Origin of the sequence: Siminovitchia terrae (assembly GCF_003605405.2) — a bacterium.
GTDB lineage: Bacteria > Bacillota > Bacilli > Bacillales > Bacillaceae_C > Siminovitchia > Siminovitchia terrae.
This window is the reverse complement of record NZ_QYTW02000010.1, coordinates 19,675-77,345: the sequence shown is the minus strand read 5'-3', so window position 1 is coordinate 77,345 and position 57,671 is coordinate 19,675. Positions and strand designations below refer to the sequence as shown.

Genomic DNA, 57,671 nt, shown 5'->3' with positions numbered 1-57,671 from the left:
GCGGTTTAAAGTGGCCATTGAGATTGATTGACTCACACAGAAAAACCTCGTCAATGGAGGCGTAAATTATTTTAACACGATAAGGCAGCTAAACTTTCCAGCTGCCTATTCAGATTCATATCTTCCTTGATTCACTGTGATCTCAGTTGCTTATTGAAGGAGGTTCAATAATGCACTTTAGCCATAAAACTATTCACTATACAGACTATTTTTTTCAGAAGCTTTGCAATGAACAATTTGGTATAAACCGCGGTATCTATAATACGATTGATCATTGGTTTTATACAAAAGGCGTAAAGAATATTATGAACCGCCGAAAAGAAATATTAGCCTTTTTAGAACACATAGCTGTAGACTTCCATCATCAGGAACAAACAAGGATAAAGTTCGGAAGTGGAAAATTAACAGAGAGATTAAATGAATATTGGAGCGAAAGTGATAGGAGTTATGAACATGTATATTAATCAATATTACTGAAGGGATGTGCTTTTTTGTGGATAAGACATTTAAAGAAATTATGGGCAGTTATCCAACTGGCGTCTCTATTGTAACAACAATGATTGATAACAAGCCAGTAGGATTAACCGTTAACTCATTTGCCTCTGTTTCAATAAATCCATTGCTGGTATCATGGTGCATTGATAAAAAGTCAAATAGTTTGAAAGCGTTCCTTCACTCCGATAAATTTGCCGTAAATATTTTATCGGGGCATCAAAAAGAAGAATGCTTTATATTTGCGAATAGTACAGAAAGTGATCGTTTCTCAAAAGTATCGTGGACAAAATCATCTAATCACCTCCCCATCTTGGAAGGAGTGTTCGCCGTTTTGGAATGTAAAAAATTCCAAGAAGTGGACGCTGGTGATCATTTTATCTTAATAGGCGAGGTCATTGATTTACAAAGAACTGAAAATAAGCCGATGTTTTATTACCAAAAACAGGTAAGCGTTGTTCCAGTTTAGTATTAGAAGCAAGCGGATAGACATTGAACGCTACAAAACACACGACTTTGACATAGGTTGAGCTGGAATGTTGAAACATTGAATCAAAAATTAAACTCAAAAAAATATATTGAGCTATGGAAGATTTGTAATATATAATAGAAAGCACCTCTCGAAGAAAGCGCTTTCTATAAAATTCATTTATTCACTAATTGTTTGTCTACAGCCCCCTTTGTTCTGGTTCAGTTAAGGTTATCGAGGAGGATAGTCATGCCATTATTACGTGGAAACGAGCCATTAAGCAACTTTAACCTACTCCAATCGAATGATGTCGACTTCTCACAATCATTAGTATCAGAAGTATATTGCGAGCACTCACTCGTTCCAGTGCAAGGGACAGCAGTAAAAGCTAAATTGAATGCAGTAGAAGGAACAATGCTTACCTTTGGATACTTAACTTATGGAGTGGATGCTGAGATTCTGTTACCACCGTTGCCACCATGCTACCATGTGAATATTACCATAGCAGGTAAAAGTTGCATAAGTCGAAATGGCAAGTCTTCGATAACAGAAGGGATGAAAAGTGGAGCGGTATTACTTCCAGACCAAAAAGCAAGTATCCTGTGGTCAAAAGATGCAAAGCAATATGCTTTGAAATTTCCGCGAGATAAGCTGGAAAACCATTTGTCTGCATTAATTAATGAAAGTGTAGATGATCCAATAAATTTTGATTTAACATTTAATTTACAAAATACTGCGGGAAGGAGCTTACTCCGAGCTTGCATTCTTCTACAGGCAGAATGGGAGGAACAAAGCACACTCATATTGACACCTACAGCGCGGCGCAATATTGAATCGTTAGTAATGACCAATTTTCTGTTGGCTAGTTCAAATTCTTATACCGAAAAAATTTACGATACCCACCGAAAAAATGAAAGTCCTGGTAAAATGCTTGTTCAAAAGGTGAAAGATTATATTGAGGAGAATGCACATGAGTTACCTGAATTGGCAGATCTCGCCACCTATGCGGGAATAAGTGCACGCTCACTTCAAATTGGTTTTAAACAACACTTGGGTGTCAGTCCAATGACATATGTGCGAAATATTCGAATGCAGCGAGCTCATGAGCAACTTGAAAATGCTTTTTATACAGGTGAGACAGTAACGGAAATAGCCATGCGGTGGGGGTTTTATAACGTAGGTAGATTTTCTCAATTATATAAATCAATATACGGCCGAAGCCCAAAAGAAACTGCCACAGGGGGGATCGGAATAATCTCCAGATAAATAGTATGACTTAAACTCAGGTCTGACGCTGCCCCCTATTACAACACTGAAACCATTTAGATTTTCAGTGTTTTTTGCTTTCAACAAAACTCCATTTATTTGTCCAATAAGTACCCTTGGTGGATCTCGGATACCAATAGCAGGCCTCGAGTTAAACTTCCGTCCACGTAATCACAAGCAGATGAGCCTAGAATTCCCATAGAAATTCCAGGCTCCTCTTTAAATTGCTTATAATAGCCCCAAATGCTCCTTCAACTTATTTTGGACACTCACCCGCTCCTCTTCAGGAACGTTATAATACCAAACACCATCAATTTTTGAACCGCTGCCTTCAATTTCAATCTGTTCCACATGATGACGCGCTTCAGCGTAGTTCTTCTGAATACTCTTCATCTCATCAAAGGAAATGTTTGTCGCTACGTTGTTGCCGACGGCTTTCAGCATATCATCATATTTCCATAAGGTAGAAACGTTTGCTCCTTTTTTCATGACAGCTTGAATAATTTGCCGCTGACGCAGCTGGCGACCAAAGTCGCCACGAGGGTCCTCTTTACGCATGCGGCTGTATTTTAAGGCTTCCTCACCGTTCAAGGAAATCTCTCCCTCTGGAAAATGAGTGGTACTCACAGAAAAGTCCAAATCATTATTGACCGTGATTCCTCCTACAGCATCAACAATTTCCTTAAATCCTTCCATGTTCATCCTCACATAGTAATCAATAGGAATATCCAAATACTTCTCAATAGTATTCATGGACATTTCCACACCACCGAAAGCATAAGCATGGTTGATTTTATCATCCATCCCTTTTCCAACAATCTCCACCCGAGTATCACGAGGAATACTCAGCATTTCCATTGATTTCTTCTCAGGATTAACTGTAATGACAATCATCGTATCTGAACGACCCTTGTCCCCTTCCCTCTCATCAATTCCAAGCATCAATACGGAAAAAGGCTCCTTTTTCTTCATATCAAGCTTAGATGTCCTTTCGACAACCGGACTCCGATCAATAGGTGTGTGCAAACCCTTCGCCGTCTTTTGAAGGTTATCGTAAATTGAGTAGCCGTACGCTCCGACTCCGACAATACCGATTAGAATGATTAAAAGAACAACCTTTAGCCACGTTCTTTTTTTCTTTGGTCTACCCATAGAAAATTTCCTTCCTGCTTATAGATTCGTATTAGATAAAGGGCAAACGAATCGATCAAAGTAAATTATTTCTCGAAATCCTTTTTCAAAAAACAAAATAAAAGACACCACTTTATGCAAATGCTCGGAATATTAACTCACTAATCAACAAAGGACAGTCAAGATAAAACTGTCCTTTTAAATGAATTGCTCATGAATCATTCTTTACATATCACATTAACAATTAAATGGTTTTGGCCTTTCACTAGTTTGTTTGAAGAAAAATTTAATTGCTTCCAAAATTCGCTTTGACGCCTCACCATCTCCGTAAGGGTTAACGGCTTTAGCCATCCTGTTATATTCATGTGTATTGCTCAATAACTCGTGAGCTAAATTATATATGTTATCTTCATCTACACCAGCCAATTTTAACGTTCCAGCTTCAATTCCTTCGGGACGCTCTGTCGTGTCACGCAACACAAGTACTGGCACGCCTAATGATGGGGCTTCTTCCTGTACTCCCCCTGAGTCACTCATGATTAAATAAGACTTATTTGCGAAATTATGGAAGTCTATAACATCCAATGGTTCGATTAAATGAATCCTTGAGTCATTGTCTAATATCTCACTCGCCAATTCTCGAACCACCGGATTACGGTGTACAGGATATACAACTTGAACATTCGGATGTTCTTCTACCAGACGCTTAACTGCCCGAAAAATATTCTTCATTGGTTCTCCAATGTTTTCCCGCCTATGGGCAGTTAATAAGATTAACTTATCGGTTCCCAAATTTTCGAGAACCTCATGAGTATAATCTTTTTTAACAGTTGTTTTCAAAGCATCTATTACTGTATTACCGGTAATAAAGATATTCTTTTCATCTAAGTTCTCTGCAATTAAATTATCCGCCGATTTGTTTGTAGGTGCAAAATGGACATCTGCAATTACGCTAGTAAGTTGCCTATTCATTTCCTCAGGGAATGGCGAGTACTTATTCCATGTTCTTAATCCAGCTTCAACATGCCCAACATGGATTTGATTATAAAAAGCAGCTAAACTTGCAACAAAAGTAGTTGAAGTATCACCATGAACAAGAACAATATCAGGTTTAGCCTCTTTCATTATAGAATCTAATCCTTGTAAACCTTTGGTCGTAACATCTAATAACGTTTGACGTTGCTTCATAATATTTAAGTCGTAGTCGGGTTGAATACTAAAGACCTCTAATACTTGATCTAACATATCACGATGCTGGGCTGTTACTGTAACAATTGACTCAAAAAATTGAGGCTGCTTTTGTAATTCCAGTACAAGTGGGGCCATTTTTATCGCCTCTGGCCTTGTACCGAAGATAGTCATTACTTTAATCTTTTTCAATAGAATATCCTCCATCCTAGATCAAACAAAAATAGGCTAGTATTATTCCTACTTATCTTTAAGTATATAAAGCTACCAGATTTTAGCGGTAACTCTAATATCAAGGGCAATGATCTTAGCCACATTTATATCAAGTCAAACACCCAGTGTCTTGTGTAAAATCAAAGTACAAGCTAAAAAATCCCACTAAATTATAGTGCACTTTTATTGCTTAACACCTTTAATTCATCTGTGTTTGATTTATAGTAACTTCTTTTAAAACTCTCATTTATTACAATACCAACTATCACCCAAAAAGACGGCTCCATGATAAAAGTTCCACCTGTCATTAATCGAACAAACGAATACAAAAACAAGCTGAAAATAACTAAGCTTTCTAAATCATTTAACCTCAAAAGGATTTTCCTCATTTTAATGAATAAATATAGCAAAAATAACGCGCCGAAAACGCCAAAAACTATATATATATCTATAAAAATATTATGAGGAAAACCTAGGTTTGTAACATGATCAAAGTATCCAAATCCACTTGGAAAAAAGTACAATTTTTCTCTTATAATTTCAACACCATATGAATAATGCTCTTCTCTCCCCGATAGATCCAAGTTTTCACTTTCCAAACTAAAAATAAGCTTTTTAAGCACATAAGAGTTAATACTATCTGGTAGCTTTGTCTGTAATCTATATAAAACATTCAACAAAACATTATCTCTAAAAGACGTAAATAAATATAAAATAGCACCAATTGAGGATATAAATATGATATACATTGGTTTTAATAGCTTAATTTTATAGCAAAAATAGACGAATATGACAAGATTAACAAGAACTGCTCCCCTATGCCCAAACATAAAACTAAGAATCATTATGTAGAGCAAAGCAATAAGATAGATTACTTTCCTTCTTTTATAATATTGGAACATAAATCCTACAAATACAAAGTTCGTTATAAATCCAAAATGCATATAATTAAATTCCCTTTGGGAAACTGCTCCTAATAACAAATGCATTAGAATAAAGAAAAAAATTGAAATGCGGAACCAGTATCTTGAGACAAATTTAGCATCAAATTCATAACTTGCAATTATCATGGCAGAGATGCCAAAAAACACATATTTAAAAAACTCATCAAAAACCAAATTTCTATAATCAACAAGCATGATGTTTATCCCAAAAAATATTACAGAAATTAATAACACTAGATAACTCTTATAGCTTATTTGAAAATGATTTATAGTAACCGAAATTAAAAGAAACAGGACAAAAAAGCAAACCTTAATTGAAACTAGGTTCGAATTTAAATAATATTCAACCACATTCCACAAATTTACGAACATGATTGTTAAGACTATAAGTATAGAGTTTAGTTTTACCTTAGTCATTACCCATACTGCTCCTCAAAGTTTATATACAACGTCTTTTTAGTCTTGAATAACGCCACATTGACGTAGAAAATCCACGCACAATTTTATTTTTTGTGTTTTCCAAAAGTCTACAGATAGTCCACTCCCAAAATTTCATCCTTGGAAAGCATATTACAATTTATAATGTTTGTAACATCTTTTCGTTATCTTAAATCAATGAAGAAATTTTTAAATTGATCTTCTCTGTTATAGTTTTCAACAACAAAGTCTCTATTACCCTTAGATACCCGATCATAATTCTCTTTATTATTCTTATATTTCGCTAAAGCTTTGATCAAGCTCTCTGCGTCATTTGGATTAAAAAATAATGCACATCCAAGCTCTAATAAAATTTCCTTCCCTTCTCCTTTTATACTAGTAATGATGAATTTATTAGTTAACAAATAATCAAACAGTTTTGATGGGATTGTTTTTTCAAAAGTGGGGTCATCACTTAAGCTAAAAAATAACACATCTGTTTGACTTAGTTTGTTAAATGTTTCCCCTTTTGTAAGTGGCCCCGTAAATAAGACGTTTTTTACACCTTGTTTTTCAACTTCTTTTTCTAACCTGTTCCGTTCTATACCATCACCAATGATTACGAATTCAAATAATTCAGGTGGTAAACTTTGAGCAGCCTTCAGTATCAAGTCTAAGTTCTGTACAATACCTATATTACCTGCATATCCGACAGTAATTTTGCTATTTCTACTCTCTTTATCTGTTATTTTTTTAATGCCCTGCAAACTCTCTGGGGAAATACCATTATATAATATTTGAATGTTTTCATGTTTAGATTCATTATAAATGTATTCCTTCATTGGCTTCGATACGCATAATATTATATCTGCCTTTTTATATAAGAACCTTTCTATCTTTTTAGAAAACCAATACAGTAATCCTTCACGTTTCAGCATTCCCGCCGCAACGGCAGAGTCCGGCCAAATATCTCTAATATCAAGGATGAATTTAGACTTTTTAAAAAATGAAATAATATACCCCCCTAAAGCAACAAATAAAGGGGGGGATGTTACTATCACATATTCATATTTAGCTTTTCTTAAAAAAAAGAGAGAATGAGATATTGATTTTAACATAAATCCGAAATAATTTTTCAAGTAATTCAAAAAGGACTTTTTGTTTATTTTTTCAAGTTTTAACCTATAAATATTGTTCGTTTCGTTAATTTTCTCTACAGCGGATTTTTGAGGATAAGCTGTAATTACAGTTATATCATAATCTAATTTTTCTAAGGCATTATATAGATCATAAACTCTAAAGGCTGCAGCATTTATATCAGGTACAAAATATTGTGAGATAAGCAAGGTTTTTTTCGACATCATTAGAGACACCTTTCAATTTGGATCCAACCTTATATTTTCGAAGTATATATACTATAGACGCTTGTTTAAAGTATTAGTTGACTAAAAATTGCACACTTCTAGGATGATTAAAGAAATTAATAGTTAATTTAGAATTAAAGGAGTAACTTCTTTCTTCTTTAATTCAGACAAGTTACCAAAATTAATATATCTAATGTTATCATTATAAACTGCTACACAATTTTTAGTGTCTAATACAAGAACATCTTTCATATTGTAATTTACAAGTTCTTTTTCTAAACTACGAAATTCATTGTGATCTGTAAGGACTAGCACACAAGAGGTACCTTTAACAGCCTCCTCAAAAGTGGATAAATAATAATTTATTTGTTCTTGTTTAATATGCGGATCATAAATTCCTAGTCTATACCCTTCGTTCTCTAATAAATTAACGATCTCTAGCGCAGGACTTTCACGTACATCATCGATATTCCCTTTATATGTCAACCCTAATATAGTGATCTTAGAGTTTGTATCCGGTAAGAACTCCTTGATTAAATCTTTAACAAACAATGGCATGGAATTATTAATTTCCCTTGCCATTTTTATCAACTTGGACTCTTCTGGAGCCTTTTCGATAATAAAATAAGGATCTACCGCTAAACAATGGCCTCCTACCCCCGGTCCTGGTTGATGTATATTAACTCTTGGATGATAATTAGCGAGTTCTATCACTTCTAGAGCATCTACATCGAGTTTTTTGGAAATTTTAACCAATTCATTTGCAAGAGCTATATTTACATCTCGATATGTATTCTCCATCAATTTCGACATTTCGGCACTAATGGCGCTTGTTGTTAAAATTTCTCCTGTAACAATGCTCTTGTAAACCTCAACGGCCTTTTTAGTAGATACCTGGTTTACTCCACCAACAATTCTTGTGTTTTCTACTAACTCTATTAAAATACGTCCAGGTAAAACTCTCTCTGGACAATGTGCTAAATAAATATCCTCACCAACACTCCAACCCACCTTTTCAAAAAGCGGAGAAACGACTTCATCCATGGTTTTAGGTGGTATAGTGGATTCAACAATAACAACGTTGCCTTTTCTTAAGTAAGGTGTTATTGATTTCACCGCATCTATAACATGGTTTAAATTGACAGTATTATCTATATTATGAGGTGTAGGCACAGTAATTATATAACAATCTGCATTAACTGGAGCCATACTAGCTTTTAAATTACCTTTATCAACCACGGTTTTTACAAGCTCCCCAAGCCCAACTTCTTCAATATGAATTTCTCCATTATTCAGCTTCTCAACCGCTGTGGGGTTTATATCAACACCTGTTACTTCCCATCCCGAATTAGCAAAGATTGCTGAAGTAGGTAACCCTATATATCCCAGCCCAATTACACACAGTTTTTTATTCATCAGTAGACACCTCTTTAAGTTTAAAGTTATTTTTCAGGAACATTTACTAATTAGCGATCAGCGATTCTCTAGCTTTTCGATTTGTTCGTTATCATGATCAAACATAAAACAAACATAACTATGTACATAACTGACATAACTACAGTAAAATAAATCAAAGTTAAATATTCGTTTAGCGAATAATAATAACTAGCGATAAACAATATAGTGATTAATAAAAATCGGACACCTTCCCATATTGCTTGTATTTTTTGTTTTTGTAATATAATTAGCGTTTGGGATGTTGGAGAGACAATAAACTGAAAAAAAACCATAATAATTAGAATTGAAGAAAAGATACCGGCTTTAGACCATTGGGAGCCAAAAATCATTCCAAACAGATAGTCTGAAAACAAAAAAATAATAATTGTTGGCAATAAAGCAATCAAGAACAGTCTTTTGCTAACTGTTAAATAGAGTTGTTTAATGTCGTCCCCCTTATCCCTAGTAATACTGCTTAACTTTTGCAGATATACCTGGGATATAGCTTGACCAATCATCATAACTGGTCCACTTATTACTCTATAAGCTAAGGAATAAAAACCGGCTACTCCACTTCCAAACAAGATCGAAAATGCTAAAGGTGGAGCTTGAGTGCTGATTGTATTAAGTAATGCACCAGGTCCTGAATATATCGGGAATTCTTTATATTCTTTAGCAACCTTAATGAATTTACTAAATCTAAGTTTTTTAAACGTTAAATCCCTTCCACTTAGAAAAGTTCTGATAAAATTTAGTGTACCCGCAGTTCGACCAAAGAAATCACCAACAATTAGTCCAAGTTTAAAAGATGCTAAGAAACCTAAAGCCACTTGTGTTATTGTTTGACTTACAGATTGTGATAGCTTAGAGCGAGAAATAATATTAAAATTGTCTTGTCTAATATACCAGTGATTAAATACCTTATATAGTCCAGCACCTATAACGCTAATAGGTAAAATTAACAGCACAGTTTTGTTAATATTAAAGAGGTCATAGTCAGCAAAATAATATAAACCTGATAAAATGAAAATAAGAATTCCGTTGGCTACCACTAGTAAGCAGGAAAGCACCACTAAGACGATCGCCTTATTTTCTTCTTTAGGAATTGGTATTGCCAACTCATAACGCCAAGAAATTGCAATGGATAATATAGATACTAGAGATATAAATACAGCTAAATCGCCAAATGCCTCCGGGCTATATAATCTTGTTAATAATGGAGAAGCTAAAAAAAATATTAATTGTCCTAAAGCAGTCGCAGTGAATAGTTTAATGACCTTTGAAAAAAAACCTTCTTTTTTTACTTTTTCCATCTCCGTAGCAAACACCTTTTATTTAATTAACTTATAAACTTCGCGAATTTTCCCCTTCATTTTTTCCCAGCTATAAAGGCTAGAGATTTTATCAATGTTTTCTCTTTTCTGTTCTAGTATAGCCGGGGTCGACTTTATTTCATCAAGTGTATTAATAAATTCTTTATAATCATAATCAATTATAAATCCTATATCGTGCTCTCTCACCAATTCATCTATACCTGTATCTTTTCCAACAATGATTGGTTTTTTTAATAAAATAGATTCATAAAATTTATTGGGAGCTGAATATTTATGATTTTTAATACGAGGGTCATAAACAGCGACCATAATATCACTACTTGAATAAAAATCAAATGTATCCAAATAATTGACTTTACCTATAAATTGAATATTTTCATACTTTAAACTTTTATCTTTAATATAGTCTTCAAGTTTTCCGTATCCACCAACTATCAGTTTTAAGTCATTAGGTCTCCTGGAAACTGCTTCTATCATTTCTTTTAAAAATCTAGTTTCTCCCAAAGTGCCAATATAACATAGTGTTAACTCTGAGTTTTTTTCAGCAATTATATTTTGGCTGGCCTCTTTATCAATTGTCGGTACATTGTGGATAATTTCAATTTTATTAGGACTCGATCCTTTTATTTGTTCTCTTCGATTTTCTGTGCATAAGATTGTAACTTCTGCTTTTTTTATTACAAAAAAGTCTAAAGCTTTTATTACTTTTTTCACAACAGTGGGAATGCCTTGTCTACTCTCAATATAAAAATCAGCAATATGGTACACATATTTCTTCTTAAAGAGCATACAAAATAAACATGCTACTAAACCGGAATCAAAATCAATAGCATGAATCACATCGAATTTCTTTCTCGTTTTATACAGCACTTTAAATAATTGAAACTGATACAATAAAAGTGGTATTAAATTGTTAATGCCCTTTCCGTAGTCTGATCGGATATTAAGAGAATAGTTTTCAATAGTATTATTTTGAAAGTTTACTTTTTTACACTCATATTGCTTGTTTAACCTATCTCTTTCCCTACTAACAACAATCAAATTAGATATGTCTACTAATGCTGTGACAATTCTATGCATCATTGCGTTTTGACTAAATGAGGCGTTTCGAATAATACATATATTTTTCATACCATCTTCCTAATCTTTTAGTTAATATGTCTCCAATTAAAAGTTTATATTTTAAACAAGCTGTACAAATGGCTAGCCTTTATTAAAAGCCAATGAATGCATGCTTTCAAGCCCCTTACTAATTGGTATATTATTATTCCAACTTAGATGTGCCTTCGCTTTACTATTCAACAAAAGGCTATTTTTTATATCCCCAAATCTAACAGCTTCTTTATTTTTTTTAAGCTGTTTAGAGAAAACATCTTCAATATATACAACCAATTCATTAACAGACATACTCACACCCGTGGAAATATTAAAGACATTATTATTCCCATACTTCAAAGCCTTCACGTTTGCATCAGCAACATCTTTAACATAAACAAAGTCCCTCGTTTGCTCCCCATCTCCATGAATAGTAATTGGTAAATCCTTTATCGCAGCATTAACAAATTTTGCAATAACTCCTCCTTCACCCATTCCATTTTGGCGGGGCCCGTATACATTGCTATACCTCAAAATTGTATATTGGAGTCCGTATAATTCATATGCAAGATTCAAATATTTTTCAACCGTATATTTTGACAATCCATAAGGTGACATAGGTATCAAAGGATGCTCCTCATCAATTGGTACATATTGAGGATTTCCGTAAACAGCTGCCGAAGATGCGAAAACTATTTTTTTCACTTCAAACCGTCTAGCTGCTTCAATAATATTCAAGGATCCTTTAATATTTATTTCTTCATCTAGTACAATGTTTCTAATTGATTCAGCAACACTTACCTGAGCTGCTTGGTGAATAATATAATCAGGCTTAACACTTTCCATCACCTTATTCACCTGTTTAGAATCTCTTATATCTACTTTATAAAATTGAACTCGATCTAAGGATATATTATGTATTTCTCCAGTCGACATGTTATCGATAACAAATATTCTAAAGCCTTCTTCAAGTAATTTATCGACTATGTGTGAACCTATAAAGCCTGCTCCTCCTGTTACTAACACCTTTTTTTCCATGAAAATACCGTCTCCCATTTTTTATCTTGCACCATTCCCATTAAAACAAACTGCCACTGTTTTTAAAATAATCTTTAAGTCCGTTATTAACCCAAGATTCTCTATATACTGTCTATCTAGCTCAAATTTCTCTTTAGGAGAGATATCATAACCACCATTTACCTGAGCTAAGCCTGTCAATCCTGGCTTAATCGACAAACGAGTAATAAAGCCTGGGATTTGTTGGTTGAATTGAATAGTAAAATTTGGCCTTTCAGGGCGAGGCCCAACCAAACTCATATCCCCTTTAAGAATGTTTATAAATTGGGGTAACTCATCAATTCTAGTTTTCCTAATAAAATGACCCACTTTTGTTACTCTGGGGTCGTTTTTTTGTGCCCATTGGGCTCCATTTCTTTCAGCATCATTGACCATAGAACGTAATTTGATTACATTAAATAACTTCCCATTTAACCCAACCCTTTCTTGGGTATAAAAAACAGGGCCCGGTGTTTCTACTTTTATTAATACACCAAAGAAAATTATAAGTGGTACAGAAATAACTAGTCCAATTACTGAAAAAATTATATCAATTAGCCTTTTCACAATTAAATAATTCCGTTTATTATTTAATTTCTTCAGTTCTTTAGATTCTAGCTTATGTGCTGTTGTTAATGCTTCACTTAAATAACTAGCCTTTTGTTGCAACCTTCATAAAACCCCTTTCTTTGAATAACTTGAAAAAATAAATGCCTAATGAAAACGCACACATCTATGCACTTTCATTAGACATTTAGCACCTTTAACCTAATAAAAATAGTAAAATATGGGCATCCAACCCGCCCTCACACCACACCAATGACGACTGGCGTCTAAGGCTAGGATGTCTGTCCCTACCCACGGCGTGGTCGAGTGTCTCCATTGATAGCGGTGAGGAGACATAACCGAAAGCTTTCAAAGCCTTTGGTGAATTAAAAAAGACCAAAGAGTTTCTTCTTTTTTACTCGTTCAGGGATTTCCCTAAAAATATCTTTTCCATCCATAATAGCTTCTGCATTGTCCAAAAACATAAACAGTATATCTGTTCCGTATTGCTTGTGGATAGATTCACAAGCCTCTTCCATCTTAAACGTCCGATTATGCGTATTGTGTGCATCGGATGCCACAAAGTGAGTGAGATTTGATTCGATTAAATTCGCAGTGAATTTCTGAATCTTTTTTCCAAAATACCCCACAAAACTCCCAGCCGTTATTTGTGTAGCCGCTCCGTTTTGCACCAGCTTGTATAATTTATCCGGCTGCTCAATCAGCTCGGCGTTCCTTTCTGGATGAACAATGACAGGTGTGAGTCCCTTCATCTGCAGATCGTACAGAAGCTGCTCCGTATAACGTGGCACATGACCAGATGGCAGTTCGACAAATACATAGGAAGAAATGTTAGCTAAAGTTAAAATCTCGCCTTGGTCAAAGTCCTCGACCATTTCCCCATAGATGCGAGTTTCCTGTCCTGGCAAGATTTCTATTTTTACATGCTCACTTTTGAGGTAATCATTCAGTTCATTCGTCTTTTGAATAATTTCCTCCTTGAAGTTATTATATTTTCCATTTTGATGATGCGGCGTTGCAATGATTTTCTTGATGCCTTCTTCTTGAGCTTTTTGAGCCATAAGAAGGCTCTCGGTATAATCACCAGCGCCGTCATCAATACCGGGCAATATATGACAATGTATATCTATCAATACGGCTTCCTCCCCTAATTGTATAGACATTATTTAACATTTTACCATTCTACTGGAATTTCCGCATTAGTAAATAGCAAAACTTGTCGATTGGTTAATTTGCCCCATAATAATAGTAATAGTCATTTTTTCTGTTCATTTTTTTGTTATTTAACACTACACCCAGGATTTTCCCATTGGTGTTTTCCAACAGTTCTTTCGTTTTGGCTGCCGCTTCGATTTCTGTTTTGCCACTCGAAATAACTAGTACAGCACCGTCGCATTGACTCGACAGAATCTGTGCATCTGTCACCGCCAAAACTGGAGGCGTGTCGAATATGATCATGTCATATGTGTCTTTCGCCTCTTCGAAAAACTCCTTCATACCTTTTGAGCTTAATAATTCAGCCGGATTCGGCGGGATAGGCCCGGAAGGCAATACATGGAGTAATTCTTCATCCGTCGTTTTGATCGCATCCTTCAACTCCATTTGTCGGGTTAATACGTTTGTCAGGCCAAATGTATTCGTGATACCGAATGTGTAATGCGCTGTCGGTTTCCGAAGGTCAGCATCAATCAACAGCACACGTTTCCCTTGTTGGGCGAATACGACTGCCAGGTTGGCCGTTGTAGTTGATTTTCCTTCACCCGGACCTGAAGATGTCACCATAATGCTGCGAATCTCTTCATCTATAGACGAGAATTCTATATTCGTCCTGATCGTCCGATATTGTTCCGAAATTGGTGATTTAGGATTCAGTTTTGTAATCAGCTTTCGCCTTGTGGACTGCATGGATTTTTTCCCTTTATTGCTTCGAACCAAGTGTCTCACTCCTTAGTCTGGGACTTCTTTCTATCCGTGACATTTTTTGCATATCCTGCTCTTCAAAAGTGGCAATGGCACCGAGAACAGGAAGCTCTAATAATTTTTCTACATCCTGTTCTGTTTTCACTGTATTGTCTAGATATTCCAATAAGAAAGCAATCCCGATTCCTGCCATTATTCCTACAACAAAGGCAATCGCAATGTTAAGAAGCGGCTTTGGTTTTACAGGTGATGGTGTTTCTCCCACTTCCGCTTTTGCAAGGATGCTTACATTATCAACGTTCATGATGTTCACAATTTCTTTTTGAAAAACAGTGGCGATCTGGTTGGCAATTTCCACCGCTTTATTAGGATCGGGATCCTGTACGGTTATATTGACAACCTGTGAATCTCTTTCATTTTGGACTGTGATTTTTTCATTCAATTGGCTGACTGTCATACCTAAATCCAAGTCTTCATTAACCTGGTCTAAAATTGCAGGACTCTTAATAATGACGTTATATGTATTAATTAGCTGCAGGTTTGTTTGAATTTCTCCTGGATTCACCATTGGCTGGTCGCTTTTCGCCTGATTCACTAATAGTTGCGTAGAAGATTGGTAGATTGGCGTGATAACGAAATAACTGACAATACCGCTGATCAGGACGGTAGCCATGGTAATGAGCACGATTAAATTGAGACGCTTCCGGATAGTCCCCATAAGCTCTCTGAGACTGATTGTTTCTTCCATGTTATCCTCCTAGACAAACTTTTTAATTTATGGCATGTTAAATCATAGGTTTTTATGTAAAAATAGACCACTAGGTACGATTATATGTCGTATAATAGAAAAAAGCTAGACGTTTTTGAGTGGACGAATACATATTTTACATTTTTTACAAATTCTTAATGTTATTTTAAAAGCAGGGGGATTCATATGCGCAAGTTTTTTACCTTAATCGTCATCGTAATAACAGTCCTCTTTCTCGGTGCAGCTCACTTATATTGGAAAGAGAAGACAAGTGCTTTTGCTCCAGCGCCAAAAGTTGAGAAAAAAAAGACAGCTAGTTCGAAAGAAAAAACAAAGAAACCGGTCAAAGCGGATGCAAATGATGTATTGGCCGCTGCGGCTAACTGGCCGAAGAAGGCTCAGGATGCTTTTAAAAAAGCTGTCGAGGAAGGGCGCCCTTATAAAATTGCTTTCGTCGGCTCTGAATCAGTCGGTAAAGAGGACGGAGGATGGTCTGTAATGCTCCAAGAAGCAATGGATAAAACATATGGCGATACCGTGGAAGTGGAACTATTTGAATACGCTGAGAGATCAGATGAATTCATCAATAATGGACACGCTGATGAAGTCGCTAAATTCAATCCGGATTTTGTTTTGATCGAACCTTTTACATTGAATGATAATGGAAATATCGAAGTGGAAGACAACCATGAAAATATTCTAACGTTTATTTCTACTGTAAAAGAGCAGAATGAGGATGCACTTGTGGTCCTGCAGCCGCCGCACCCGATTCATGGCGCAACCTTCTATCCTTCTCAGGTCAACCAATTGGAGGAATTTGCCAACGTAGAGGGCTTAGACTACCTGGATCACTGGTCTGCGTGGCCTGATCCGGAAAATGAAGAGCTCCGAACATATTTGCAAGATAAGCAAAGTGCGCCAAACGAAAAGGGACACGAAGTGTGGTTCGAATTTTTGAGAGATTATTATATAGCGAAGTAAAGAGGGGACCAGCCGGGGGCTGGTTCCTTTTTTTTATTTTGGGGTGCGTGGACGTATTTCAGTTTGAGTCGACAGTATTTGTGCTTGGCTGAACAGTTGTTTCTAATTTCGGATAGAGTAACTCGGGCAAAAGGGTGAGATTTCGAATCGGGGACAGTATCTATAGCAAAATGGATAGTATTTTTGAATTCTGGACAGTATCTATAGTAAAACGGATAGCTTTTCAAATCACGGGCAGTATTACAAATTTACAGATGGTATTACTCCTTCCCGGATAGTAATTCGAAATCTCGGACAGTATCCCAGAACTTCGGATAGTAAATCAACATCCCAGACAGTTTTTCCGCTTTTAAGGATAGTGATTCAGGCAAAATTTCCCGATCACTGCAGGCCAAGCAGGAAGATTTTTCGAACCTTAAAATTCATGTAAACCTTCACGACTTTTTATGGTACTCTTGTTATTACAACAATCCTGAGGTGTATCATGGGCAGAAAAATTCTTTTTATTTCTATCGGGTTTAACTTGCTGTTCCTTATTATAACGGGGCTCTCTTTCGTTAAGTTTGATAAAGTTGATGCGGGTGCAAAGAAGTCCAATGCTGCCAAAAGAACGGGCTTTCATTATTATGAACGGACGACTTTATTTAACGAGTTGCCAATTCCACCGGATTCCATCGTATTTTTAGGGGATAGCCTTACTTTCAGAACGGAATGGAGTGAGCTTTTTCCTGGAAAAAATGTGATTAACCGAGGCATTGGCAGTGATACTACGGAAGGGGTTCTTGATCGACTGGATAGCGTAATTGCTGCTCAGCCAAGGAAAATTTTTCTTCTTATCGGTGTGAATGATTTAAAGAACCGCAGTGTTTCTGCTACCATCAAAAGTTATTCTGTCATCATTGATCGAATTCAAACCGGTTCACCCAATACGGAGATCTTTATCCAAAGTTTGCTCCCTGTTAATAACAGCAAGTACGGTAATATTTTAACAAACGATAAAATCAAGAAAATGAACATGAAGTTGCGCTCTTTGGCAAACAGTTCAGGTGTTCACTTTATTGACCTTTACTCTACTTTCGCCAAGGATGATCAGCTTCCTGAAGAGTATACAATAGATGGAATTCATTTAACCGGGAAAGGCTACATCCTTTGGAGAGAATCCATCAAAGAATATGTTGGTTCATAAAAAGCGGCAGGGCCCAATAAAATAGAGCCTTGCCACTACTTTTACTCTGTATTCGCTTCTTCATCCGGATGTTCGTTGCTTGGCTCATCATTTTCTAACTTTGGATCGGATTTAGGTTGTTCATCTTCAGAAGGAGCTTCCGATTCCTCAAGCTCTTCATCATGAGAGCCGTCCACATCTTGATTTTCCGACTCGTCATCATTTTCCCAGTCGTAATAGTCATCTTCATTGTATTCCCAATCTGAGTCGTTCCACTCCCAATAATCATTATATTCATCGTAAAAATCGAACAAGTTGCTGACCTCTTCCGCACTCATCGGGTTCTGGGACCATGTGATAAATTGGTTATGTACACTGAACATAGGTATTGAAAAGCCTATGGATTCGTCTTCAATCAATACAGCGGAGTTGATCCCGATTACCTTTCCAGTTGTTGCATTCAATAGCGGGCCACCACTGCTTCCCGGCGCAATCCGGGCATCGATTTGATATACTTTTTCATAATTAAAATCACCCAGGATATCACGGTCGATTCCTGTCAAATATCCGATGGATGCCGTATTTTCCAATCCTCGCGGGCTGCCAAGCGCAATGACTTCTGTACCCGCAGCAGTTTGTGCCATCTCTATTGGCAGCGGTTCTTTTCCAGACAATGGATCAACGCGGATGAGGGCAATGTCGACTACATCCGAAATTCCGATGACCCGCCCTTGGTGTTCCGTTCCATCGCTGCTTTTCACCACTACCTCTGTAAACCCTGCAACTACGTGGGCGTTGGTTACAACATCCCCTTTATTGGAAAATAAAAATCCTGACCCTTGGCTTGTGTCGGTGAAAATAGTAAATACCTTATCTTGGGAATTTTTAATAATTTCTGTTTTGCTTTTTGTTTCTGGAGCTTCGGATGCCTTTACCTCTTCCTGCTTTTCCAGCTCTGGCTTCGTTTCAGGCTGTTGTTCTTGTTCTTTCTCTTGATCCTGTTCTTTTTTCTGATCTTTTTCTTTTTCGATGACTTCTGTAGCTGGTTTAGGCTCATGGCCTGCCTTTATTACTTGTACTGGTTCTTCTTTTTTATTAAACAAGAAAAAAATTCCCAACCCTGTACCAGCTAATGCAATCAGTAAAGCCAGCAAAGACATGATGAATGTTGAGCGTGACCCTTTAGCTGCTTTGATTGGCTTTCCACATTCGCTGCAATATTGACCCCTTTTTTGTTTTTCTGCACCGCAATTTGGACAGTACAATATCCCCACCTCTTTCTTTCTGGGAAAAATTATCTATTTTTGCTAATTATACTATAGGTGGAAGGATATTTAATATATAAAAAAGCACTGGATGGTCATTTTCCAGCGGCCATATACTCTATTAACTGTTTTACTTTTTTCATCACTGCTTTTTCCAGCAATGAGAGTTTATCTTTACTTTCAGCCATCGTCTTACCTTTTACGGCAAAATATAATTTACATTTCGGTTCAGTTCCGGATGGACGGATGCAGAACCAAGATTCATCGGAAAGCTTGAATTTCAGTACGTTCGACTTTGGCAAATCTATGAGAGACTTTAATCCACTTGGAACATGTATGGATTCGCCTGCCATGTAGTCTTCCAATTCTATGGTTTGGCTAGGCGGGTCCACTCGAAAGGCATCCATAATACGAACGATTTGTTTTGATCCATCCCTCCCTTCCAATTTTATAGATTTTAGCGACTCCTGATAGTAACCATATTTTTCAAAAAGACCCGTTAGTACCTCGTACAGCGAATTTCCCTGCTGCTTATGATAAGATGCCATTTCTGCAGCAAGCATCACCGACTGGATTGCATCCTTATCGCGGACGAAATCTCCTATCAGATAACCGCCGCTCTCCTCGTACCCAAATAAAAACTGACACTCTCCTGTACTTTCAAATTCATCTATTTTTTCCGCAATAAACTTAAAGCCTGTCAGCGTATCAATGGTTTTAACCGAAAAGTCGGCCGCCATGGCTCTTCCCAACTCTGAAGTGACGATTGTTTTGATAATGACACCATTATGTGGCAAGCTTTTTTGCTCAAGCAAATAATGAAGCATGAGTGCTCCCAATTGATTACCGGTTAACACAACATATTCTCCGGCAGGATTTTTTACCGCGACCCCAAGGCGGTCAGCATCCGGATCTGTTGCCAATAAAATGTCGGCATCAACTTCCTTTGCGTACTGAATGGCGAGCTCAAACACAGCACACTCTTCGGGATTAGGTGATGTGACTGTCGGAAAATCAGGATCGGGATGCATCTGCTCTTTGACTAAAGTTACATTGTAATTGCCAGCCGCATTAAAAGCTTTTCGGACAAGCTGAGTGGCAGTTCCATGCAAAGGAGTGAACACAATCCGCAAGTCATTCTGAATTTTTTTGTTCAACCTGATTGTGGTAAGTGAATCAAGATAAGCATTGTCTATTCGATGGCCAATATATGTAATATAACCCTGTTGTTGAAGTTCTTTTTCGTGAGGGGGATTCAGTAAAAATTCAGATTCGATTGTTTGAATTTTATTGACAATGCTGTCAACTGCATGCAACGAAAGCTGCGCTCCGTCTGGGCCATACATTTTTAATCCATTGTAGTCAGGCGGATTATGACTGGCTGTGACCATAATGCCGGCGTACGTCCTGAGATAGCGAACGGCAAACGAAAGCAGCGGTGTCGGTCGAAGATCTTTGAAAAGGAAAGAACGAATTCCATACATCCCAAGAATTTTCGCCGATTCGAGTGCGAATTCTGGCGACATATGCCTGCAATCGTAGGCAATTGCTACACCACACTTCATCGCGTCCTGCCCCTGATCTGTGATATATTTTGCCAGCCCTGCGGCCGCTTTTCGCACAGTGTAAATATTCATCCGATTTGTGCCTGGTCCAAGACGCCCGCGGATCCCCGCGGTTCCAAACTCTAAACTGTTGTCAAAGCAATCTTCTGGGTTAGGCTCATTCTGCAATTCTATTCTTAATGGATCTTCAGGGGGCAGGTGATTCAGCCAATGAGCCATGATTGATTTCCACTGCATTAAGTTTCACGCCTTTCTTTGTGCGAGCCGTAGGGACTCCGCCGAAATAGGATAGGAGTTTGATATTTTGGAATGTTGGATAGTATTTTGCGAACTTTGGACAGTATTTTTGAAATTAGGATAGTATGCTGCGGGAATTGGATTGTATTTCTATATTCTGGATAGTATCCGCAGATTTTGGACAGTATTTCTCAATTCCGGACAGTATTTCTATATTTCGGATAGTATCCCGCGGAAAATAGAAAGTTTTTCTATATTCCGGACAGTATTCCTAAATTTGGGACAGTATCCTCCGAACTTCGGACAGCATTCCCGTGATTCCGGACAGTATCCTTCTGACTGCCCCCTACAGAAATCACACTTTTTCAAACGTATCCAAGTACCTCTTTTTTAACTCTTTCATCCTTAGTTCATGACCAGGCTTTCCAAGCAGCGCAAACATATTATTCTTATACATTTCCACGCCTGGTTGGTCGAATGGATTGACTGCGTTCAAATAGCCACTCATTGCGCAGGCCTTTTTAAAAAAGTAGACAAGATATCCAAATGTGTACGCGTTGACTCTCGGAATTTCGATGACAAGGTTCGGGACACCCCCGTCCGTATGTGCAATCTTTGCTCCTTCAAGGGCCTGATTGTTGACAAAGTCCAAGGTTTGCCCAGCCAGGAAGTTCAGTCCGTCTAAATCCCGTTCGTCCTTTTTAATCATTATGTCATGAGCTGGCTCCAGAACTTTTATTACCGTTTCAAACAGATCACGCCTGCCTTCCTGCACATATTGACCGATGGAATGAAGATCAGTTGAATATTGGGCGGAAGCTGGAAAGATGCCCTTGTAATCCTTTCCTTCACTTTCTCCAAAAAGCTGTTTCCACCATTCAGCCAGGAAACGCAAACATGGCTCATAATGAACGAATAGTTCTATCGTTTTACCTGTTTGGTACAAAATATGTCGAATGACTGCATATTGATAAGCAGGATTTTCCTCGATAACCGGTTTCCCCAAGTCAAAACGCGCCTGCTCTGCCCCAGTCATAATCTCTTCTATGTCTATCCCACTAACCGCAATCGGAAGCAAGCCAACTGGAGTTAATACAGAATAACGACCACCAATATTGTCTGGAACAGCAAATGTTTCGTACTCCTCTATATCGGCTAATGCTTTCAAGACTCCCTTCTTTTGATCAGTTGTAACAAAGATGCGATTTCGCGCTCCCGCTTTCCCATACTTTTCCTCAAGCAAATTACGGAAAATCCGAAAAGCAATGGCTGGTTCTATTGTGGTTCCTGATTTTGAAATGACGTTTATTGAAAAATCTTTGTCATTCAACAGTTTTACCAGATCCGCAATGTAAACAGGACTAAAGGTATGCCCCACATAAAAAATTTGAGGGGTCCGTCTTTCCTGATTAGATAGGACATTGTAAAAATGATGATTGAGCATCTCTATAGCGGCGCGGGCCCCCAAGTAAGAACCGCCGACACCGATGACCACCAAGACATCGCTTTGATTCTGAATTTTAGCTGCAGCGTCCTGGATACGTTCACGGTCATTATCTCTAGGGAGATTAACCCAGCCCAACATCTTGCCATGACTTTGATGCAGTCGGTCATGAATAAAGGTAACCGTATCTTGGAAATGGCTCGGTTCATATTCGTCGAAAAAGCTTAATGCGCTCGAGTAATCAAAACCAACATGACTCATTCCATCCCCCCTCACGAAGTTCTTTATAAAGAACAAACACCTTTTAAAAAAGCACACCTGAACAACGTGCGCAAAATTGATATAGTTTGTTCTTGAAAAAGAACGATTTAATTGATTATAATGCATTCATTTAAAAAAAGCTAGATGTTTTTAAATTTTGATTATCTATAAAAAAGGCCGTCCTGTTATGGTAACCGAGTTCCGTGTTAAGATACAAACAAGGTTAATCTAATATCAAATCTTTTGTGACTTCGCACCAAAAAACACAGTAAATATGAAAAAATAGCTGATGGATTGTCATCCATCAGCTATTTTTTATTCGGCATTAAACCTATCAGGAGCCCAAGCAGCAATTTCATTGTTAGGAACTGAAACTACAAGCCAAGTTTCGTCGCCAAATTGTACTCCTGCTTGCCAACATTCGTATTTGTCGTGAAAACCATTCACAAAAATTGTATACCCATTTTCTAATGTTATAAACAGATGCGGTGTTTCTTCTTCTAATTTTATATCTACAACTTTTTGTCTCCTAATTTTATAAATTCTACTGTATTCTTCATCCTCAGAATAATCTTCAATTTCATCCTCATTTGATGGATATTTTTCGGGTGGACTATCAAATAAACACCATTTTGATTCGATGTTGAGATATAATTGCCCACCATAATCATCCGACCCACCCGAACCTTTGAAATTTGTAAAATAAATCTTTATTGTAGCTGGGGACATCCCAAACTGCATTCCGTCAACTTGCGCCCCTAAGAAGAGATGTTTCAATACTTTTTCCGCATAAATTTTGTACTCTCTATCCATCATACGAACCTTCCTTCTATCTGAAATATATTGTAGAAGCCTTAACTGTTAGCCCGATTCTTTGAGCTGGAGTTAATTCTTCTTTATCCCAAGAAGGTTCGTAAGATGGTTATAGCCATTTGGGATTAAAGTTCGCATATATATAACTTTTTTGGTCTCCTCTGGCGGTTACTAACGGTCTTTCTAATTTAGAAAGTCTCCGCTAAATTTGTTGGATAAAGGAACTGGCAACCTTATCACTTACATTTAATTTTTAAGGACGACCTTCTTTTTTTGCTATGCTTTTTTAACTGTCACTTTTGCCGCCTTGCCCGTATTCCCGGCTTTATCTTTTGCATATATGTTCAAAACTGTTCCGGCTTTTTGTTTTTTTATTTTCACAGAGAAGTTGCCTTTATTGTTGACGACGGCAGTACCAAGCACTTTTTTTCCACTTTTCACGTAGACAGTGGCTTCCTTCTCAGACTTGCCCTTAACCGTCGTTGTTTTATTTGTTACTTTATTTACTTCAGGTACTTTGGGAGGGATTTTATCCACCACTATGACTTTTCGCTCTTTGCTGGCGTTACCGGCTTTGTCAGTAGCTTTCACATATAGAGCAGTCCCGGCTTTTCGCTTCGCTTTCAGATTCACCACATATTTCCCAGCTTTATCGGCCGTAGCTGAGCCAATGACCTTGCCACCAGCTTTAACGGTGACTTTGGAGCCTGCCTCCGCTTTCCCGGTCACTTTCAAATCCCGATTGCTGACCTTGGATACGGTTGGCATGGCTGGCGGCGTTTTATCAATCACTGTCACGGTAGCCGCATCACTTTTATTCCCTGCTTTGTCAACGGCATATACTTCTAGCTTGGTACCGGCTTTTTGTTTTTTAATCGTTACCGAGAATGACTTTTGGCTATCAGAAACGGACTTTCCTAAATTTACAGTACCCGCTTTTACATATACCGTAGCTCCTGCCTCGGCACTGCCTTTGACAACGGTATCCCGATCACTCACTTTTTGTACAACTGGTTTGGCAGGTGCTGTGTGATCTCTAGGCTCACCGGGCCCAAAAAAGGTGTATTTAATATTCTTTCCTTTAGAAGTGGGGATCGTTTCATTGCCCGTTGCTTCTTTAACCACCGCGCCCCCGCCCCGTAAATTGGCGGTAGATCCCTTGTAAATGCGAGGCCTTATTGTGTTGAAGCCTGGTTCGCTGTTAAATCCGTACTTTCCGCTTTTTTCTTTTAAAAGTAAGGCAGCTCGGAAGTTGGTCATCAATTTTCCAAATGTAAGCTTGGGATCCATATATTTTTTGGCTGCTTTTTCAACAGCTTTATAGCTATTGCTAGGATCGCTGATGATTTCTTTAAAAATCGCATCGCCCTGTTTCGACTGTACTTTTACATATTGCATAAAAAGATAAGATAGAGAATAGTTGGCCAGCACGTCCCCATAATCATCCCAATACAAAAGGGAGTGGCCGTTTGTAACGGAATAGGACGAATTATAATAATCAATCCGGTCTTTTAATACGCTTCCTGTATAAATTTGCTCAGCTGCCATTGCCAGGCCTTCATCGAGCCACGGCTCCATCTCCTCGCCGCCTTCAACCAAAACATTTTGATTAAAGTTCACCATATGCTGAAATTCATGGGCCAGTGTGCTGTATGCGGCTGTTACATCTTTCTCTGATTCCATGCCCATTGTCGGATAGGTGTCGATGTAAAAAATTTCCGACTTGTTCGAGCCTGGCACATCATACAAATCCCTCGAGTAAAAATAACCAGCTATGTATCCTCCGTTATATTCGAATCCATCTTTTATATCGTAACAGAGAACATTGATCTTACCATCGCCGTCCACATCGGACTCATTCCCGAAATCCTCAGTGATCGTCGGGTAAATATTTTCATCAAATTCATCGCCTAACTTCTTTGCATCTTCTTTTGTAAAATTCTTATCATAGCCCCATACATTCGCTTTCTCTCCTATATAAAGAAGCTGGGCTTGAATCTTGTATTCTATGAATTTATCAAAGTCAAAAACATTAAAATTCCGCTTTGTCCCTACTTTATTAAGAGTTTTATACATCAAAGACCTTCCATGCAGCTTTCGATCTTCATGTTTCTCGGTATCGAACGGAAGATTTACATCCATTCGAAAGGCCTCTGGTCTTAAATTTTTCTCTAATTGATATTTTTCGTTATTGATGACAGGAGTCCCTGTAGACTGTTTGCTATTGGGATTCACAGATTCATTGCTGATCAGCATATAATTTTTAGCCGGTTGATTTAAAACATTCGCAGCAGGTTCCCCTGTTTGCGGGCTTACCTGCATTCTGGGATTGGAATCTATCTCGATTTCATTCTCCGCAAATACAGAAACAGGCATACTTAATAATATAATCAGTATACAAATAAGAGTTCTTTTTATATGTCTCATCCTCTTGACCTTTCTATTGGAAAATAATGACTGTCTAAGAGGATTGTAACCTATAGGGATAAAAATTAAAAATATTTTTTACAAAACCGTCTTATTTTCTGGGGTCAGACCCCCACTGCGTTAATTCGTTACTACAAAACAGTCTGCCTCAACAATTCACGTTGCTTCTCCATTCCCTTCTCCTTATAAGCTGCCTTCTCTTTACTCGATAGCCCTTTGAACTCATTTAAAAACTGTTCATACTTGGGAAGCACGCCTTCAACAGAACCATATTTCCTCACCATTCCATATTCAAGCCACAAAATTTTATCGCAGAATCTTTTCATCTGTCCTAAGGAATGGCTGACAAAAATCATGGTTTTCCCTTCCCGTTTGAATTCCTTCATTTTATCCAGACTTTTCTCAGCAAAGGCCTTGTCCCCAACAGAAAGAGCTTCATCGATGATTAGAATATCCGGGTTCACATTGACCGAAATGGCAAACCCCAAACGAGACCGCATTCCGCTGGAATAGGATTTGACAGGCTGATCGATGAACTTTCCAAGCTCTGAAAAATCAATGATTTCCGGTTCAAGATCAATAATTTCCTTTTTTGAAAAACCGAGCATCAACAACTTCAGCTCGATATTATCCCTTCCTGATAAATCGCCGTTCAATCCGGCCGCCACTGCAATCAATGACGCTATTCCGTTCACCTCTATGCTTCCAGACGTTTCAGGAACAATACCAGCAATGATGTTAGCCAACGTCGATTTTCCAGATCCGTTCATGCCAATAAAGCCTACAGAATCGCCTTTTTCCGCTTCAAAGCTTACATCCGCCAACGCATAAAAGTCCTCTCCATAGCTTTTGGGAGTAATGAGATCCAATATACGCTCCTTATTGCTACTGTAAAGCTTATATTTTTTTGTGATGTTTTGCGCGATAATCGCTTTTTCCATACTAATCACACCTATAAATAATCAATGAAATGCCTGCGGAATTTCACATGAATGTTAGCACCGATTAAAAACAAAGTGATCACAATGCCCCAGAAATAAAGGGAATATTGCCAGTGTACGAGTAAATACCACTCAGTTCCAAACAGCGCAGAACGATAGCCTTCAATCAAATAATACAACGGATTCAATTTAAGAATTGTCGGCAATGGTTCCTCCAAAATGGAAAATTGCCAAAGGACCGGCGACAGATAGAGCAGCATTCGCAGCGTCGCATTTAAAAACATATGGACATCCCTGATGATCGTGGACAAGGTTGACGTAATCAGAGAAATAGCAAAGGCCAAACAAAAGGATGCAAAAACAAAATAAATCACTTGGAGAAAATACACACTGACATAAAAGCCTCCAAGCTGGAAAATCACAAACGTGACCCCCAGCAGGATAACGTGAGTATAAAACTGCGAAAAAATAGCGATAGCAGGAATGACGCTCATGGGAAAATTCATCCTTGATAACATTCGCAGCCTTGTATAAATGGATTTTGAACCTTGGATTGTGGACTGGTAAAAGAATGTCCATAAGATGAATCCGCCTAACAGCCAATAAATAAAATGAACCTCATATCCCGGCACTACTTCAATATCTGCACGATGACGGATGCTGCCGAATACAAACCAATAAATCAATATTTGAATCATGGGGTTTAAGAATTCCCAGGTCATTCCCAAATAATTGCTTTTATTTTTGCTTTTTAATTCATACAGTGACAGCCTTCTAACTAAATAAAAATAATCGATGAGCTCCCTTAAGACCGTAACGGCAGATTTCACAAAAATCCCGCCTCTTTGCTATTGAAATATTTCTTTCACCACTTGCTCACTAGCCTTCCCAGTTTCCAGATGGCAAAATTTTTTATAAAAGTCTTCGGACGGTGTGAATTCGGACTGTTCAATACTACGAACTTCTGAAATCACTTCTTCCGTTGTCCGAACCAGCGGTCCCGGCGCTTCTTTTTCAAAATCGAAATAAAACCCGCGCAGCTGATCGCGGTACTCTTCGATATCGTGGACGAAAAAGATCATCGGCCGCTTCAGATTAGCATAATCGAAAAATACGGATGAATAGTCAGTAACCAGCACATCGGAAATGAGATACAGATCACGGATGTCCCCGTAAGACGAAACATCAAATGCGAAGCCTTCCAAACCGGACAAGTCCAGGTTTTCCGAAACGAGATAATGAAGCCTGAGCAAAATGACGTATTCATTTCCCAATTCTTTTTTCAGCGTATCCAGATCAAGCTGCAGATCAAACTTATATCTCCCCTTGGCATAAAACTGATTGTCCCTCCATGTCGGAGCGTACAATATCACCTTCTTATCAATAGGAAGCCCGCAGGCGTTCTTGATCTTGGCGGACTCCACGGCATTATTGGATTGGATTAAAAAATCGTTTCTCGGATACCCGGACTCAATCACTTTTTTCTTAAAATCAAATGCCTGCCTGAATATTTCAGTGGAATAGCCATTTGGGGAAATCAAATAATCCCATTTTGCCGCTTCCTTTTTAAAATTTCGTTTATATTTCTTCGTATTTGTTCCGGGCATATGAATCTGTTCAATGTCCAGGCCAAGTTTCTTCAAAGGGGTGCCATGCCATGTCTGGACATATATGGTTTGATCCGATTTGCTGACCCATAGCGGAAGCCTGCAATTCGTTACCCAGTACTTCGCCCGCGTCATCAAAAACAGCCATTTTACAGAAAAGCGAGGGATGATTTTAATGTCCCTATCTTTAAATTGCCAAATTTTTCTTTTATCTATGCTCCAGTACATGCTATAATCCGGGTAATGACTTCGAAGATACTCATAAATAGCCCTGGGATTATCACTGTACTGTTTACCTAAAAAGCTCTCAAAAATAATGAGTTTTTGGTTTTTTGGTAATATAATGGCCAATAGTTTAAATAGCTTTTTATATACTTTTTGCAGACGCTTTTTCATCTTCTTTTTCATTAATGATCACCACTACCATTTACAGACATATCAAAAGTATGTCCAATGAACACCTGCATAAACCACGAAACGTTTAGAAAAAACACGCAATGAAAATACTAGATAGTGTCACATAATTGCACGGAGGTTTAAAATGTTTAATTTTTTAACACGTATTTTTTCAAAAGAGGCAGCCGCACCCAATGATGAATCCTATACATATAACAAAGAAGGCTACTATATCCACCCTGCCAATAGAAGGCCTGATCCACAGATCACTGTTATCATGCCAGTTTTTAATGCTGAAAAAACGATACGGAAAACGATCGATTCTGTGATTGATCAAACATTTGGTTTTGACAGGATTGAATTCATCATAATAGATGACAAATCTACAGATGCATCGCGATCCATCATCTTGGAATATGTAAATGCATATCCAAATATCGTACCTGTCTTTTACAAGAGTAACAACGGCTCACCCGCCACTCCTAGAAACACGGGGATTGACCTTGCCAAAGGCAAATATACAATGTTTATTGATTCAGATGATTGGCTGAGTCCTAACGGAGTTAAAGCCTTATATGAACTCCTTGAGAAAACTGGAGATTCCTATGCAGTTGGCCGGACGATAAAAGTTGAAGACAATAAGCTTGTCATCACCGGTGAATATAATAGCTGCGAGTACCGTGAATCGATTAATCCCTGTTCCATCCCCCATATCTTTCAACATTTAGGCCCAACTGCCAGGATGATGCGGACCGAATTTCTAAAAGATTACCATTTCCGTTTTCCCAACATGAAATTCGCGGAGGACAAACAGTTTTTCATCGATGTCCTAACGAACTGCCCAAGCATTTCCACGACAAAGGATGTTATTTATTATGTCAACCGATTCAAGGATAATAAAAGTCTTGTCGGTACGACGAACATTTTTGAAAAAACCGACACGAATTTGACTGTTATTAAACATGTCATCCAAAAGGAATTGCCGGAAGAAATCGAGCGGATGGTTCTGAACAGACTATATGAATTTGATTGCATCACACGGCTGTTTAACAGGCATCACTTTCTAAGATCCAATCGGAAGGAAAAATATTTTGCAAAGTTTGCAGAGGTACTGAAAACGACCGAGGGGCTTCGCTATGACTTTACAGAGAACTTCTTTGAACCTTGGCATCGAGTGCTCGTCGATCTCTTCAAACAGGCGCGATATGATGATATCGTTACTTTAATTGAATGGAGCCTGAAAGATACAACTAAAGAAACTGCTATAAAAGGCGATGGCCTTCCTTACTACCGGTTGCCGCTTCCCGAACCCTATGAATGGGCAAGAATTAGATTGCTAGCCGTGTACCAAGAACACGTAAAGGAGAACGACCGATTTATTTTACGTTTTAACATTTACGGTGACTACCTCGACAAAGTGAACTGCTTTGTCATCCGCCAGCGGGATAATGAAATGAACGAAAACGTGCTACCTATCAATTGTGTTAGCGAAGACCTGTTTGAAGTAGAGATTCCGCTCGATCTGCTGGGACAACTGAATGAAGCCAGTCATACCGTATTCATCCGATATTACGATTATAGAAAGGCCCCTATCAAAATGAATACCAGGCGGATCTTTGAATATAGCGGGAAGAAAATTGATTTTTATACGACGATCGGAGATAACTTCGGAGTGACTGTAAAGTAGTAATAAATTGTCAATACCTTCGAGAATAATACTAAAATGAAGCCTTGGACGATCCGTGGTCCCAAGGTTTCATTTTTTGATTACAAAGTATAAAACAAGCTTCACAAACCTACGCAGTATAGTAGAATGATAGTGTTAATATTATATTCACATTTCTGAAAGGAGAACACATCGTGAAGAAAGTACTAGTTACTCTTTTGGTGATCGGAATGATACTTTCCAATCAGACTCTTTTAGTATTGGCTGAAGAAGATGAGCCAAAAACTAAAACTGATGAAGTACAAACCGATACAGATAACGGTCAAGCTTCTGAAAATAACACTGAATTATCTAATCAAAATTCATCAACAGATGAGGATGTGACTTTGCCTGAGGAAGAGACGGAAGAAGAGGCACCAATAGAACTCGAGGATGAAACAATAATCCCTTCCGAGAATTCAGAACCAAAGACCGATATAAGTAATGAGACCGTCGATCAACCTCAAAAGCAAATGGATACCGAAGATGATCAATCCCTCAATGAAAAAGTAGAGGTGCAGAAATCCAGCAAAGAATCTTTAAAAGCAGAAATTAACCAAGATGAAAGCAATATAAAATTTTACCAGAACAGTAAAGGCGAAGTAACACGAGCTGATATCTTGGAAGACAACAAGATTATTCGTATATTAAAGTTTCACCCTGGAACAAAAGAAAAAAATATAGAAAAAAATGTAAAATTTATATTTCATATCAATCAAACTTCAGGTGAGCTTAAACTCATCCGTGCTGAAGAATTAAACCGTGAACAAAAAGTAATACGACATTTTAAATATTATCCAGGAACCGAATATGGCAAACAAGGCAACAACATCAGTTATATTTTTTACCTTAATTCCAATGGCAACCTTACCCACGCTATAAAAAGAAATGCTGGTTCCCAACAAACTGCAGCAAGATACAAATACTACCCTAACACTAAATATGGATCGCACGGAAACAATATTCAGTATATCTTCTACTTTGATAAGTCTAGCAATTTAACAAAGGGAATTAAAAGAGTACAAGGTTCCAAGAAAATATCCACACGTTATGTATATTATCCAAAAACCAAATATGGAGAACACGGAAACAATATCCGTTATATTTATTATCTTAATGACTCCAGCTACCTAACAAAGGCAACTAGAAGAGTACAAGGCTCAAAGAAAATATCTGCACGCTATGAATATTATCCGAAAACCAAATATGGGGCACATGGAAACAATATAAAGTACATATTCTACCAAAACACTTCTGGTTATCTATCAAAGGCAACCCAAAGAGAGAAAGGATCCAAAGCAGTACTGGCTAATTATAAGTACGCTCCCAAAACTGTTTATGGAAAACATGCATCAAAAATTACTAGTGTCATTTTAAATGTTCCTTTGATTAATCAGCTGCCTGAATTACCTACAGGATGCGAAATTACAGCTGTTACTATGATGTTAAAGTATAAAGGGGTTAGCGATGTTAACAAAGTGAAATTGGCAATGGAAATGCCTTATCACTCTTGGAATCCGAATCTAGGGTATGTCGGAAATCCTTATTCAACAAAAGGCTGGACAATTTATCCTCCAGCATTAACCAGTCTTGTAAAAAAATACGCTGGGAACGCTCAAAATCTGACAGGCACTTCAAATAAAAATTTGGAGAACCAATTACTTAAAAATAAACCTATAGTTATTTGGGGTTCACCAATCCATGGGTTTACTGTACATGCGTTAGTCCTGACGGGGTATGATGAAAAATATTATTATTACAATGACTGCTGGTCAAATAAAAAAGACGTTAGAATCAGCAAAGCTCAATTTAACAAACTTTGGAATGCACAAAATAAAAGAGCCATTACATATTAAAATTCAGCCAATATTTAAAAAGCCTGCGACTCAATTCCGCAGGCTTTTATTCGGTTAATAGAAAAAATGATGGAAAAAGAATAGAAATCCTTCTATACTCTCCCCATCCTTAAATGTTATTAAGGTTTAGCAAAAATAGCTTCCTGTTGCTTTTTCATCGCTTCTTCTTTATATTTATTTTTTTCTTTTCCGGAGAGCTTTTTGAAACCATTCAGGAATTCCTCATATTTTGGGAGCACTTCACCTACTGGACCGTACTCTTTTACCATACCATACTCCAGCCAAAGGATTTTATCGCAAAACCTTTTCATTTGCCCTAAGGAGTGGCTAACAAATATCATGGTTCTTCCTTGCTTCTTGAACTCCTTCATTTTATCCAAACTTTTTTCAGCAAAAGCTTTATCCCCTACTGATAAAGCTTCGTCAATGATCAAAATGTCCGGATTCACGTTGACTGAGATGGCAAAACCGAGGCGAGACCGCATCCCACTCGAATAAGACTTAACCGGTTGGTCAATAAATTTTCCAAGCTCAGAGAATTCAATGATTTGCGACTCAAGCTCTTTGATTCCCTCTTTTGAAAATCCTAACATCAACAGCTTCAACTCGATATTATCTCTTCCAGTTAAATCGCCCTTCAGTCCGGCCGCTACAGCGATCAATGCCGCTTGCCCATTCACTTGGACAGAGCCTGATGTCTCTGGAACAATGCCTGCAATAATATTTGATAGGGTTGATTTGCCAGATCCATTCATCCCAACAAACCCAATAACATCGCCCTTTTCAGCTTCAAAGCTTACACCTGCCAACGCATAAAAATCTTCTCCATAACTTTTGGGTAAAAGAAGATCCAATAGCCGTTCTTTATCACCGCTATACAGTTTATATTTTTTTACGATATTTCTAACGATAATGGCTTTTTCCATACTAATCCCACCATCTATAAGTAGTCAATGAAATGCCTTCTGAATTTCACATGAATTTTCGAGCCCAACACGAGTAAAATGACAACAAGTCCCCAGAAATATAATGAGTATTGCCAATGATTAATAAAATACCACTCGGTACCAAAAAACGCTGCTCGATATCCTTCTATAACATAATATAGAGGATTCAGTTTCATGATCGTCGACAGAGGCTCATCCAATATAGTAAGCTGCCAAAGGACTGGAGATAAGTATAATAACATCCTGAGAGTTGCATTCAAAAACATATGAACATCCCTGATAATGGTTGATAAGGTAGAGGTTATCAAGGAAATAGCAAACACCAAACAAAAAGTAGCAAACGCAAAATAAATAATTTGAAGAAAATACACACTTACATAGTAACCCGACAGCTGAAAAATAATAAAGGTGACCCCTAATAAAAACAGATGAGTGTAAAACTGCGAAAATATAGCAATGTTAGGAATTACACTCATTGGAAAGTTCATTCTCGATAACATACGAAGCCTTGTATATATAGACTTTGACCCTTGGACTGTTGATTGGTAAAAAAACGTCCATAGAATAAACCCACCAAGAAGCCAATGAATAAAAGGGACTTCAAAACCCGGCACTACTTCAATATCTGCTCTCTGCCGAATGCTTCCGAATACAAACCAATAAATCAATATCTGGATAACTGGGTTAATGATCTCCCAAGCCATTCCCAAATAATTACTCTTATTTTTACTTTTTATTTCATACAGGGACAATCTCCTGATTAAATAGAAATGCTCTATTTGTTCTTTTATTACTAGAAATGCAGATTTCATTCAATATATCCTCTCAAAAGCCTGATTTTGTCTTGATGTTTTTCCAAAACTAATCAGTTTTTCAAAAATAATAAGCCAACCCTATATCTTTATAAATTATACAAGTAGGTTAGATAAAAGACAATAAAAGATGAAAAGCAGTTGTTCAGTAAAGCCACCTGAAACAACTGCCCCTTCTATTTACTTCCAAATACTTCCTCCACTACTCTATTACTAGCATATCCATCTTCTAGATAGCAGAATTGGTTGTAGAACTCTTCTATATTTTTAGTAAGGGCAAATCCATATTCATCTATATTCTTGATTTCCCTAATGATCTCATCCGTTGATTTCACCAAAGGTCCCGGGGCTTTCTTTTCAAAATCAAAGTAAAATCCCCGCAGATTATCACGATAGTCTTCAATATCATACACAAAGAACATCATAGGGCGCTTCAAATTAGCATAATCAAAAAAGACCGAAGAATAGTCAGTGATTAATAGGTCAGCAATTAGATATAGTTCTCTTATGTCTTCGTGATTGGAGAAATCAAAGACAAAATCTTCATAGCCTGTTAAATCAATGTTTTCGGCAACAAGATAATGCATCCTTAAAGCAATTACATATTGATCGCCAATCTCTTCCTTCATTTGAGCCAGGTCAATTTGGAGATCAAATTTATATTTCCCTTTTGTATAAAATTGATTGTCCCGCCAGGTCGGTGCATACAAAATGACTTTTTTGTCTATTGGCAATCCACATATTCTCTTTAATTCCGTCACTTTCTCAGGGTTATTGTGATTGATTAAAAAGTCATTCCTCGGGTAACCCGATTCTATAACTTTATTATTGAAGCCAAAGGCCCGCTTAAAAATTTCTGTAGAATATGTATTTGGCGAAACTAGATAATTCCATTTACTTGCTTCGAACAAAAAGTTTTTCTTATATTTTTCAGTATTAGTCCCAGGCATATGAACTTCTTCTATATCAATTCCAAGCCTTTTTAACGGAGTTCCGTGCCAAGTTTGTACATATATTGTATCTTTCGACTTCGGAAGCCATAATGGCAACCGCGCATTTGTCACCCAATACTTTGCTCTTGCCATCAGAAATATCCATTTCAAAGAAAGCCTCTTAACATAACGGACATCTTCTATTTTTTCAAAGACGTCCAGATGGCGCCTGTCTACCATCCAATACATCTTATATGGCATTTTTTTTTGTTTCATATATTCATAGATTGCCCGAGGACTGTCGCTGTATTGCTTTCCATGGAAGCTTTCGAATACAATTAAGTTTTTCTTTTTTGGCAACTTCCCTAATATCGAAAAAGCTAATCTATAGGCTTTCTGAACAAAAGCCCCTCGCCGTAAGCGAATCAATTTTTGATTAATTCTATGAACTATTCTTTTCATAAACATCAGTGCTCCCTATTCTCTCAATACAATGCCATCTTAAAAATTATATACATGAACTAACTCAATTTCAAATCAAGTTAAAAAGCGAAGGCTAAAAAAACAGCCTCCGCTTCTAAAGGAATAACACAAAAAACCTATACCTGTAAGTTCCTTTTTTCAACTTATTTGTTTAGTTTTAGGATCAGGTAGATGTGTTTTTTTAATATTATTAATTATGTCCTTTCTTTTAATTATAGATTTCTTATTTCCAAATTTCTTTTCAGCCTTCATAATTTCTGTTTCTGCATTGTCTAACTGACGAAGATGGATGTAAATGTCAACAAGATACAGCCTTATATCAAGAACATTAGGAACTAGCTTGATAGACTTTCTTGTAAACTCAAGTGCTTCTTCATATTCATTTAATCTTTTTAGCACATTAATCATAAGCTTAATGCTGTTTTTATCAGCGGGAACAGCATCCAAAGATCTTTTAGCCAACTGTAATGCCCAGTTTAATTTATTGTGCTTTAAACATTCTGTCCCCAAGTTTCTAAAATAAACAGGTGATGCTTGCTTCTTTTTTCGATCATATTTCGGCAAAGCTCCATTTATAAAATCTACAACAAATTTCTTTAACAATCCCATCTTTAAAAGATGCGGCGCGATACCATGACCCCCATAAGGGATTTTCACCAATTTAGCATTAGGGAAGGACTTTAAAATACTCTCATTTACATATCTATTATCCAATGCATTTTTGGGATCAAAAACAATGATCGGAGATATTGAATCATTTGGCGGAAATGACAATTCATATTCCATCTTAAACCTAAGAATAACTTTAGTTTTTCCATAAACAGGATGAATAGATAATCTTGGAGAAAGTGCTAAAACTCTACAATTAAGTAAGGAAGCAAAATATAATACATTGTAAGCCCCTAAACTAAAGCCATAAGCCATTTTGTCCTTATAACCTTTAATAATGGGATTAGCTGCAGCTACATAATCTTGCTGAGTTAAATCTTGTTGGTATGTTTGCTTTTTCTTTTTTCTAACAGCAAGAATATCTAAATTTTGTCTCATTAAAAGTTTAAACGCAAAAGAGGAATCATGCCACTCCATATTAATGGAATCAAACGTAAGCATAATAGCATCTGTTTTTTTAAGGCATTTATAAAATTCTATCCTGCTTTCACCATTATCAAACACTATAATTTTACGATATCCCTTTTCATCTTCGATAATGGCCTGTTCATACTTTTTCAATATGCTATCAAATAAATTATTCGCTTTCTCAGATTGACCTACTATTTTATATAACATTGATAATATAATTTCATATTCAAAAGAATTATTTATTCTCTCTAATTTTTCTATTGCTGTAGGCCAATCCCTTTTTAAAATTATAATATTTATTAATTCATCAAATAAACTTTGATCTTCCGGGTAATTTTTAACAGCAGCTTTTAGCAAAGTCTCAGCTTTATTATAAGAGCCAAATTCCTTATATAAGTCTGTCAATTCCATGAGAATTAATTTGTCCATAGGAAACTCGAAACGAGCTTCCTCCAAAATCTTTATTGCTTTTGAGAAATGATTATTCAAACGTACTGTCTTAGCATAATCTAAGAAGCACTTATCATTAAATTCTCTTTTTCCTTTTTTGTATACCTTATCCCAATATTTCTCTGAAGATTCCCAATCCTTTTTCTCCATCTGGAATTTTGCAAGTTGTAAGTTTGTATAGAAATGATTTGGAAATATTTTAATAACCTTTTCAAATTCTGTTACAGCTTCTTCTTTTTTATTTTGTTTAAGTAATCTTTCTCCTTTAAAAATATACAAGAATCCCCGAATAGTCCGTTGGGTTTTTGACAAATTTTAATACCTTATTAATGACGGTTCACTTCCCTTCCAGAGGGGTTACAAGCTAGAGAACGATATGATTCTCCGCCTTGACTGTGGTTTTTTGGTATCTGACTCTGTGCCTTCGGAAGCTGTTTTTTCCAGATTGATTACCATCATCAGTGAATTCAACTTTATGGAGGATGTTCAGGAAATCCTTCTTCATCAAGCAATCGTGAAAGGATTTATCATGGATAATACAGCTGCCATCGATGCTTCACACTTTTAGGCACGAGATCAGCACCTCCGAAGGAGGAAAAACCTAAACCCGAACCGAGTGGCTTTGATAAACATTTTGCACCTACTTGTTTCCGTGAACACTCCTATAGATATGATAGCTATGATCCCAAATACGAAACACTTAAATATACAAGGCCAAAGAATGTAAAGACTGCCCATTAGCCAACGAGGGGATTTACCAAAAAGTTTATAAAGTAAAAACTACACAAGATCTTAGAAGGTATATTGCACCGGCTAGAGGATCGAAAGCATGGAAAGAGTTATACAAACATCGCACTGCTGTTGAGCGTGTGAATGCTTATTTAAAGGAATACTTCCAACTAGATAATGTTCGATACCGTTCCGGCAAGCGGGCCAAAGTCCACTTCGATTTAGTGGTGCTAGTTTATAATGCATCAAAGTTAGCTGCAGATAGAATCAATACCATTTTCAACCAACAACAAGTCGCATAAACCTAAAAAAATTTAAAAAACAAATTTCTGTAGGTCTGTGTTTCTTTAGAAAAAGCAATTATGAAATTGATAAACCCAAATTATTGGCCAACGTTGAGTAAAATTCAATTTTTCTATCCTCATATGAGATTTGATTTTTATAAATCCGTTTTATATTAATTATTGAGTAGTCATTATACCTAATAAATATTGTGAATAAGGAATTTTTTAGATTGATAGTATTTTCCATATCAACTGAAAAGGTCAGTAAGTTTCCTGATCTGTTAAAGTCCAATATAAGATCATTATTATACCGTTTGCGATCTCGGATGAGTATATGGTTTATACTATCAAGGTGATCCCCGAAGACCTCAACGGTTTGAAAATAGGTTTTATCTATAACATACGAATCTAACGCTTTTGCCAACATCGGTATCCTTATATATCTATACTTATCTAAAAATATAGGAACCTCAAAATAAGGCAAGTTATCCTTAATAATATATTTTTTGTTCTTATCCTTTTTATACCATGTAAAAAGTTTTTCTATGTCTTCGATTCGATTTTCCATAAATAAATCAGCTGCCGCCCGATATAGGGGTGTCTTGAATTCCTCTCGAAAGTCATATCTTAAGTCTTTTGTAGTTTCAATGGCTTGTTCTAAGACATTAAAAAACGCTTTTTTGTTTTTCGATTTCACAAACAACTGGCTGTCAAAAGTTTTAACTATGTCGTACTCATAGATTCGGTTCAAAGCAACTTTTTCCTGATTAACAGGAAGAGACTTTGACTTTATATACTTAATTACTTTTAAATCCGCTTCCCGTTTTTTTATCACATCTGTTGTACGGGTAAGTGAACCACTGTTTTCTTTGGTTCGATTTACGAAGTATATTGGTCGGGTAGTTGTAGAAACAGAAGTAGCGTTAAAAAATACATCACTAAAGAACAATTTGTCCTCAGCGAATGTCATTTCCGGGAATCTAATATAATGCTCCTTAAGTAAATCTAATTTCATCATTCTGGCAGTAGGTCCCATATGATAAAAGAAATGCTCCACTTCAAAAGGAGATATACTCCTTCTCTCTTTCACTGAAGCAAATTCCCCGATCACACTCGTACCTTCAGATTCGACCTTTATCGTTTTACCCACCACATAATCGTCGCAAGTCTCTTCAAGAATATTATACAAATGTTCTAAACCATCTTTGTCCAGCCAATCATCTGCGTCTAAGAAAGTAATATATTTGCTTTCCGCTAATTCAATCCCTATATTCCTAGGTGTTCCAGGGGTGCCTGTATTTTCTGGCAAACGCACATAGCAAATCTCTTTATGTTTTTTAGCATAATTCTTTGCTATTTCATACGTGTTGTCAGTTGAGCAATCATCTACTATAAAGTATTGAATATGCTTAAGGCCGATTGACTGATTAATAACTGACTCTATTGTTTCCCGAATAAATCTTTCCCCATTGTAAACAGCTGTAACTACGGTAATTTTTTTCTTTTTTTTAAATAATTTATTTTCTAAACGTACTGGACTGTTTACAATTTCTACACTTTTACTGTGTAATAAATCAATCGCCTTTTGACCTATCAATTGTTCCATATCCCTTGCCCCCAAAGAGCCGTTTTGGCCTAGATTCCTGGCACCTATATCTCTTTTTACGTGCAGCTTATTTAAAAATCATACCCCATAAAAAATGAAGATACCCTTCACAAAAATAGCCCTGATAAATAAACATTAATTATTAAATATCTTGTCGACAACCCTTTTACTTGCTAATCCATCTTCCAAAGGACAGAACTTTTTTTGGAAAAGAGAATATTTTCCATGGTAAGTAATCTTCACGTCATTAATATTTTTTACATTGTTTATTATTTCATCTGTACTATATAAAAGTGGTCCAGGAGCCTCATCTTGAAACTCCATGTAAAAGCCCCTTAGATTATCACGATAATTCTCCAAATCATAGGTGAAGAACAACATTGGTCTTCCTGTATTAGCAAAATCAAACATGACTGAAGAATAATCAGTGATTAAAATATCAGTGACTAAATATAGCTCCTGTATATCAGGATAACTTGAAACATTGTAAACAAAATCACTTAAGGATTCGTCCACCTTGATTTTATTACTGACAACGACATGCATTCTGAGTAGCACAACATACTCGTCACCTAACTCTTCCTTCATTTTATGAAGGTCCATTTGGATGTCAAATAAAAATTTATTTTTATTCGATACTTGATCATCCCTGAAAGTTGGGGCATACAGAATGACTTTTTTATCTTCCTTAATATTTAATTTTCTTCGTACGCTCCTAGTAATCTCCTCTTTTTCACTTCTGTAGAAGATATCATTACGTGGATAACCAGTCTCAAGAACTTCACCATCATAACGAAACGCACTTCTAAATGCATTAGTTGCATAAGGACTTGGTGAGATAAGGAAATCCCAGTTTTTCACAGCACTCCCAACCCTTTCGACATAATCATCGCTTCTTCCATGAACTTCTTCAATATCATAAAGCATTTTCTTAAGAGGAGTTCCATGCCAGGTCTGTAAATAAACGGTCTGTGGCCTTTTCTTAATGTAAGTAGGAAAATTTTGGTTGTTGACCCAACAACCAGCCTTTAATAAATAATAATAATATTGAGGGCTTAACCTCTTGATTCTTCTTGTATTAGAATCAGGAAAACGATGCTGCTTATTGTAGACCCAAACTTTTTTATAGTCCAAGTTTTGAGAAAGAATTTCCTCATATATATTCTTAGGACTGTCTGCATACTGTTTTCCGACGCCACTTTCAAAAAGTATCAACTTTTTATCTACTGGTATAATTTTTGACCCAATCCGATAGAACAACTTCATACTTGGAAAGTAATAACTGCTTCTTCTGTATCTTCGAAATACCTCCTTTACCAGCATTTCTACTTTTGGGTTGTGAAGAAAGCCTTTTTTTACTTTATTATTGGCTATTACTTGGTATATCCTTTCAGAGGACGATTGGTCTCTAAATTTAATGAATTTCTTAGCACGTTTTTGATAGATTTGCTTCATTTGAAAATCAGCTTTTGCATATCCCTCTACCAAAAGGAGGATTTGATCCTGCTCATCACAAATTTCTCCAGGTAAGTCATTGTCTAAATCCAAGTGGGAAGGCCGCTTTCCTATAAACCGATTGCGGTCAAATTGATAGTAAATGACCGGCTTATATAAAAAGCTGAAATCAAATCCCACACTGGAATAATCTGTAATCATCAACGCACTTTCCTTGATTAGACATTGCACATCAACCTCACCTTGATTGATTACTTTAATAGATGGATTCTCAAAAAATTTGCTGAATCTTTGCATGTTTGGGTGTAGACAAAAGACTATGTCAAAATGATATTCATCAGCCAACTGATGCAGTTTTTTATTGTTTATCAATTCCTCATATCGCTCATAATACTCACTTTCAAAAAAAGCTTCTTCGGACACAATCCAGTCACGCCATGTCGGTATAATGAGAATTTGCCTTTTCTTTTCAACATCTTCTTTAAATAAAGTGTCGAATCTGGATAACCCTGTAACAAATACATCTTGTGGAGCATAACCGAAATCATTGACAATCATTTCTTTTTCAAAATCAGAACTGACCATAAAGAGATCTGTATCAAACCCTTGGGCATTTCTTCCATAGTTGGCCACCATATTTTTAGTCCCCATTACCCCATGCTGCAAAAATACTTTATCTGCCTTAACTTTATTTTTAAATTTCATTGTTCTTAAGGGATAAAGATAATCAGGGTGATGCGAGGAAATGACCTTTTTAGCAATAAGCGTGTTCAGAATATGCTCTTTGGATTTGAATTCAAGAACGTTTCCATACTTCTCTACATTCTTCTTTTCCGGCGAATTTTTTTCAATCACATAATATACTTTTTTGTCCGGATGATTTTCCCTCATATGCCTGAAAAATGCGTATCCAGTATCTTGTGCTTTATAGATACGCTCTCCAACTAACCATATATCTTTTTTTCTGTTTAACAGCTTAACAAGCCACGACCAGCGCATTAATTTCTGTAGATAATGAAAAGCTTCGATGGGATATTGATATACTTCTAATGAAAGATTTGAATATTTAAATGTAAAATACGGATTTCCAACGATTGCTTCATTGTCGTTCCTTATATTGAAATCTTTTAAAAGAAAACGAGTACTGAATGTCGGCTTACCTATCCGTATATATTTATCCTCAATTGAATTATTTAGCTCTAATCTTAAAAAGAAATCATAAATGTCCTCTTCCAAAAGAGTCCCATCCTGAATATTTTTCAAGTCAATATTTGCGGTATATTTGTATCGGTTTAGTCCGTATTTCAATTCTATTTCATTCAAGATTGGATCAAACTGCACGTTAGCAGATGTTAGATAACTCTTTGTTTCTCTGCCCCTAAGAATCACTTCACCATTTTGAATAACAGAACTTCTTGTAAAGAGCTTACCCTCAATCTTTAGAAAGCCACTTTTATGTTGAATTCTATCAATCTGATTTTTTACAGGGATATCAATATCTTTATTTATAACTGTAGTTAAATTACCTTTGTCTGTAAGATAAGTGATTAAAGAATCTTCGTCTTGAAAATAATAATTCAATCCTTCGATTTTTGTATATTGAAATCTTCCACAGCGAATTAGTGATTCCGTGTATAATTCGCCATCTATCTCTATGATTTCCATTCCTTTTTTCTCTTCACTTAAATCAGATAACTTCTTCCTTATCTTCAAAAACCAATCAAAAGTATCCTCTTCCTGCTTCTTTAATTCTGCAAGCAGTTCCTCTAAATGTATGTCAAATCGAAAGTCGTTTGTCGGAGAGGTTTCTCCGATTTGAATTTTTGTATTTTGCTCCCGTGAAACAAGGCAGAGCCCAAGAACTTTATTACCTTCGCTGTGCAGCAAGCCTGAAATAGTAAGAGTCCCCTTAGACTGAAAAACATTTATTCTATGCTTCATACGCTTACTCTTCTTGTTCTTTTTAAACAAAGAAAATAATTTCATACTCAACCCCTACCAATATCTTGATTAATTTTTTGTCAGAAAGCTGAATGGTGATCATAAAAATAACTAACTATTAATTCTAACACTCTATCAAAGCGGTATCTATATATATAAAATACAAATTAGTCACCTTTTTCTAGCTTTATTTTAACATTCCTCTTACTATTTGTGACAATTAACCAGATGTCTAAAGGCTTAAAAGCCACAATCAGTAAATAAAACAGACGTCTCCTTTTTTCAATGGCTAGGAGACTCCCCTTTAAATAGCTGATCGCTTTCTAGAAATGCTATCAATGACGGATTATTTCCAACAAATCGGTGACGATATAAAAATCCTATAAATACAGGAGAACTATTCTGGACCGCCGGATTGCTGAGCATGATGACCAGGCTGGCTCGAAACACATAAAAAAATGAAAGACAAAAAAGTAAAGAACAAAAATACCTATTTAAAAGATAAACACTCTATAGGAACTCCTCAATTGAAAAACATCAGAATAGCTACAGTAAAAAACATTTCCACATTTGGTTGACTAAAAATAATTATTCATTAGCATTTATAATGTTTAGTGATATAATTTGCAAATGTATATATATAAAAGTAGGAGATTAGATCCAATGAATCAACCATTAATTAATATTGATCGTAAATTCAGACCCGAAGTCGAAGGGTTACGCGTTGTTGCTGCACTACTTGTAGCTATTTACCATATATGGCTTAATCGTGTTTCTGGCGGTGTTGATGTATTCTTTGTAATTTCAGGGTTTCTCATTACTTCTTCAATTATTTCTACAATTAATCGTACAGGAGAACTTCGTTTTCTGCCATATATCACAAAATTAATGAAAAGATTGCTTCCTTCTGTATTTTTTATTCTTGGAGCTGTTCTCGTTTTAAGTTGGTTTTTATTGCCTAAATCAATTCTGGATAAAACAATACGTGAAGTTGTTGCATCCATGTTTTTTTATCAAAACTGGCAATTAGCGATTTCAAGCACTGATTATTTAGATTCCAGCCAGATGAAAACACCTGTTGAACACTTTTGGGCTTTATCTATACAAGGACAGTTTTATATAATTTGGTTTTTATTATTCGCTTTCATTCTACTGCTAATTAAAAAATATAAATTAACTAACGTTAAAACATTGATTAATACTGTTTTAGGAATAATATTTGTTTCTTCTTTTATATATTCAGTATATTTAACTGCTGTCAATCAACCATGGGCTTACTTCATAACGATGACACGGGTATGGGAATTTGCTTTAGGTAGCTTACTCTGTGTCAATTTATCATCAATTAAAGTGAATAAGATATTGGCTACAGTGATAGGTTGGCTTGGATTGATTGGCTTAATTCTAACTGGAATAGTATTCAATGTATCAGAAATGTTTCCAGGGTATATTGCCTTATGGCCAATGGTCTGCGCACTATTCATTGTTTTGTCTGGTACACGCGAGACAAAATTTGGTGTCAAACGCTTTTTAGGTTCACCTGTAATGGTGAAGCTAGGAGGAATCTCCTTTGGAATCTATCTATGGCATTGGGTATTACTAGAATTCTATCGCTATAATGTCCAAGAGACTCCAGGAATCATTGTTGGAACACTTATCATCATTTCATCCATTGTCTTTTCTTTTTTAATGACACGATATATAGAAGAACCCATTCGAAGCTCAGACAATAATAAATTTTCATTCAAGAGACTCGGTATAATGGGCAGTGTGAATATACTCTTAATTGGATCTTTTTTGATTGGTGTAAAAATAAATCATTATAAACTAGAACAAAAAATAACCGATAAAAATTTCCCAGGAGCATTAGCTGTAAAATCTCCTAATGTAGTACCTGATCAAGAACCAATACCCGCATTCTCTGACGTCTTTGGTGATTTACCACAAGCGCATCTGGATGGCAGTAACCAGGGATTAAAAGATAGTGACTTAAAAATAGGAGAATACGGCGAAACTGAAAATTTCGATGCCACAATTGCTCTGATTGGTAGTTCACATTCAGAACATTGGTTAGGTGCAATTTTGGAAGCTACAAAAGATCATAATTATCGTGTATTGAATATGACGAGGTCAGGCACACGGTTTTCAACGGGATACTCCGATGATGATTTGAAGGGTATCTGGGTTAATAATGTTTTGGACTATCTAAAGGATGCGGATGTAGATCTAATTGTTGCTCAAGCTACGGCTTCTGATGCATCTAGTAATAAAATACAACAACAAATAGTTGATCAGCTGCAGTATATTAAAGATGAATATGGTATTGAAGTGTTAGCTATTCGAGATGATCCAAGATATAGTTTTAATGTTTTAGAATCATTAGAAACAAATGGGCTAGAAAAAACTACCGAAAAAATGAATTCAGAAACTAATCAAAAAGATGAAAGCTTTTGGAAACAATTTGAAACTGAGAATAAATCACTGCATAAAATTGACTTAACTGATTATTTTAGAGTAGATGGTAAATTTCAGCCTATTATTGGTAATATTATAGTTTACCGGGATAATAGACACTTAACGAATACTTATTCTGAAAGCTTCGGACCTATTTTTGAAGAAGAAATCAATGAAATTCTCAAAAAGAAATAATCGAAAGCAAGAATAGATATATTAAAATTTGGTGATTTTATGTGGGACCGTACTTAGTTTACGGTCTTTTATTTTAAATAAATTTAGTATAATTCCAAAGAAGCGAAGTGAACTTAGTTCACTTCGCTTCTTTGGCTGTTTCTTTTCATAGACATCAATGCCGACCTATCAAGCACTTGTCTGCCAGCGATAAACCTTTCACCTAGGCAGATCGACCAGTATCCAAGTCACATTGATAACGGACACGTATAACCTTTACCCAATCAATGATACAGGCTGGTAAAAGCAATGGTGACTTCCTGAAAGCCCTAATATCTCTTCCCAAGAATGTCCATCTACACCTTGAAGTGATTGTACTTTTTAAGTGTCTTGCATAAGACTGCAAGACAAAAGCACTAAAAAAGATCGAAATTTTATCTCTTAACTCTAATATTTGCAACTCTTCCAAAAAAATAAACTTTATTGTAGAATAGACAAAGTGATTTCCCCCTGACGAATTTTGTGGTTTTGGTCACTTCAAAATTCTACAATTTATGGGTAAAGTCTTTTTTACGCCTTTGAAAAGCCTTATGACCCTTGATGAAAAATGTGCAAATTGCTCACTTAAATAGGTAGAGGATTCAATACCTACATAAAAATATTTAAACTATTATTGAGTCTGTGTTTCTGTCTTAAAACATCTTGTTTAAGGCAAATCAATTTTATAACAATGTTTCGAGAGAGTGAAAGAAAGATGTCTAAGTGGAAAAAGGAAATTATTTTAGGTTTATATTTTTTGTTGATTTGTGTAGTTATGGGGCTTAATTCTACTGTGATAGTAGAATGGCTTAATAAAAGTCTATTTGTAGATTTTTCTATGGATACAAATTTTCGTGTGAATGAATCCTTTTACAATGGAGTTTCTTTTGTATTTTTAATCTTCTTAATTATGTATGCAATATTTGGCACCTTTATTGTTAGTATATTAATGACAAATTTACTTTTTGGTGCCCTCGTCTTTGCAAACCAAATTAAAGTGAAAGAGAGAAATGAATTTATTACATTTAAAGAATTGCAGACAATTGGATCACCAAAAGAACTATTATCTTTTATAGATGCTCCAATCGGAATGGCCTTACTGATTGTTATATCTTTGATCTCACTACTTGCTATTCTTCACTTCATCAGTAAAGGTATTTCCAAAAAAATAAATTTTCAAGTCGGGATTAAGGCTAGAGTCGTGATTCTTTTAATTGCCCTTATTCCGTTATTCATCATTTCTACAGAACCAGGTATTTATAATAAATACGTGCTGAAATATGAAGAGGCGCGTACCCATAATTTTAATCCTGTTTTACGGGCTCAGCGAAATGGTTTCATCCCCAGTTTTATTCAAACTTTTAAACCTAATTATATGAATAAACCAGATAATTATAATAAAAAAAGCATGCATAGGATAAACGGTAAATATACCCAAATAGCCAGAAAAATTAACGAAAAACGAGAGAATTCATTGAATGATTCCCAAACAATTTTTTATTTGAGTGAAACATTAATTGATCCGATGGGATTACCCGGATTAATAAAAAATCAGACGCCAACTCCAAATATTTCTAAAATGATAGAAGATCATATCGGTGGAAAGATGTACAGTCAGTATATTGGCGGAGGCACTGCAAATATCGAATGGTCAGTTTTAACTTCTTTTAGTCTAGAAGTGTTTAATGAACCATTGTCAGTTACACCTTATTCTGATTTCTATGTCCAATCAAAGAACCATCATACTGTTTTGAATTTTTATCAAAAGGATAAAGTGGCCATTCATCCGTATACAGCTCAGTTATATAAGCGGCGTTCTGTATACAAAACTATTGGCTTTAACGACTTCTTATTTCTAGACAACGGGATTAAACATACAGGAAAGCTTGGGACCCATGTGAGGGTCGCAGACCAAGAATTACATAAAGATTTATTAAGAGTCGCGAAAAATGATGAGATTGGCCTAATTCATGTTTTAACAATGCAAAATCATTCTCCATATACAGGAGAGATTCCCGATATGGAATATCATCCAGAGATTAATTATAAGGTTTACCCTGAAAAAGAAGCGAAAGGATTAGTAAACTATCTTCAAGGTTTAAGAGCATCGGATGAAGCTATAGGGCAGCTTGTAAAGGAGTTTGCTTCTTCCGATAAAAAAATAAATCTGTTACTATATGGAGATCATTTTCCAAGTTTGTTTAGAGGCTTTGAAGAGAAGTTTCCGAATGACCAACTTCATGAAACACCATGGTTCATTTATATGAATCATGGTCGAAGTGATGGAGGTTTAAAATTAGATGGTATATCTCCAATATTTTTTACGACTGTTTTATTAAGAGAAGGGAACTATTTTGTAACACCTTTTCAAGGATTGATGGATGAGTTATTAGATCAAGGTGTAAAAAGGATTGGGAATAATTTCGTCGTAACAGACCAAGGCAAAGTTATGGATGAAGACTTAGAAAACGACATTCTTGAGATGGTGGATGATTACAGAAGCATTGTTTATGATGCATTATTTGGAGCCGATTGGTTACCGGATCAGTTTTTCACTTTTGATAAGAAATGAACCTGTGAATATTTCTACAAAAGCTAGTAAAATCAGGAGTATCCACTATAGTTAAAAAGAGGATTTTAACATCAAGCAAAACTCACAGTAAGAAAAAACGGTAGATTGTCGGACCAAGAAGAGTTTATTGAGAAATGCCATGGAAAAATATATACAGACATCCCTCTCTCCAACATTAAGGGTACAGGCATTCTTGTCCGAATTACCTTTAAAATCATACAACTTCTCAGTGTATGGCCTTTTGCTTTTAAAAGTGTGGTTTTTATTTTTAAATAAATCAAGTATAATGAGTGATGAGGTTTTAGACGGACTTTTATCGATTGATATAGTACCTACTTATTAACGGAGGGTCTATAATGAAAAAAGTAATCACGTATGGAACATTCGACTTACTCCATACCGGGCATATCAATATTTTACGCCGCGCAAAAGAATACGGCGATTATTTGATTGTGGCCATTTCATCTGACGAGTTTAATGCCTTAAAAGGAAAGAAAGCTTATTACTCTTTTGAGCAGCGTAAGGCGATCTTGGAAGCAATTCGGTATGTAGATGAGGTCATTCCTGAGCATACTTGGGAGCAAAAAGTCGAAGATGTTCAAAATCATGATGTCGATGTTTTTGTAATGGGTGATGACTGGGAAGGGAAGTTCGACTTCTTAAAAGAATATTGCGATGTTGTTTACCTTCCAAGGACTGTTGGTATCTCAACAACAAAAATTAAGAATGATTTAAACCAGGCAAACAATGGCTAGGGAAGTTGCAATTCAGTTATATCTGTTTGTTTTTCGCTTTTTCTTTACAATATTCAGCATTTGTCCCCAAAAGAAGAAAACAACTTTCGTTGCTTCCTTTGGGGACAATGTTTTGTTTACGTTAAAAGAACTGGAAAAGCAAACTGATGAAAAAATTGTTGTGTTAAAAACTGATTCATGTCGGGTAAATTTCGATGGAATTGAATTGAATTTTGAGTTGAGACATTTTTGGGGTTGGATACGTTCGATTTATCATTTAGCGACGTCAAATATGATTTTTATCGACAATTACTTCGGATTTTTGGCAGCAGTGAAGTTTAAGCCGAATGTGAAATGTGTACAACTTTGGCATGCAGCGGGTGCGATTAAACAATTTGGCCTTATGGATCCTTCCAATGCAGGTCGATCACCTAAAGCGATTGAACGCTTTAAAAAGGTATACAGCCAATTCGATTGTGCCGTTGTCGGCGGTGAAAAAATGGCAGATATCTATCGGGAAAGTTTCGGGATTAGAGAAGAAAATATTCTTCGAACTGGAATTCCCCGGACAGATTTCTTTTTTGATGAGCAGGCCCTACAGAAAACCGTAGCTGCTTTAAAAAAGACATATCCGATCATTCAAGAGAGAAAAGTCATTTTATATGCCCCGACTTATCGTGAGGGTGAATTTAATGTATCGTCCCTTCCGCTGAATATTGACTATATGTATCGGCAATTAAAAGATGAATATATATTATTGTTGCGACTTCATCCTGCTGTCCACTTTGAATTTGCCAATCAATATCCAGACTTTGTATATGATGTTTCCGACTACCCGGATATCAATCACTTGTTGGTAGTAACCGACCTTTTAATTTCGGATTACTCCTCCATTCCTTTTGAATTTTCGCTTTTACAAAGACCCATGATCTTCTTCGCGTACGATTTGGAGGAATACGGTAAATCCCGTGGCTTCTGGGAGCCTTATGAGCAGCTTGTTCCAGGTCCAGTAGTTTATAATTCAAAAGAGCTTGTTGAAGCCATTCAAACAAACAAGTATAATTATGACCAAATTGTGAAATTTGCAAATGAGTGGAATGAATTTTCGACAGGAACCTCCAGTATACGCTTAATTCAAGCTATTTACTCGAAAAACAAAAGTGCAGAAACTATTAGTAGAGGGTAATTTTCTAATGAAAGGTATGTACGGTTGAGCGAAATGGTAGTATGATAGAGAATAGCGTATCTCTAATTGAAAAGGAGTTCACCCCAAATGGGACGACATAATTCTACAGAAACTAAAAAGCGGAAGCGCAGAAGGCGTATTTTTTGGTTCGCGATTTTTCCTTTGCTGCTTGTTGCAGCAGTCAGCGCTTCTTATGGCACATACTTATATAAAAAAGCTGAAAACATGATGGGTGGTGCCTTTTTTGATGATCGGGGAAAATCTGATCTCCGTGATAAAAAGGTGGACCCTCACATTGATAATGTCTCGATTCTTTTTATTGGTATCGATGAGAGTGAAAAACGTGGTTTTTCTGACAATGCCCGCTCCGATGCCCTTATGCTCGCCACTTTGAATGAAAAGGAAAAGTCTGTGAAGCTGTTGACGATTCCTCGTGACTCTTATGTCTACATCAAAGAGGTTGGTTATAGTACAAAGATTAATCATGCGCACAAGTATGGCGGGCCTCGTGCTACTATAGAAACTGTTGAGGATTTAATGGATATCCCTGTTGATTATTATGTTCGTCTTGACTTTGAAGCGTTCATGGCTGTGGTCGATGCTTTAGATGGCATAGATGTGGATGTTCCATATGCCTTCTCAGAACAGAATTCTAAGGACAAGGCCGGTGCTATTTCACTTGAAGCCGGAATGCAAAAGCTGGATGGCGAAGAAGCTTTGGCACTTGCTAGAACCAGAAAGCTAGACAACGATATTGAGCGCGGTAAACGCCAGCAGGAGATCATGAAAGCCATTGCGGCAAAAGCTGCCAGTGGGACTTCATTAACCAAATATGGAAAAGTGATTGATGCGATCGGTGACAATATGAGAACGGATATGACGTTCGATGAAATTAAAGCCTTTGTTGATTACGCTGTTTCCGGCAATTTGAGCATTGAATCCTATACACTTGAGGGTGAAGATACACGAATCATGAACAGCCAGGGACAGAATATTTATTACTGGCAGATTAATGAAGATAGCCTGGCGGATGTCAAAGGCAAGCTGAAAGAACATCTGGACATTGCCACTTATGATAATACTGAGATGGCCAAACCGGCTGGACAAGAACAGGAAGAGGATGAAACGTTAGAACAGGCTCCATAAAGTCGGCGTAATGTCTCATTTTCTGTTACCGCTCTTGTTTTCCGAAGTAAAAAAGGCATCTGAGGTCAGTTTCCCTTGACCTTAGATGCCTTTTTTATTTTAGTTTCTATTTGAATTTGGGAATATCAAACTCCAGCTTTGTATGATCCAACTGTTTGTAGATCGACTCGATTCTTGAAGTCTGTTTTACAGCCCAGCCAACATCTGTCGCATATTGCTTTGATGGATTAGCAAAGTTCCATCTCATTTTATAGATGGTATTTTGTTTGTACTCATTATGGATATACTGTTTTCCAATAAACTCTGCACCGCCGATAATAGCCTTGGAAGGTGTATCCCACCCTTTTTCATATGCATGCTCAGCACCGCAGGTGTTTGGGCAGGAATCATACGCCTTGATTCCAAACATATTATAAACCTTTTTAATCTCCTTTAAGCTTTTTCGATTCTCGGAAGTAACAAGTACAGCTTTACCCCCATGATCCTTTCCTACTTCAATTCCTTTAGCCAATTGCGATGTCCCTTGACCAGTCTCCAAAAACGCATGGGAAATTAAATATATTTCATTCACCTTGTGTTTTGTTCCACCATCAAGAAAAGCTTTGCCAAGGCCATCCAAGATGCCCTTGCCAGCTAATACTTTATTTAATTCAGCGGCAGACACACCCGCACTTGAAGATAATAGTAAATGCTGATACTGGCTGTTGTTGTTTGGACTTAAATATTGTTCCACGTCACTTGCCTTTGCGTTTCTCCATGTCCCAAACTGAATTTCGTGCCAGGTTGCTCCCTCGTTCACAATTGTGACCTTAGTTCCCTTTCCAAGGGTCGCATATACATGGCTGTTTGTACTCGCTGATTCCATAATATCCACATTTGATGTGACAGAAGCTGTGGTCGATTTTAGATCCACCAAAGAGGACTCTACGTAAAGCTCCTTGTTGCTATATTTTATTTTATACCATTCGTTGGTTCCTTCAGATTGGTCTCCGGTGACCGTGTCCAAAATCATTACCTTGGCTTTATTTTTGAGAGTTGTATGCACATTATCTCCAAGTTTTGGAGAAGTGCGCAGGGCGATTTCATTCCCTATAATTTCTCCGGACTTTTCAATTTTTATATAGTCCTTGTGAACAAAAGCATTTTTATCGCGATACTTATCCGTTTGCGGTTTTTGCTTCATTTGAATATCAATGGCTTCTTTAAGAGTCATGTTATTTTGAGTAGATGTATTCTTACTTTCTTTTAGGTTCGAAGAGTGAATCCAGACCGTTTTACTATTTAAGGTTCCCCGATACCAAACATCGTTGTCAACCTTCTCGGTAAGATTTATATTAAGTATTTTGTCTGTATGTTGTTTTAAATCGCTGTATACTAGTTCCTTCCGGCCGCCCCATATTTTGCTGTAGGCACTGCCGGTTCCCTTAATATATAAATCCTTTTTTGAGTTATCCAAGTATTTATGTAATTTTGTTGATAAGTCTTTCTCATTCACCCAACCAACCGTGCCTTTTGTATCGCTTTGTTGTTTACTGATTAAATAATAGGTGGTCCCATTAATAATCGACTGTTTTTTTATGTAATAAACAAAGTTGGTATATGTTGAACCTGCAGCTATTGAAGATGGAGAACCAAGTGTTTTATAGATTCTCACTTTTGAATTTTTGATATGACCGAGTTTGCTTGTCTTGCTTTCCTTGGCTTGTACAACATCACTGCCCAAGATCCAAACTGTTTTGCCATCAAGCGTCCCTCGATACCATAAATTGTTTCCCACCTTTTCAGTCAAATCGACTTGAAAAGAGCGATTTTTATATTTGGACAAGTTGTTATATACATAGTCTTTTTTACCACCCCAGGCTTTACTAAAAGCTTTCCCGGTTCCTTTTACATAAAGCGTCTTTTTCTTTTTGTCTACTCCTTTATGCTGCCGAGTCGACATGTCTTTAGCTTTTACCCAGCCAAATACACCTTTTGTATCACTGGGTTGATTGCTAATTAAATAATAGATTTCTTTTTTTATAGTTGCTTGTTTTTTAATGTAATAGACTTGGTTTGTAAATTTGGAACCAGCCGTTTTAAATGACTTTAATTGTAAATTTGAATAGATTTTTACTTTAGAATTGCTTATATGACCAAGTTTGCTTATTTTCTTCTCTACAGTAGATTGGGTTCCTTTGGCTACTTCAGCGTGTAACGGGCTTGAATAAGAAAAGAAAATTAACATTATTAAAAAAATGGCAGATAGCTTTTTCATTTGTTCCCCCCTGAGAATAAGGTTTTTGTATAGTGAAATTACATTTTATTCCTGTACCATACTAATACTGGAAATAGTATTGTCTAATTATAACATGTTTGGCAAATTCCTATGTTAGACGTTTCCTGTTTAGTTGATTAATATGCTGTGAGATAAATAAGTGCGTCTTGTGGCGTATTGTGAGAACTTCAATGATAGAGTAGAGTGAACGGAATCTTTTTAATGGATAAAAAAAGACGCCCATTAGAAGGCGTCCTCCTTGCATCATTTTTTTGTAAAATTCACCTTGTTTAAACTAGATATCTGGATTTTATCCCCAGATTTAAGTGTAGTTGTCACACTTCTTACTCCAAATCCATCAGACTTACTTGTAAGAATTTCATTTACAAGTAATCGGCTCCCCCTATGAACAATTAAATTGCCATTTCCGCTTGGGGTTGTAATTTTATACTTCCCAGGTGATATGTCTTTGCCGACTGTCCAGTATCCTGCATGCAGCGTATTGGATTTTACATTTTTCACACGGGTAAACTGGACACTATTTAAACCCATAATCTCTATTTTATCTCCGGCCTTAATATCAGTCGCTACGCGAGTGACACCAAACCCATCATCTTTACTCGAAAGAATTTCATTCACAAAACGGTCGTATGATTTCATGGTAATCACCAAATTACCGCTCCCCGACTTGGTCGTAATCAGATAACGCCCAGCAGGTATATCTGTTCCTGCTTTCCAAGTTCCCGCACTTAAATTTTTTACGTAAGGTACTGTGATCGTGGCTGTCGCCGTTTTGCCATTGCTCGTTTTGGCCGTGATCTTGGCTGTTCCCGCACCTTTTGCTGTTACTTTTCCTTTACTATCCACAGTTGCCACTTTTGTATTGGATGATTTCCATGTCACTGTTTTATTAGTGGTGTTTTTTGGACTAATGGTAGCAGTTAATGTTAAGCTTTTTCCTTTATTTAAGGTCGCCGATTTTTTGTTGAGTTTAATAGATTTTGCCGCAATCGGTGCTTTAATGGTCACCTTTGCCTGAGCTGATTTTGCACCTTTGGCAGTCGCAGTTATTGTGGCTGTTCCCTTTGTTTTTCCCGTTACTTTACCTTTACTGTTCACAGTCGCAATTTTCGTATTGGATGATTTCCACGTTACACCCTTATCTGTACTATCCGATGGAGAAACTGTTGCCTTCAATGTAGCCGTCTTACCAGCAATTAAAGATAAACTAGTTTTGTCTAATTTTACTGTTTTAGGCGAGACCTTTACTGCTACTTTTTTCGACACTTTTGGGTTATCTTTAGTAGTGGCAGTAATTGTAGCAGAACCGCTGGCAATCCCTTTAATATTTCCTTTTGAATCAACAGTAGCTACTTTTGCATTTGAGCTTTTCCAAACGACCGACTTGTTCGCCGCATCCGCCGGGGTTACTGTTGCATTGACCTTATACGTCTGTTTAATTGCAATATTTAAAGTTGACTTACTTAACTTTAGCTCAGTCGGAATAACTTTTGTCACGGTGACTGGAATGCTCTTTTTAACAGAATCATCACCTTTTGCTGTAGCCGTAATAGTAGCCTTGCCTGCTTTTAGCGCCTTAACATTTCCTTTTTGATCCACTGTAGCGATTTTTGGATCACTGCTTGACCAGCTGACTTCTTTATTTTCGGCAGTGGATGGTTGAACAGTAGCGGTTAAGCTTGCAGTCTTGTTTACCTTTAAGGATAAACTGGACTTATTGAGAGAAATGCTTTGAGGTACGACTATTTCCTCTTCAAAATTTACCGTCCCTGTTAAACCGTAAAGATAAATTTTGTCACCTTTTGAAAACTCCTGATCAACAGCTTCAGCAAAATCTACATCAATAGAATCCTTCTTATTGTATTGGCTATCTAAAATATCAATAGAGGCTCCTTCATCGTTATTGCTTTTTATTGTGTAAGTTCCTTCTGGAATATCGACTCCGATCTCATAGAAGCCACCTGGAATCTGTGTTAAATCCAATTCAGGGATTTCCTGGACACTTATATTTGCTGCTCCATCATGGAGTAGAACCTCGATTTTATCACCATTTTCTAAACTCGCAGTCACTTGATTTGGAGAATAGTGTTGAGTGCCATCAAGGGTTTCAGACAACAATTCGATATCTCCTCTTTTGATGGAGATATCGGCTGCCCCTTTTGAGATGCTGAGCTTACTTAGCTCCACAGAAATATCCTGCCCAACTGTATATGTACCATCACCTATAGAGCTTTGATTGGCAGCATCTGCCGAATTACCTAATGCAAAAGATAAAAGTAACGTAGTAATGAATACGACTTTTATCCATATATTCTTTTTCATTCATAGACCCTTCTCTCATCTTCATTTTCATAAAACGATTGGCTGGTTAACTAGTTATGCTTGAACCTTTTTATTATTACACCCTCAGCTTCTATTTTTTTGAAGTGTATGATATTGACGCTCCTGGAATATTGTTATGGGGCTGCTTCTACATCTTCTTGCTTCGATTTAACATTTGTTCTTTCTCCCCCCTTATATAGGTAACTATTACTATATTAGGTCCTTTCTAACCATTTGTATATATTTATTTGAAAATTATAACGAACTCTTTTTAAACAGGAAAAAGCTCGATTTTTACGTAAATACTGACGCCTGCTATGATTGCAAAAGTGATTGATTTGCCAAAAAATACCACTCCCTAAATGACATCTTTTTTTACTATCTTAAATGCATAAAATAGAAAAATTTGCCAGGTGGAGGAATCAGACTAAAGTCATCTTACGATCTGCCGATAATAAAAAGAGTAGAAACTAAGGTTATTAGAGGTGTTGTTTTTTATGACAAGCTGATATGACAAGCAAGTTTACTTTTACCAATATGAACTTTATTTTAATGAGGTGTATGAATGAAGAATAAGTTATTTTTTGCCTTGCTGGCAATAGGATTAGTTTTCACTCTGTTCGGCAATCGCGCTGACGCCCAATCCGCAAAGAAGGTTATCGTTGATGCAGGTCATGGAGGAAGTGATTCGGGCGCAACGGGTAACGGATTGCGCGAAAAGGATCTCACCTTAAAAATCGCTCAAAAGATCAACCAAAATCTGCTCAACAATTATGTTGTGCAGACGAAAATGACTCGCACTTCTGATGTTTACATATCATTGAATCAGCGGACTAATATGGCAAATAGCTGGGGCGCTAACCTCTTCTTATCCGTTCACATCAATGCGGCTGGCGGAAGCGGTTATGAGGATTACATCCATGATAAAAATGCGACATCTGAAGATATAAAAGTACAAAACGAGGTTAATAAAGAAATCAGTAAGGTTCTTGAAGAATATGGAAAAAATAACCGTGGAAAGAAAAAAGCTAACTTTCATGTATTAAGAGAATCGAAGATGGCCTCCATATTGCTTGAGATCCTTTTCATTGACAATGAATCTGATGCTGCTTTATTAAAAAATGAAGAGTTTTTAAATGATATCTCTGAAGCTATCTCAACAGGTGTTGCCAATGCTTTGGCTCTCCCTGAAAAAGGGGACGCCTCAGGGGGAACGTCTAACGAGAATAATTCTAACACAGAAGAAATCACTGTCTCAAAAGCAACCGGAACTTACATCGTAACTTCAGATTCGCTCAATGTCCGTACTGGTGACGGAACGAATTATCCGACGATCGGAACTCTGAAAAAGAATGAAGAGATAAACGTAACAGGGGTCACTCCCAAGAAGTGGTATCAATTTACTTATAAGGGAAAAACCGGATATGTCAGCGGAGCTTATTTAAAAGCTAAACCAGCATCGGAGCCTGCTCCGCCAACTAATCAAATTAAAGTGTCAAAAGCCAGCGGCACTTTTATCGTCACAGCTGACTCTTTAAATGTTCGTTCAGGCGATAGCACAAAATATAACTCACTGGGATCTCTTAAAAAGAACGAGCAGGTCACTGTTACTGGGAAAACCTCTAACAACTGGTACCAAATTAAGTTTAAAGGAAAAACGGGATTTGTTAACGGCGCGTATCTGAAAGCTAAGCCTGCATCAAAACCGACATCGACAACTAACCAAATTAAGGTTGCAAAAGC

39 protein-coding genes and 4 pseudogenes are annotated in these 57,671 nt (G+C 36.7%); 14 read left to right on the top strand and 29 right to left on the bottom strand.

Annotation, left to right across the window (positions count from 1 at the left end; all coding sequences use genetic code 11):
* Positions 1-170 precede the first annotated feature (170 nt).
* The 3 genes from D5F11_RS11815 to D5F11_RS11805 all read left to right on the top strand — a co-directional run bounded on the left by D5F11_RS11815 (position 171) and on the right by D5F11_RS11805 (position 2,227).
* Positions 171-464 (top strand): hypothetical protein, encoded by a 294-nt coding sequence (locus D5F11_RS11815; protein WP_120115555.1) that lies wholly within the window; start codon positions 171-173, stop codon positions 462-464.
* Between the two features lie 29 nt (positions 465-493).
* On the top strand, positions 494-961 hold the full coding sequence (locus D5F11_RS11810; RefSeq protein WP_342776026.1) for a flavin reductase family protein: 468 nt from the start codon (positions 494-496) through the stop codon (positions 959-961).
* Positions 962-1,210: 249 nt separating this feature from the next.
* Positions 1,211-2,227, top strand: a complete 1,017-nt coding sequence (locus D5F11_RS11805) for an AraC family transcriptional regulator (RefSeq protein WP_120115553.1) — start codon at positions 1,211-1,213, stop codon at positions 2,225-2,227.
* 228 nt (positions 2,228-2,455) lie between these two features.
* Here D5F11_RS11805 and tagU read toward each other — a convergent pair whose 3' ends face one another.
* The 12 genes from tagU to D5F11_RS11745 all read right to left on the bottom strand — a co-directional run bounded on the left by tagU (position 2,456) and on the right by D5F11_RS11745 (position 15,641).
* Positions 2,456-3,379, bottom strand: a complete 924-nt coding sequence (gene tagU, locus D5F11_RS11800; RefSeq protein ID WP_120115552.1) for a polyisoprenyl-teichoic acid--peptidoglycan teichoic acid transferase TagU — start codon at positions 3,377-3,379, stop codon at positions 2,456-2,458.
* Between the two features lie 216 nt (positions 3,380-3,595).
* A complete protein-coding gene (gene wecB, locus D5F11_RS11795; protein WP_185830643.1) occupies positions 3,596-4,753 on the bottom strand; it encodes a non-hydrolyzing UDP-N-acetylglucosamine 2-epimerase in 1,158 nt (385 codons plus the stop codon).
* A gap of 176 nt (positions 4,754-4,929) precedes the next feature.
* On the bottom strand, positions 4,930-5,937 hold the full coding sequence (locus D5F11_RS11790; RefSeq protein WP_120115551.1) for a hypothetical protein: 1,008 nt from the start codon (positions 5,935-5,937) through the stop codon (positions 4,930-4,932).
* 368 nt (positions 5,938-6,305) lie between these two features.
* Positions 6,306-7,481 (bottom strand): glycosyltransferase family 4 protein, encoded by a 1,176-nt coding sequence (locus tag D5F11_RS11785; protein WP_185830642.1) that lies wholly within the window; start codon positions 7,479-7,481, stop codon positions 6,306-6,308.
* 126 nt (positions 7,482-7,607) lie between these two features.
* Complete coding sequence (locus D5F11_RS11780) at positions 7,608-8,900, bottom strand: nucleotide sugar dehydrogenase (protein ID WP_120115549.1); 1,293 nt, start codon at positions 8,898-8,900, stop codon at positions 7,608-7,610.
* A 68-nt stretch (positions 8,901-8,968) separates the two neighbouring features.
* Entirely contained in the window at positions 8,969-10,234 is a 1,266-nt protein-coding gene (locus D5F11_RS11775; protein ID WP_120115548.1) for a lipopolysaccharide biosynthesis protein, read from the bottom strand.
* Between the two features lie 18 nt (positions 10,235-10,252).
* On the bottom strand, positions 10,253-11,386 hold the full coding sequence (locus D5F11_RS11770; RefSeq protein ID WP_120115547.1) for a glycosyltransferase: 1,134 nt from the start codon (positions 11,384-11,386) through the stop codon (positions 10,253-10,255).
* 72 nt (positions 11,387-11,458) lie between these two features.
* Positions 11,459-12,388 carry an SDR family NAD(P)-dependent oxidoreductase gene (locus tag D5F11_RS11765; RefSeq protein ID WP_120115546.1) on the bottom strand — a complete coding sequence of 310 codons (930 nt, stop codon included), beginning with the start codon at positions 12,386-12,388 and terminating at the stop codon, positions 11,459-11,461.
* Between the two features lie 21 nt (positions 12,389-12,409).
* The gene (locus tag D5F11_RS11760) at positions 12,410-13,075 is read right to left on the bottom strand and encodes a sugar transferase (protein WP_120115545.1); all 666 of its coding nucleotides are present in this window, start codon (positions 13,073-13,075) and stop codon (positions 12,410-12,412) included.
* Positions 13,076-13,338: 263 nt separating this feature from the next.
* Positions 13,339-14,106: a tyrosine-protein phosphatase gene (locus D5F11_RS11755; RefSeq protein WP_120115544.1), complete on the bottom strand. Its 768-nt coding sequence runs from the start codon at positions 14,104-14,106 to the stop codon at positions 13,339-13,341.
* 94 nt (positions 14,107-14,200) lie between these two features.
* Positions 14,201-14,878 carry a CpsD/CapB family tyrosine-protein kinase gene (locus tag D5F11_RS11750; protein WP_120115658.1) on the bottom strand — a complete coding sequence of 226 codons (678 nt, stop codon included), beginning with the start codon at positions 14,876-14,878 and terminating at the stop codon, positions 14,201-14,203.
* A gap of 13 nt (positions 14,879-14,891) precedes the next feature.
* On the bottom strand, positions 14,892-15,641 hold the full coding sequence (locus D5F11_RS11745; protein ID WP_120115543.1) for a YveK family protein: 750 nt from the start codon (positions 15,639-15,641) through the stop codon (positions 14,892-14,894).
* A 186-nt stretch (positions 15,642-15,827) separates the two neighbouring features.
* Here D5F11_RS11745 and D5F11_RS11740 point away from each other — a divergent pair, with 186 nt between their 5' ends.
* Both D5F11_RS11740 and D5F11_RS11735 read left to right on the top strand, forming a co-directional pair.
* Positions 15,828-16,622 (top strand): SGNH/GDSL hydrolase family protein, encoded by a 795-nt coding sequence (locus tag D5F11_RS11740; protein WP_120115542.1) that lies wholly within the window; start codon positions 15,828-15,830, stop codon positions 16,620-16,622.
* A gap of 484 nt (positions 16,623-17,106) precedes the next feature.
* Complete coding sequence (locus D5F11_RS11735) at positions 17,107-17,808, top strand: GDSL-type esterase/lipase family protein (protein ID WP_120115541.1); 702 nt, start codon at positions 17,107-17,109, stop codon at positions 17,806-17,808.
* Between the two features lie 41 nt (positions 17,809-17,849).
* On the opposite strand, the gene D5F11_RS11730 is transcribed toward D5F11_RS11735, so the two are convergent.
* The 9 genes and pseudogenes from D5F11_RS11730 to D5F11_RS11695 all read right to left on the bottom strand — a co-directional run.
* A complete protein-coding gene (locus D5F11_RS11730) occupies positions 17,850-19,052 on the bottom strand; it encodes a trypsin-like peptidase domain-containing protein (protein ID WP_245998186.1) in 1,203 nt (400 codons plus the stop codon).
* Positions 19,053-19,147: 95 nt separating this feature from the next.
* Complete coding sequence (locus D5F11_RS11725) at positions 19,148-20,854, bottom strand: phospho-sugar mutase (protein WP_120115540.1); 1,707 nt, start codon at positions 20,852-20,854, stop codon at positions 19,148-19,150.
* A 355-nt stretch (positions 20,855-21,209) separates the two neighbouring features.
* Positions 21,210-22,559 (bottom strand): glucose-6-phosphate isomerase, encoded by a 1,350-nt coding sequence (locus D5F11_RS11720; protein WP_120115539.1) that lies wholly within the window; start codon positions 22,557-22,559, stop codon positions 21,210-21,212.
* Positions 22,560-22,874: 315 nt separating this feature from the next.
* The gene (locus D5F11_RS11715; RefSeq protein WP_120115656.1) at positions 22,875-23,372 is read right to left on the bottom strand and encodes a hypothetical protein; all 498 of its coding nucleotides are present in this window, start codon (positions 23,370-23,372) and stop codon (positions 22,875-22,877) included.
* 16 nt (positions 23,373-23,388) lie between these two features.
* Positions 23,389-23,622: pseudogene (locus tag D5F11_RS27925) on the bottom strand (insertion element protein); the annotation flags it as partial.
* A gap of 26 nt (positions 23,623-23,648) precedes the next feature.
* Positions 23,649-25,799 (bottom strand): Ig-like domain-containing protein, encoded by a 2,151-nt coding sequence (locus tag D5F11_RS11710; protein WP_120115538.1) that lies wholly within the window; start codon positions 25,797-25,799, stop codon positions 23,649-23,651.
* A 131-nt stretch (positions 25,800-25,930) separates the two neighbouring features.
* Positions 25,931-26,740 carry a teichoic acids export ABC transporter ATP-binding subunit TagH gene (gene tagH, locus D5F11_RS11705; RefSeq protein ID WP_120115537.1) on the bottom strand — a complete coding sequence of 270 codons (810 nt, stop codon included), beginning with the start codon at positions 26,738-26,740 and terminating at the stop codon, positions 25,931-25,933.
* A gap of 11 nt (positions 26,741-26,751) precedes the next feature.
* Complete coding sequence (locus tag D5F11_RS11700; RefSeq protein ID WP_120115536.1) at positions 26,752-27,570, bottom strand: ABC transporter permease; 819 nt, start codon at positions 27,568-27,570, stop codon at positions 26,752-26,754.
* Between the two features lie 18 nt (positions 27,571-27,588).
* Positions 27,589-28,749 (bottom strand): annotated as a pseudogene (locus D5F11_RS11695) (CDP-glycerol glycerophosphotransferase family protein); the annotation flags it as partial.
* 139 nt (positions 28,750-28,888) lie between these two features.
* Between D5F11_RS11695 and D5F11_RS11690 the strand changes: the two are divergent.
* A complete protein-coding gene (locus D5F11_RS11690; protein WP_120115534.1) occupies positions 28,889-30,430 on the top strand; it encodes a glycosyltransferase family 2 protein in 1,542 nt (513 codons plus the stop codon).
* Positions 30,431-30,603: 173 nt separating this feature from the next.
* On the top strand, positions 30,604-32,304 hold the full coding sequence (locus D5F11_RS11685) for a C39 family peptidase (RefSeq protein ID WP_120115533.1): 1,701 nt from the start codon (positions 30,604-30,606) through the stop codon (positions 32,302-32,304).
* Positions 32,305-32,423: 119 nt separating this feature from the next.
* On the opposite strand, the gene tagH (D5F11_RS11680) is transcribed toward D5F11_RS11685, so the two are convergent.
* The 4 genes and pseudogenes from tagH (D5F11_RS11680) to D5F11_RS11665 form a co-directional block, all read right to left on the bottom strand.
* Positions 32,424-33,230, bottom strand: coding sequence for a teichoic acids export ABC transporter ATP-binding subunit TagH (tagH, locus tag D5F11_RS11680; RefSeq protein ID WP_120115532.1), 807 nt, complete (start codon positions 33,228-33,230; stop codon positions 32,424-32,426).
* 14 nt (positions 33,231-33,244) lie between these two features.
* Positions 33,245-34,063 (bottom strand): ABC transporter permease, encoded by an 819-nt coding sequence (locus tag D5F11_RS11675; RefSeq protein ID WP_120115531.1) that lies wholly within the window; start codon positions 34,061-34,063, stop codon positions 33,245-33,247.
* Between the two features lie 176 nt (positions 34,064-34,239).
* A pseudogene (locus D5F11_RS11670) lies at positions 34,240-35,445 on the bottom strand (CDP-glycerol glycerophosphotransferase family protein); the annotation flags it as partial.
* 171 nt (positions 35,446-35,616) lie between these two features.
* Positions 35,617-37,320 carry a tetratricopeptide repeat protein gene (locus D5F11_RS11665; protein ID WP_120115529.1) on the bottom strand — a complete coding sequence of 568 codons (1,704 nt, stop codon included), beginning with the start codon at positions 37,318-37,320 and terminating at the stop codon, positions 35,617-35,619.
* 49 nt (positions 37,321-37,369) lie between these two features.
* Here D5F11_RS11665 and D5F11_RS11660 point away from each other — a divergent pair.
* Positions 37,370-38,039, top strand: a pseudogene (locus tag D5F11_RS11660) (transposase); the annotation flags it as partial.
* 58 nt (positions 38,040-38,097) lie between these two features.
* On the opposite strand, the gene D5F11_RS11655 reads toward D5F11_RS11660, so the two are convergent.
* The gene (locus D5F11_RS11655; protein ID WP_120115528.1) at positions 38,098-39,627 is read right to left on the bottom strand and encodes a glycosyltransferase; all 1,530 of its coding nucleotides are present in this window, start codon (positions 39,625-39,627) and stop codon (positions 38,098-38,100) included.
* 135 nt (positions 39,628-39,762) lie between these two features.
* A complete protein-coding gene (locus tag D5F11_RS11650; protein ID WP_185830641.1) occupies positions 39,763-43,023 on the bottom strand; it encodes a CDP-glycerol glycerophosphotransferase family protein in 3,261 nt (1,086 codons plus the stop codon).
* Between the two features lie 663 nt (positions 43,024-43,686).
* Here D5F11_RS11650 and D5F11_RS11645 point away from each other — a divergent pair.
* The 5 genes from D5F11_RS11645 (at position 43,687) to D5F11_RS11625 (ending at position 51,328) form a co-directional block, all read left to right on the top strand.
* The gene (locus D5F11_RS11645) at positions 43,687-45,672 is read left to right on the top strand and encodes an acyltransferase family protein (protein WP_120115526.1); all 1,986 of its coding nucleotides are present in this window, start codon (positions 43,687-43,689) and stop codon (positions 45,670-45,672) included.
* Between the two features lie 733 nt (positions 45,673-46,405).
* Positions 46,406-48,262 (top strand): LTA synthase family protein, encoded by a 1,857-nt coding sequence (locus tag D5F11_RS11640; RefSeq protein ID WP_120115525.1) that lies wholly within the window; start codon positions 46,406-46,408, stop codon positions 48,260-48,262.
* Positions 48,263-48,618: 356 nt separating this feature from the next.
* On the top strand, positions 48,619-49,017 hold the full coding sequence (tagD, locus tag D5F11_RS11635) for a glycerol-3-phosphate cytidylyltransferase (protein ID WP_120115524.1): 399 nt from the start codon (positions 48,619-48,621) through the stop codon (positions 49,015-49,017).
* 112 nt (positions 49,018-49,129) lie between these two features.
* Complete coding sequence (locus D5F11_RS11630; protein ID WP_120115655.1) at positions 49,130-50,182, top strand: CDP-glycerol glycerophosphotransferase family protein; 1,053 nt, start codon at positions 49,130-49,132, stop codon at positions 50,180-50,182.
* Between the two features lie 87 nt (positions 50,183-50,269).
* Positions 50,270-51,328 (top strand): LCP family protein, encoded by a 1,059-nt coding sequence (locus D5F11_RS11625; RefSeq protein WP_120115523.1) that lies wholly within the window; start codon positions 50,270-50,272, stop codon positions 51,326-51,328.
* 106 nt (positions 51,329-51,434) lie between these two features.
* On the opposite strand, the gene D5F11_RS11620 is transcribed toward D5F11_RS11625, so the two are convergent.
* On the bottom strand, positions 51,435-53,585 hold the full coding sequence (locus D5F11_RS11620) for an N-acetylglucosaminidase (RefSeq protein ID WP_120115522.1): 2,151 nt from the start codon (positions 53,583-53,585) through the stop codon (positions 51,435-51,437).
* Positions 53,586-53,849: 264 nt separating this feature from the next.
* A complete protein-coding gene (locus D5F11_RS11615; protein WP_120115521.1) occupies positions 53,850-55,928 on the bottom strand; it encodes an Ig-like domain-containing protein in 2,079 nt (692 codons plus the stop codon).
* A gap of 565 nt (positions 55,929-56,493) precedes the next feature.
* On the opposite strand from D5F11_RS11615, the gene D5F11_RS11610 reads away from it, so the two are divergent.
* The coding region (locus D5F11_RS11610; RefSeq protein ID WP_143253765.1) for an N-acetylmuramoyl-L-alanine amidase at positions 56,494-57,671 on the top strand (1,178 nt) is incomplete at its 3' end.

What these genes read in the sequence shown, in the direction of transcription:
- D5F11_RS11785 (WP_185830642.1), bottom strand. Translation starts at nt 7,481, where the DNA reads ATGTCGAAAAAAACCTTGCTTATCTCACAATATTTTGTACCTGATATA.
- D5F11_RS11690 (WP_120115534.1), top strand. Translation starts at nt 28,889, where the DNA reads ATGTTTAATTTTTTAACACGTATTTTTTCAAAAGAGGCAGCCGCACCC.
- tagU (WP_120115552.1), bottom strand. Translation starts at nt 3,379, where the DNA reads ATGGGTAGACCAAAGAAAAAAAGAACGTGGCTAAAGGTTGTTCTTTTA.
- tagH (WP_120115537.1), bottom strand. Translation starts at nt 26,740, where the DNA reads ATGGAAAAAGCGATTATCGCGCAAAACATCACAAAAAAATATAAGCTT.
- D5F11_RS11815 (WP_120115555.1), top strand. Translation starts at nt 171, where the DNA reads ATGCACTTTAGCCATAAAACTATTCACTATACAGACTATTTTTTTCAG.
- tagD (WP_120115524.1), top strand. Translation starts at nt 48,619, where the DNA reads ATGAAAAAAGTAATCACGTATGGAACATTCGACTTACTCCATACCGGG.
- D5F11_RS11620 (WP_120115522.1), bottom strand. Translation starts at nt 53,585, where the DNA reads ATGAAAAAGCTATCTGCCATTTTTTTAATAATGTTAATTTTCTTTTCT.
- D5F11_RS11735 (WP_120115541.1), top strand. Translation starts at nt 17,107, where the DNA reads ATGGGCAGAAAAATTCTTTTTATTTCTATCGGGTTTAACTTGCTGTTC.
- D5F11_RS11775 (WP_120115548.1), bottom strand. Translation starts at nt 10,234, where the DNA reads ATGGAAAAAGTAAAAAAAGAAGGTTTTTTTTCAAAGGTCATTAAACTA.
- D5F11_RS11725 (WP_120115540.1), bottom strand. Translation starts at nt 20,854, where the DNA reads ATGCAGTGGAAATCAATCATGGCTCATTGGCTGAATCACCTGCCCCCT.
- D5F11_RS11715 (WP_120115656.1), bottom strand. Translation starts at nt 23,372, where the DNA reads ATGGATAGAGAGTACAAAATTTATGCGGAAAAAGTATTGAAACATCTC.
- tagH (WP_120115532.1), bottom strand. Translation starts at nt 33,230, where the DNA reads ATGGAAAAAGCCATTATCGTTAGAAATATCGTAAAAAAATATAAACTG.
- D5F11_RS11640 (WP_120115525.1), top strand. Translation starts at nt 46,406, where the DNA reads ATGTCTAAGTGGAAAAAGGAAATTATTTTAGGTTTATATTTTTTGTTG.
- D5F11_RS11615 (WP_120115521.1), bottom strand. Translation starts at nt 55,928, where the DNA reads ATGAAAAAGAATATATGGATAAAAGTCGTATTCATTACTACGTTACTT.
- wecB (WP_185830643.1), bottom strand. Translation starts at nt 4,753, where the DNA reads ATGGAGGATATTCTATTGAAAAAGATTAAAGTAATGACTATCTTCGGT.
- D5F11_RS11740 (WP_120115542.1), top strand. Translation starts at nt 15,828, where the DNA reads ATGCGCAAGTTTTTTACCTTAATCGTCATCGTAATAACAGTCCTCTTT.
- D5F11_RS11675 (WP_120115531.1), bottom strand. Translation starts at nt 34,063, where the DNA reads ATGAAATCTGCATTTCTAGTAATAAAAGAACAAATAGAGCATTTCTAT.
- D5F11_RS11805 (WP_120115553.1), top strand. Translation starts at nt 1,211, where the DNA reads ATGCCATTATTACGTGGAAACGAGCCATTAAGCAACTTTAACCTACTC.
- D5F11_RS11780 (WP_120115549.1), bottom strand. Translation starts at nt 8,900, where the DNA reads ATGAATAAAAAACTGTGTGTAATTGGGCTGGGATATATAGGGTTACCT.
- D5F11_RS11750 (WP_120115658.1), bottom strand. Translation starts at nt 14,878, where the DNA reads ATGCAGTCCACAAGGCGAAAGCTGATTACAAAACTGAATCCTAAATCA.
- D5F11_RS11720 (WP_120115539.1), bottom strand. Translation starts at nt 22,559, where the DNA reads ATGAGTCATGTTGGTTTTGATTACTCGAGCGCATTAAGCTTTTTCGAC.
- D5F11_RS11745 (WP_120115543.1), bottom strand. Translation starts at nt 15,641, where the DNA reads ATGGAAGAAACAATCAGTCTCAGAGAGCTTATGGGGACTATCCGGAAG.
- D5F11_RS11625 (WP_120115523.1), top strand. Translation starts at nt 50,270, where the DNA reads ATGGGACGACATAATTCTACAGAAACTAAAAAGCGGAAGCGCAGAAGG.
- D5F11_RS11770 (WP_120115547.1), bottom strand. Translation starts at nt 11,386, where the DNA reads ATGAAAAATATATGTATTATTCGAAACGCCTCATTTAGTCAAAACGCA.
- D5F11_RS11655 (WP_120115528.1), bottom strand. Translation starts at nt 39,627, where the DNA reads ATGGAACAATTGATAGGTCAAAAGGCGATTGATTTATTACACAGTAAA.
- D5F11_RS11645 (WP_120115526.1), top strand. Translation starts at nt 43,687, where the DNA reads ATGAATCAACCATTAATTAATATTGATCGTAAATTCAGACCCGAAGTC.
- D5F11_RS11650 (WP_185830641.1), bottom strand. Translation starts at nt 43,023, where the DNA reads ATGAAGCATAGAATAAATGTTTTTCAGTCTAAGGGGACTCTTACTATT.
- D5F11_RS11710 (WP_120115538.1), bottom strand. Translation starts at nt 25,799, where the DNA reads ATGAGACATATAAAAAGAACTCTTATTTGTATACTGATTATATTATTA.
- D5F11_RS11765 (WP_120115546.1), bottom strand. Translation starts at nt 12,388, where the DNA reads ATGGAAAAAAAGGTGTTAGTAACAGGAGGAGCAGGCTTTATAGGTTCA.